53 protein-coding genes (1 of these 53 only partly in view) are annotated in these 55,923 nt (G+C 66.4%); 31 read left to right on the top strand and 22 right to left on the bottom strand.

Going from position 1 to position 55,923, the window contains the following annotated elements:
* The 6 genes from GTP77_RS03825 to GTP77_RS03800 all read right to left on the bottom strand — a co-directional run.
* A protein-coding gene (locus GTP77_RS03825) for a S9 family peptidase (protein WP_161070850.1) crosses the window boundary here: on the bottom strand, positions 1–1,344 show its 5' portion. Its footprint begins 693 nt before the window's first position; 1,344 of the gene's 2,037 nt are visible here — the first part of the coding sequence; it begins with the start codon at positions 1,342–1,344; its stop codon lies off the left edge, out of view.
* Positions 1,345–1,364: 20 nt separating this feature from the next.
* The gene (locus tag GTP77_RS03820) at positions 1,365–3,377 is read right to left on the bottom strand and encodes an alpha/beta fold hydrolase (RefSeq protein WP_229202076.1); all 2,013 of its coding nucleotides are present in this window, start codon (positions 3,375–3,377) and stop codon (positions 1,365–1,367) included.
* 77 nt (positions 3,378–3,454) lie between these two features.
* A complete protein-coding gene (locus tag GTP77_RS03815; protein WP_161070849.1) occupies positions 3,455–5,503 on the bottom strand; it encodes a sodium:solute symporter family protein in 2,049 nt (682 codons plus the stop codon).
* Positions 5,500–5,808: a DUF4212 domain-containing protein gene (locus GTP77_RS03810; protein WP_161070848.1), complete on the bottom strand. Its 309-nt coding sequence runs from the start codon at positions 5,806–5,808 to the stop codon at positions 5,500–5,502. The genes GTP77_RS03815 and GTP77_RS03810 overlap by 4 nt, the downstream gene beginning before the upstream one ends.
* Positions 5,801–7,339 carry a sensor histidine kinase N-terminal domain-containing protein gene (locus GTP77_RS03805; RefSeq protein WP_371869321.1) on the bottom strand — a complete coding sequence of 513 codons (1,539 nt, stop codon included), beginning with the start codon at positions 7,337–7,339 and terminating at the stop codon, positions 5,801–5,803. Before GTP77_RS03805 ends, GTP77_RS03810 begins: the two co-directional genes overlap by 8 nt.
* A 3-nt stretch (positions 7,340–7,342) precedes the next feature.
* Positions 7,343–8,035: a response regulator gene (locus GTP77_RS03800; protein WP_161070847.1), complete on the bottom strand. Its 693-nt coding sequence runs from the start codon at positions 8,033–8,035 to the stop codon at positions 7,343–7,345.
* Positions 8,036–8,195: 160 nt separating this feature from the next.
* Between GTP77_RS03800 and recA the strand changes: the two genes are divergently transcribed.
* The 8 genes from recA to GTP77_RS30485 all read left to right on the top strand — a co-directional run bounded on the left by recA (position 8,196) and on the right by GTP77_RS30485 (position 15,802).
* Complete coding sequence (gene recA / locus GTP77_RS03795) at positions 8,196–9,263, top strand: recombinase RecA (RefSeq protein WP_161070846.1); 1,068 nt, start codon at positions 8,196–8,198, stop codon at positions 9,261–9,263.
* A 121-nt stretch (positions 9,264–9,384) separates the two neighbouring features.
* Complete coding sequence (gene recX / locus GTP77_RS03790) at positions 9,385–9,861, top strand: recombination regulator RecX (RefSeq protein WP_161070845.1); 477 nt, start codon at positions 9,385–9,387, stop codon at positions 9,859–9,861.
* A complete protein-coding gene (locus GTP77_RS03785; protein WP_161070844.1) occupies positions 9,830–11,452 on the top strand; it encodes a phosphoethanolamine transferase in 1,623 nt (540 codons plus the stop codon). The genes recX and GTP77_RS03785 overlap by 32 nt, the downstream gene beginning before the upstream one ends.
* 231 nt (positions 11,453–11,683) lie before the next feature.
* A complete protein-coding gene (locus tag GTP77_RS03780) occupies positions 11,684–12,256 on the top strand; it encodes a DUF2889 domain-containing protein (protein WP_161070843.1) in 573 nt (190 codons plus the stop codon).
* Between the two features lie 68 nt (positions 12,257–12,324).
* Positions 12,325–13,494 (top strand): ADP-forming succinate--CoA ligase subunit beta, encoded by a 1,170-nt coding sequence (gene sucC / locus GTP77_RS03775; protein ID WP_161070842.1) that lies wholly within the window; start codon positions 12,325–12,327, stop codon positions 13,492–13,494.
* A gap of 13 nt (positions 13,495–13,507) precedes the next feature.
* Positions 13,508–14,389: a succinate--CoA ligase subunit alpha gene (sucD, locus tag GTP77_RS03770; protein ID WP_161070841.1), complete on the top strand. Its 882-nt coding sequence runs from the start codon at positions 13,508–13,510 to the stop codon at positions 14,387–14,389.
* Positions 14,390–14,456: 67 nt separating this feature from the next.
* The gene (locus GTP77_RS03765) at positions 14,457–15,131 is read left to right on the top strand and encodes an FHA domain-containing protein (protein ID WP_161070840.1); all 675 of its coding nucleotides are present in this window, start codon (positions 14,457–14,459) and stop codon (positions 15,129–15,131) included.
* A 182-nt stretch (positions 15,132–15,313) separates the two neighbouring features.
* On the top strand, positions 15,314–15,802 hold the full coding sequence (locus GTP77_RS30485; RefSeq protein ID WP_161070839.1) for a pilin: 489 nt from the start codon (positions 15,314–15,316) through the stop codon (positions 15,800–15,802).
* Between the two features lie 62 nt (positions 15,803–15,864).
* Here the strand turns inward: GTP77_RS30485 and GTP77_RS03755 are convergent, their stop codons facing one another.
* Together GTP77_RS03755 and moaC are read right to left on the bottom strand one after the other, a co-directional pair.
* Positions 15,865–16,578 (bottom strand): flagellar brake protein, encoded by a 714-nt coding sequence (locus GTP77_RS03755; RefSeq protein ID WP_161070838.1) that lies wholly within the window; start codon positions 16,576–16,578, stop codon positions 15,865–15,867.
* A 156-nt stretch (positions 16,579–16,734) separates the two neighbouring features.
* Positions 16,735–17,232 carry a cyclic pyranopterin monophosphate synthase MoaC gene (gene moaC, locus GTP77_RS03750; protein WP_161070837.1) on the bottom strand — a complete coding sequence of 166 codons (498 nt, stop codon included), beginning with the start codon at positions 17,230–17,232 and terminating at the stop codon, positions 16,735–16,737.
* Positions 17,233–17,306: 74 nt separating this feature from the next.
* Between moaC and GTP77_RS03745 the strand changes: the two genes are divergently transcribed.
* Positions 17,307–18,848 carry a beta-barrel assembly-enhancing protease gene (locus tag GTP77_RS03745; RefSeq protein WP_161071104.1) on the top strand — a complete coding sequence of 514 codons (1,542 nt, stop codon included), beginning with the start codon at positions 17,307–17,309 and terminating at the stop codon, positions 18,846–18,848.
* A 119-nt stretch (positions 18,849–18,967) separates the two neighbouring features.
* Here the strand turns inward: GTP77_RS03745 and GTP77_RS03740 are convergent, their stop codons facing one another.
* Genes GTP77_RS03740 through GTP77_RS03725 form a run of 4 tightly spaced genes read right to left on the bottom strand, consistent with a single transcriptional unit; the run spans position 18,968 to position 21,225 of the window.
* Positions 18,968–19,570: a DUF2946 family protein gene (locus tag GTP77_RS03740; RefSeq protein WP_161070836.1), complete on the bottom strand. Its 603-nt coding sequence runs from the start codon at positions 19,568–19,570 to the stop codon at positions 18,968–18,970.
* Between the two features lie 3 nt (positions 19,571–19,573).
* Positions 19,574–20,566, bottom strand: a complete 993-nt coding sequence (locus GTP77_RS03735; protein ID WP_161070835.1) for a YheT family hydrolase — start codon at positions 20,564–20,566, stop codon at positions 19,574–19,576.
* Between the two features lie 10 nt (positions 20,567–20,576).
* A complete protein-coding gene (locus GTP77_RS03730) occupies positions 20,577–20,996 on the bottom strand; it encodes a YybH family protein (RefSeq protein WP_161070834.1) in 420 nt (139 codons plus the stop codon).
* A gap of 22 nt (positions 20,997–21,018) precedes the next feature.
* Positions 21,019–21,225, bottom strand: a complete 207-nt coding sequence (locus GTP77_RS03725; protein WP_161070833.1) for a zinc-finger domain-containing protein — start codon at positions 21,223–21,225, stop codon at positions 21,019–21,021.
* 152 nt (positions 21,226–21,377) lie between these two features.
* Between GTP77_RS03725 and GTP77_RS03720 the strand changes: the two genes are divergently transcribed.
* The 13 genes from GTP77_RS03720 to GTP77_RS03660 all read left to right on the top strand — a co-directional run bounded on the left by GTP77_RS03720 (position 21,378) and on the right by GTP77_RS03660 (position 35,647).
* Positions 21,378–22,136: an AzlC family ABC transporter permease gene (locus tag GTP77_RS03720; protein WP_161070832.1), complete on the top strand. Its 759-nt coding sequence runs from the start codon at positions 21,378–21,380 to the stop codon at positions 22,134–22,136.
* On the top strand, positions 22,129–22,461 hold the full coding sequence (locus tag GTP77_RS03715) for an AzlD domain-containing protein (protein WP_161070831.1): 333 nt from the start codon (positions 22,129–22,131) through the stop codon (positions 22,459–22,461). The genes GTP77_RS03720 and GTP77_RS03715 overlap by 8 nt, the downstream gene beginning before the upstream one ends.
* 63 nt (positions 22,462–22,524) lie before the next feature.
* The gene (locus tag GTP77_RS03710) at positions 22,525–23,739 is read left to right on the top strand and encodes a phosphoglycerate kinase (RefSeq protein WP_161070830.1); all 1,215 of its coding nucleotides are present in this window, start codon (positions 22,525–22,527) and stop codon (positions 23,737–23,739) included.
* 124 nt (positions 23,740–23,863) lie between these two features.
* Positions 23,864–25,312, top strand: coding sequence for a pyruvate kinase (pyk, locus tag GTP77_RS03705; protein ID WP_161070829.1), 1,449 nt, complete (start codon positions 23,864–23,866; stop codon positions 25,310–25,312).
* Between the two features lie 49 nt (positions 25,313–25,361).
* On the top strand, positions 25,362–26,426 hold the full coding sequence (fba, locus tag GTP77_RS03700) for a class II fructose-bisphosphate aldolase (RefSeq protein ID WP_161070828.1): 1,065 nt from the start codon (positions 25,362–25,364) through the stop codon (positions 26,424–26,426).
* Positions 26,427–26,552: 126 nt separating this feature from the next.
* Complete coding sequence (locus tag GTP77_RS03695) at positions 26,553–27,446, top strand: phosphoribosylaminoimidazolesuccinocarboxamide synthase (protein WP_161070827.1); 894 nt, start codon at positions 26,553–26,555, stop codon at positions 27,444–27,446.
* A 2-nt stretch (positions 27,447–27,448) separates the two neighbouring features.
* On the top strand, positions 27,449–27,955 hold the full coding sequence (gene purE, locus GTP77_RS03690; protein ID WP_161070826.1) for a 5-(carboxyamino)imidazole ribonucleotide mutase: 507 nt from the start codon (positions 27,449–27,451) through the stop codon (positions 27,953–27,955).
* Complete coding sequence (locus GTP77_RS03685; protein ID WP_161070825.1) at positions 27,948–29,153, top strand: 5-(carboxyamino)imidazole ribonucleotide synthase; 1,206 nt, start codon at positions 27,948–27,950, stop codon at positions 29,151–29,153. Before purE ends, GTP77_RS03685 begins: the two co-directional genes overlap by 8 nt.
* 8 nt (positions 29,154–29,161) lie before the next feature.
* Complete coding sequence (locus tag GTP77_RS03680; protein ID WP_161070824.1) at positions 29,162–30,313, top strand: L-threonylcarbamoyladenylate synthase; 1,152 nt, start codon at positions 29,162–29,164, stop codon at positions 30,311–30,313.
* A 52-nt stretch (positions 30,314–30,365) separates the two neighbouring features.
* The gene (locus GTP77_RS03675; RefSeq protein ID WP_161070823.1) at positions 30,366–31,853 is read left to right on the top strand and encodes an alpha/beta hydrolase family protein; all 1,488 of its coding nucleotides are present in this window, start codon (positions 30,366–30,368) and stop codon (positions 31,851–31,853) included.
* A gap of 41 nt (positions 31,854–31,894) precedes the next feature.
* The gene (locus GTP77_RS03670) at positions 31,895–33,409 is read left to right on the top strand and encodes an alpha/beta hydrolase family protein (RefSeq protein WP_161070822.1); all 1,515 of its coding nucleotides are present in this window, start codon (positions 31,895–31,897) and stop codon (positions 33,407–33,409) included.
* Positions 33,410–33,562: 153 nt separating this feature from the next.
* Positions 33,563–34,930: an SGNH/GDSL hydrolase family protein gene (locus GTP77_RS03665; RefSeq protein ID WP_161070821.1), complete on the top strand. Its 1,368-nt coding sequence runs from the start codon at positions 33,563–33,565 to the stop codon at positions 34,928–34,930.
* A 27-nt stretch (positions 34,931–34,957) separates the two neighbouring features.
* Complete coding sequence (locus GTP77_RS03660) at positions 34,958–35,647, top strand: OmpW/AlkL family protein (RefSeq protein WP_187358601.1); 690 nt, start codon at positions 34,958–34,960, stop codon at positions 35,645–35,647.
* A 105-nt stretch (positions 35,648–35,752) separates the two neighbouring features.
* Here the strand turns inward: GTP77_RS03660 and GTP77_RS03655 are convergent, their stop codons facing one another.
* Entirely contained in the window at positions 35,753–36,937 is a 1,185-nt protein-coding gene (locus tag GTP77_RS03655) for an acyl-CoA dehydrogenase (RefSeq protein WP_161070820.1), read from the bottom strand.
* A 95-nt stretch (positions 36,938–37,032) separates the two neighbouring features.
* Positions 37,033–37,536, bottom strand: coding sequence for a flavin reductase family protein (locus GTP77_RS03650; RefSeq protein ID WP_161070819.1), 504 nt, complete (start codon positions 37,534–37,536; stop codon positions 37,033–37,035).
* Positions 37,537–37,660: 124 nt separating this feature from the next.
* Here GTP77_RS03650 and msrA point away from each other — a divergent pair, with 124 nt between their 5' ends.
* The 3 genes from msrA to GTP77_RS03635 all read left to right on the top strand — a co-directional run bounded on the left by msrA (position 37,661) and on the right by GTP77_RS03635 (position 41,663).
* Positions 37,661–38,203 carry a peptide-methionine (S)-S-oxide reductase MsrA gene (msrA, locus tag GTP77_RS03645; RefSeq protein ID WP_161070818.1) on the top strand — a complete coding sequence of 181 codons (543 nt, stop codon included), beginning with the start codon at positions 37,661–37,663 and terminating at the stop codon, positions 38,201–38,203.
* Positions 38,204–38,267: 64 nt separating this feature from the next.
* Positions 38,268–39,302 carry an HD-GYP domain-containing protein gene (locus GTP77_RS03640; protein WP_161070817.1) on the top strand — a complete coding sequence of 345 codons (1,035 nt, stop codon included), beginning with the start codon at positions 38,268–38,270 and terminating at the stop codon, positions 39,300–39,302.
* An 18-nt stretch (positions 39,303–39,320) separates the two neighbouring features.
* Positions 39,321–41,663, top strand: a complete 2,343-nt coding sequence (locus GTP77_RS03635; RefSeq protein ID WP_161070816.1) for a PAS domain-containing hybrid sensor histidine kinase/response regulator — start codon at positions 39,321–39,323, stop codon at positions 41,661–41,663.
* On the opposite strand, the gene GTP77_RS03630 is transcribed toward GTP77_RS03635, so the two are convergent.
* Both GTP77_RS03630 and pdxH read right to left on the bottom strand, forming a co-directional pair.
* Positions 41,636–42,850, bottom strand: a complete 1,215-nt coding sequence (locus GTP77_RS03630; protein ID WP_161070815.1) for a class I SAM-dependent methyltransferase — start codon at positions 42,848–42,850, stop codon at positions 41,636–41,638. The two genes, GTP77_RS03635 and GTP77_RS03630, sit on opposite strands and share 28 nt — an antisense overlap.
* A 27-nt stretch (positions 42,851–42,877) precedes the next feature.
* A complete protein-coding gene (pdxH, locus tag GTP77_RS03625; RefSeq protein WP_161070814.1) occupies positions 42,878–44,089 on the bottom strand; it encodes a pyridoxamine 5'-phosphate oxidase in 1,212 nt (403 codons plus the stop codon).
* A gap of 94 nt (positions 44,090–44,183) precedes the next feature.
* On the opposite strand from pdxH, the gene tcdA reads away from it, so the two are divergent.
* A complete protein-coding gene (gene tcdA, locus GTP77_RS03620) occupies positions 44,184–45,032 on the top strand; it encodes a tRNA cyclic N6-threonylcarbamoyladenosine(37) synthase TcdA (protein ID WP_161070813.1) in 849 nt (282 codons plus the stop codon).
* An 80-nt stretch (positions 45,033–45,112) separates the two neighbouring features.
* On the opposite strand, the gene thpR is transcribed toward tcdA, so the two are convergent.
* Complete coding sequence (gene thpR, locus GTP77_RS03615; RefSeq protein WP_161070812.1) at positions 45,113–45,649, bottom strand: RNA 2',3'-cyclic phosphodiesterase; 537 nt, start codon at positions 45,647–45,649, stop codon at positions 45,113–45,115.
* Positions 45,650–45,684: 35 nt separating this feature from the next.
* Between thpR and GTP77_RS03610 the strand changes: the two genes are divergently transcribed.
* Positions 45,685–46,176: an FKBP-type peptidyl-prolyl cis-trans isomerase gene (locus GTP77_RS03610; RefSeq protein ID WP_161070811.1), complete on the top strand. Its 492-nt coding sequence runs from the start codon at positions 45,685–45,687 to the stop codon at positions 46,174–46,176.
* 85 nt (positions 46,177–46,261) lie between these two features.
* On the top strand, positions 46,262–47,194 hold the full coding sequence (cysK, locus tag GTP77_RS03605) for a cysteine synthase A (protein WP_161070810.1): 933 nt from the start codon (positions 46,262–46,264) through the stop codon (positions 47,192–47,194).
* 12 nt (positions 47,195–47,206) lie between these two features.
* Here the strand turns inward: cysK and GTP77_RS03600 are convergent, their stop codons facing one another.
* Genes GTP77_RS03600 through GTP77_RS03585 form a run of 4 tightly spaced genes read right to left on the bottom strand, consistent with a single transcriptional unit; the run spans position 47,207 to position 50,045 of the window.
* Entirely contained in the window at positions 47,207–48,247 is a 1,041-nt protein-coding gene (locus GTP77_RS03600) for a cation diffusion facilitator family transporter (RefSeq protein WP_161070809.1), read from the bottom strand.
* 2 nt (positions 48,248–48,249) lie between these two features.
* A complete protein-coding gene (locus GTP77_RS03595; protein WP_161070808.1) occupies positions 48,250–48,759 on the bottom strand; it encodes a hypothetical protein in 510 nt (169 codons plus the stop codon).
* Between the two features lie 12 nt (positions 48,760–48,771).
* Positions 48,772–49,500, bottom strand: a complete 729-nt coding sequence (locus tag GTP77_RS03590; RefSeq protein ID WP_161070807.1) for a P-loop NTPase family protein — start codon at positions 49,498–49,500, stop codon at positions 48,772–48,774.
* Positions 49,501–49,547: 47 nt separating this feature from the next.
* A complete protein-coding gene (locus GTP77_RS03585) occupies positions 49,548–50,045 on the bottom strand; it encodes a CinA family protein (protein WP_161070806.1) in 498 nt (165 codons plus the stop codon).
* A gap of 135 nt (positions 50,046–50,180) precedes the next feature.
* On the opposite strand from GTP77_RS03585, the gene GTP77_RS03580 reads away from it, so the two are divergent.
* The 3 genes from GTP77_RS03580 to GTP77_RS03570 are packed head-to-tail and all read left to right on the top strand — an operon-like array spanning position 50,181 to position 55,395.
* Positions 50,181–50,762 (top strand): TOL_0243 family YfiR-like periplasmic protein, encoded by a 582-nt coding sequence (locus GTP77_RS03580; RefSeq protein WP_161070805.1) that lies wholly within the window; start codon positions 50,181–50,183, stop codon positions 50,760–50,762.
* On the top strand, positions 50,759–52,819 hold the full coding sequence (locus tag GTP77_RS03575) for a sensor histidine kinase, YfiR-like protein-associated (RefSeq protein ID WP_228893891.1): 2,061 nt from the start codon (positions 50,759–50,761) through the stop codon (positions 52,817–52,819). The genes GTP77_RS03580 and GTP77_RS03575 overlap by 4 nt, the downstream gene beginning before the upstream one ends.
* Positions 52,816–55,395, top strand: a complete 2,580-nt coding sequence (locus tag GTP77_RS03570; RefSeq protein ID WP_161070804.1) for an EAL domain-containing protein — start codon at positions 52,816–52,818, stop codon at positions 55,393–55,395. Before GTP77_RS03575 ends, GTP77_RS03570 begins: the two co-directional genes overlap by 4 nt.
* A 66-nt stretch (positions 55,396–55,461) precedes the next feature.
* Here GTP77_RS03570 and GTP77_RS03565 read toward each other — a convergent pair.
* On the bottom strand, positions 55,462–55,923 hold a 462-nt coding region (locus GTP77_RS03565; protein ID WP_260048364.1), incomplete at its 5' end, for a thiamine-phosphate kinase.

Genomic DNA, 55,923 nt, shown 5'->3' with positions numbered 1-55,923 from the left:
GGGGCCGCCATGCACCAGCACCACCATGGGCAGGTTTTTGTCCTTGCCATGCGGCAGCGTCAGCCAGGCAGGGATTTGCAAGCCGTCGCGCGCGGCGTAGGTCACCAGATCCTGCTTGCCCATCTGGCCGGGCCGGATCTGCGGACGCGACGCGCCGATTTTGCTGAGCTGCCTGTTGGCGCTGTTGTACAGCATGAACACGCGCGGCTGCACGTCCGAATACGATTCCACCAGCAGGTTGGGCGTTTCCGGCCGGGACGGCGGCGTCAGCAGGTTGAGGGTGTTGGGCAGCAGCTTGTCGACCTCCTGCTGGATGGCCTGCATGGCCGGGTCCAGCCAGCGCGTGCCTTGCGCGTCGGCCAGGTAGCGCACGCCCAGCAGCTTGTCCTGGCTCATGATGAGGCGGCCGCTGAAGTCGTAGTGCTCCAGCTCCACCAGCGGCTGCGGATTGATCTTGCCGGTCGCCAGGTCGTAGCTGTGCACGGCCGACTTGTCGCGGTAGGCGCTGGTCACCACGTACAGCGTGCCGTCCGGCGCGAAGGCCAGCGGACGGAAGGAGCCCTTGCCGCCGGTGAACTGCCCGAACGACCCCAGTTCGCGCCAGGCGCCGGTGGCCGGGTCGCGGTAGTGCACCGAGCTGCGGCCGTTCTCCACCACGGTGGCCAGGCGCGGTTCGCCCTTGCTGTCGAGTAGCCAGTCGTGCGTATCGCCGGGCCGCTTGAGGGTGGTGCTGTAGCCGGTTTTGGTGTTGAGCTGGAGCAGGTCGGCATATTCCATCTGGCCGGGGCCGGTGATCTTTCTGCTGAGGACGTAGACCTGGTCGCTGTCCTGCGTGCCGCGCTGGCCCAGCATATACGTGTGCCAGGGCAGCAGGCGCTGCGACTGCACCGCGTGCGCGTCGCCGCGGCGGCTGGCCAGCTGGCGGAACTGGCTGCCGTCGCGGTTCACCGCGTACAGGCCGGGGCCGTAGCGCGCGTCGCCCACGCCGACCTGCATGTCGACCGTGTCGAGCAGCAGGCGCTCGTCGTTGACCCAGGCGAACTGGCCCACGTCGGTATCGTGGAAGCTGGCCACCGACAGCGCCGAGTTGTTGCTCAGATCGACCACCGCCAGCCGCTCGCGCCCATTGGGGCTGGTCAGCTTGGCCGCGAGGTAGCGTCCGCTGGGCGACAGCTGCACTGTGCTGAATTGCGGATTGCTGAAGAAGTCCTGCACCGGCGGCAGCGCGGCCGGGGTGGTGGCGGGCGTTGCGGCCGGCGCCGCGTCGGCCGCGTGCGCGCCGGGATGGGCCAGCGCTGCCAGCAGTGCCACGGCGGAGGCGATCATGCGTTGCAGTCCGTGCATGGAGGCTCCAGTGAAGTGGCTTACGGTTGCGCGCCGATGTGGCGGTTCAGAAACTTCTCCACCCGGGTCCAGAAGTCGACGCGGTTCTTCGGCAGCGACCAGCCGTGCCCCTCGCCCTGGTAGACCACCAGCTCCACGTCCGGATTGTGGGCCTTGACGGCCGCGTGGAAGCTGCGCCCGTGCGGGATGGGCACGCGCCGGTCTTCATCGCCGTAGGCCATCAGTAGCGGCTGCTTGATGCGCGCGGCCAGGTTGACCGGGGAGGTGTCCGCCAGCTGCTGCGCGTCCTGCACCGGATCGCCCACCAGCTGCGGCAGGCCATATTGCTTCCACTGGGCACTCAAGTCGGACTGGAAGCTCCAGTGGTCCTTGTACATCAGCGCGAGGTCGGTCACGCCCACCCATTCCACGCCGCATTTGAACAGTTCCGGATTGCGCGCCAGGCCCATCAGCGTGGCGTAGCCGCCATAGCTGGCGCCGGCGATGCAGATGCGCTGCGGATCGGCGTAGCCCTGCGCGATGGCCCATTTGGCTGCGTCGGCGATATCGTCCTGCATGGCCAGGCCCCATTGCTTCCAGCCGGCGCGGAAGTGGCGCGAGCCAAAGCCGGTGCTGCCGCGGAACTCCGGCTCCAGCACCGCGTAGCCGCGCGAGGCCAGGAACTGCGCCTGCGCGTCCCAGCCCCATTCGGAACCGCGCAGGAAGGGGCCGCCGTGCACCAGCACCACCATGGGCAGCTTCTTGCCGGCGCCGCTGGGCAAGGTCAGCCAGGCGGGAATGGCGAGGCCGTCGCGCGCCTTGATCTGCACCATGTCCTGCTGGCCCATGGCGGCCGGGTCGATATTGGCGTGCGCGGAACCCAGCTTGCCCAGTTCCTGCGTGTCCGCGTTGTAGAGGTAGTAGGTTCTCGGCTGGCGGTCCGAATACGACGTCACCAGCATCCACGGCGTGGCCGGGCGCAGCGCCGGGCGCACCAGGTTGACCGTGCCTTGCAGCTTGCCGTCGATGGTTTTCTGCGCCGCCTTCATGCGCTCGTCCAGCCACACGGTGCTGCGCGCATCCGACAGGATCTCCAGGCCGACGATCTTGCCGCCGCTGTAGATCATCTGGCCCTCGTAGTCATAGTCCGCCAGCGACACCACCGGCTCGGCGGCGAGTTCGCCCTTGGCCGTGTCGTACAGATAGAGTGCGTCCTTGTCCTTGCCGGCGCGGCTGCTCACGTACAGCTTGCCGTCCGAGCTCATGCCCACTGGCCAGAAGGCCTTGGGGGCGTTGCCGTAGGAGGGGAAGCTGGCGAGCTGGCGCCAGGCCTTGCTGGCCGGGTCGAGCAGGTGCACGCTGGAGGTGCCGTCCTTGTCCGACATGGCCAGGCGCGGCGCGCCGTCCGCGTCCAGCAGCCAGTCCAGCACCTTGGCCGGACGCGGCACCACGTCCGCCTTGCCGGTGAGGGTGTTCAGGCGCAGCAGGTCGAAGTTTTCCAGGTCCCAGGTGGCCTCGTTCCATTCGGCGCGGCGCACATAGATAGACTCGCTGTCCTGCGCGCCCTGCTGGTCCAGCAGGAAGGTGTTGTAGGGCAGCGCGCGCTGCTTGATCATGCTGCCCGTTTCGGAAGCCGGCGTGTAGCTGCGGTCCACCAGCATGCGGTAGCCGCTGCCGTCCACATTGGCCGCGAACATGCCGGGGGCGTTGGTGCGGTCGCCGACGGGCGCCTTGCTGTCGCGCGTGTCGAACACCAGGCGTTCGTGGTTGACCCACTCGAAGTTATCGATGTCCACGTCGCCGAACTTGGCCACGCCCTTGATGCTGCGGCTGGCCAGGTCCAGCGCATACAGCGCGGTGCGGCCGCCGTCGACGCTGCCCTTGAAGGCCACGTACTTGCCGTCCGGGGACAGCTTGGGGTTGCTGAAGCTGGGATTGTCGAAGAAATGCTCGGCAGGCGGCGCGGCGGCATAAGCCGGCGCGATGGAGGCGGCCCCCATCAGGGCGGAAACGAGGCAGGCGAGGGCGGTACGCAGTGGCAGGGATGTGGACATGGTCAATGTTAAATAGGCGAAAAGAACAATTGCAAATTAATCAATTTCCCTACAATAACATTTGTCTGAAGGTTTGCCTAGCCCTGCTCCGGCGCACGCACATGCGCCAGCAGCGCAGTGGTGTCGCGTCCCGGCGCGGGCGTCAGCAGGCTGACCACCGCCATCACCAGCATGCCAGCGGGCACGCCGAAGATGCCCGCGGAGACCGGCGCGATGTGGAACCACTGCCCGGCCGCGCTGCCGCCCAGGATGGGGTTGGCGTGCACCATGTAGTACAGGCACACGCCGAAGCCGGCCACCATGCCGGCCACCGCGCCGTGGCGGTTGGCGCGCGGCCAGAACACGCCCAGCACCAGCGCCGGGAACAGCGTGGAGCCGGCCAGCGAGAAGGCGGCGCTCACCAGCGACAGGATGTCGGCCGGCTTGGTGGACGCGGCGTAGGCGGCGATGAAGGCCACCGCCAGCAGCAGCAGCTTGGAGATGGTCACGCGCTTTTGCGTGGAGGCGCTGGGGTCGACGATGCGGTAGTAGATGTCGTGCGACAGGGCGTTGGAGATGGCCAGCAGCAGGCCGTCCGCCGTGGACAGCGCGGCGGCCAGGCCGCCCGCCGCCACCAGGCCGGAAATCACATAGGGCAGGCCCGCGATCTCGGGCGTGGCCAGCACCAGCACGTCGCCGTCGATGGCGATTTCCGCCAGCTGCACCAGGCCGTCGTGGTTCACGTCCACGATGCTGATTAGCGGATGCAGCTTGTCCACATTGGCCCAGTACGACACCCAGGTTGGCAGGCGCGAGAAGTCGCTGCCCACCAGCGCGGTGTAGACGTCGAACTTCACCAGCACCGCCAGCGCCGGAATGGTCAGGTAGATCAGCAGGATGAAGAACAGCGTCCAGAACACCGACACCCGGGTTTCATGCACAGACGGCGTGGTGTAGGAGCGCATCAGGATGTGAGGCAGGGCGGCCGTGCCCACCATCAGGCAGAACACCAGCGCCAGGAAGTTGTTGCGCTTCTGGTCGGACTGCGCGATGTCCGGCGCCACGAAGGGCTCGGCGTGCGGCGCGGGCGCGGCGGCGCGCCGCAGGTTGTAGGCGCGCGCGGCCTCCCAGGCGGCGGCCGCTTCTTCCACGGTTTTCGGATAATTGATCAGGGCTTTTTCGGCCGCGCGGATGTCCAGCAGCGTGGCGTTGCGCTGCTTGACCGCGTCCAGACGGCGCTGCGCGTCGATGCGGCCGGCGTCCCAGCTGGCGGGCAGGGCGTCGAGCTTCTGGCCGTAGTCGTCGGCGCGCTGCCGGAAGATGGCGCGCACCTCCTGTTCCTTCGGGTCGTGCGCCAGGCTGGCTTCGCGCGCGCCCAGCGTGGGCAGCAGCTTGCCGTAGGCCACCTGCGGGATGGGGTTGCCGCTGTGCTTGGCCGACAGCCACATGGCCGGCAGCAGGAACGCCACCAGAATGATGATGTACTGCGCCACCTGGGTCCAGGTGATGGCGCGCATGCCGCCCAGGAAGGAACACACCAGGATGGAGGCCAGGCCGAGGAAAATGCCGACCGAGAAATCCACGCCGGTAAAGCGCGAGGCGATCAGGCCCACCGCGTAGATCTGCGCCACCACGTAGATGAAGGAGATGATGATGGTGGCCGCCACCGCCATGATGCGCACGTAGCGCCCGTGGTGCGGGCCGCCGTAGCGCGCGGCCAGGAAGTCGGGGATGGTGTACTGGCTGAACTTGCGCAGATAGGGCGCGATCAGCAGCGCCACCAGGCAGTAGCCGCCGGTCCAGCCCATGACGTAGGCCAGGCCGTCGAAGCCGTGCAGGTAGAGCGTGCCGGCCAGGCTGATGAAGCTGGCCGCCGAGATCCAGTCGGCGGCGGTGGCCATGCCGTTGAACATGGCCGGCACGCGCCGCCCCGCCACATAGTATTCGGCCACGTTGGAGGTGCGGCTGACCAGGCCGATGGCGGCGTACAGCGTGATGGTGGCCAGCATGAACAGGTAGCCTATCCAGACGCGCGGCATGCCTTCCTTCTCCAGCATGGACAGCGCCACCAGGAAGCCCGCGAAGCCGGCCGAGAACAGCAGGTAGTAGCGCGACAGGCGCCGGAAGTAGCTGGGCTTGGCGTTCATGCCTGCCCTCCCTGCGCGGCGGCGGCAAACTGCTGGTCGAGCCGGCGCATGCGCCAGGCGTAGCCGCCTATGATGGCCAGGTAGACCAGCGAGGCGCCTTGCGCCGCCAGGTAGAAGGACAGCGGCCAGCCGAACAGCATCAGCCCGGTCAGCTCGCGCGCGAAGAAGACGGCGCAGAAGCTGGTGGCCAGCCATAGCAGCAGCAGGGCGGCGGTGAGGCGGCGCGTGCGGCGCCAGTGCTGCTCGCGCCGCGCGCGCAGGGACGCTGCCGCAGTGCTGGCGGCGGTGCTGGTGGTGTCATCCATAATGGGGCTCGTCTGCTGGCGGTTCGTCGTCGGGCGCGCGCAGCGGGAAGATCAGGCGGAACAAGCTGCCGGGCAGCTTGGCGTTGTTGCTGCGCGGGTTGCTGAAAATGTCGATGTCGGCGCCGTGCTGCTGCGCGATCTCGCGCACGATGGCCAGCCCCAGGCCGCTGCCCTCGGCGCTGCTGCCGAGGATGCGGTAGAAACGCTCGAACACGTGGCTGCGCTCGGCCGGCGGAATGCCGGGGCCGGTGTCCTCCACCTCCACCACGCCCTCGTGCTCGGAGCGCCGCACGCGCACGGTGACGGCGCCGCCGGCCGGCGTGTAGCGCAGCGCGTTGTCGATCAGGTTGGACAGCATCTCGCGCAGCATGGTGGGGTTGCCCTCGATCGGCACTTCCCCTTCGGCCGGGGCCTCGAAGCCCAGGTCGATGCGGTAGTTGAAGGAGGCCGGCACCCAATCGCGCACGGCGCTGCGCGCCAGCTCGGCCAGGTCCACCGGCAGCAGCGCGGCGCCGGCCTGTGGCTGGTTCTCGGCGCGCGCCAGGGCCAGCAGCTGGTTCACCAGCCGCGTGGCCGACTCCGAACTTTTCGCCAGCTGCTCCAGCGAGCGGTGGATTTCGCCCTGGTCGGTCTGGCGCAGCGCCAGCTCGGACTGCATGCGCATGCCCGCCAGCGGGGTTTTCATCTGGTGGGCGGCGTCGGCGATGAAGCGCTTCTGCATCTCGATCGACAGCGACAGCCGGGCCAGCATCTCGTTGAGCGAGCGCACCAGCGGCGTGATCTCTTCCGGCACCTGGCGCGAATCGATGGGGCTCAGGTCGTCCGAGCTGCGCGCGCGGATGCGTTCCTGCAGCTGGGCCAGCGGCGACAGCCCCCGCGCCAGCGCGAACCACACCAGGGCCAGCACAATGGGCAGCACAATGAACTGCGGCAGGATCACGCCCTTGATGATTTCATTGGCCAGCTTGGCGCGTTTTTCCAGCGTCTCGGCCACCTGCACCAGCGCCACGCGCGACTCCTCGGCACCCTGGTCCTCCAGCGCCACCCATGAGTAGGCGATGCGGATGGGCGTGCCGTGCATATTGCCGTTGCGGAACTGCACCATGCCGGGCTTGGCCCGGTCTTCCTCCTGCGGCGCGGCCAGCTCGCGGTCGCCGTCCACGTAGGCGCCGTCGGGGCCGGCGATCTGGAAGTACACGCTGTCCACGTCGTCCGCGCGCAGGATGTCGCGCGCCGAGCCGGGCAGGCGCGGCGCCAGCTTGCCGTTCACTTCGTGGACCTGCTGCGCCAGCACGGTCACGCTGTCTTCCAGCGCATGGTCGAAGGGCTGGTTGGCGATGGACTTGGCCACCAGGTAGGTGATGGCGATGCTCATCGGCCACAGCAGCAGCAGCGGGGCCAGCATCCAGTCCAGGATCTCGCCGAACAGCGAGTGCTGGATGTCGTCCTCCTTGACGGCGCCGGCAGGCTCCTGCCAGGACAGGTCGTCCTGGTCCTGCTGGCTGGCTGCTGCGGCCTCGCGCTCGCCCACGGCTTACTTGGCTTCGCCGCGCGGCGTGTCGCTGAACTTTTCCAGGCAGTAGCCCAGCCCGCGCACGGTGGCGATGCGCACGCCGCCCACTTCGATCTTCTTGCGCAGCCGGTGCACATAGACTTCGATGGCGTTGTTGCTCACTTCCTCGCCCCACTCGCACAGGTGGTCCACCAGCTGCTCCTTGGACACCAGCCGCCCGGTGCGCGCCAGCAGCACCTCCAGCAGGCCCAGTTCGCGCGCCGACAGGTCCAGCATCTGGTCGTTGATATAGGCGCTGCGGCCCACCTGGTCGTAGCTGAGCGGGCCGTGCTTGATGATGGCCGACCCGCCGCCCTGGCCGCGCCGGGTCAGCGCGCGCACCCGCGCCTCCAGCTCGGACAGCGCGAAGGGCTTGGCCATATAGTCGTCCGCGCCCAGGTCCAGGCCGTTCACGCGCTGCTCGATGGAGTCGGCCGCCGTCAGTATCAGCACCGGCAGCAGCGAGGAGCGCGCGCGCAGGCGGCGCAGCACCTCCAGCCCGGACAGCTTGGGCAGGCCCAGGTCCAGTATCAGCAGGTCGAACTCCTGGGTGGCCAGGGCGGTGTCCGCCTCCTGGCCGTTCTTTACATAATCGATCGCATAGCCGGACTGGCGCAGCGAGCGGGTCAGCCCGTCGGCCAGGACGCTGTCGTCTTCGGCAAGTAAAATACGCATAATGTCACCCGGTTGCAGAAGCCCCCATTGTGTTTCATTTTACTCAAGGGGGCCAGTTTTTGATCCGCCTCAAACGCGATTGAAAACAATGCTTGCAAAAAGCACTGGTTTTTTATACAGTACCACCTGAATCGACTAAACCACTTGCCGAAAGATCATCATGGACGACAAAAAAGGCGCAGTACCCGCAGGCGAAAAAGCCAAGGCGCTTGCCGCAGCACTGGCACAAATTGAAAAGCAGTTCGGCAAGGGCTCGGTCATGCGCATGGACGCCAGCGCGCCGATCGAAGAAGTGCAAGTGGTCTCCACCGGCTCGCTGGGCCTGGACATCGCGCTGGGCGTAGGCGGCCTGCCGCGCGGCCGCGTGGTGGAAATCTACGGCCCGGAATCGTCGGGTAAAACCACGCTGACGCTGCAAACCATCGCCGAGATGCAGAAACTGGGCGGCACCTGCGCCTTTATCGACGCCGAGCACGCGCTGGACGTGGGCTATGCGCAAAAGCTGGGCGTGAACCTGCACGAGCTGCTCATTTCGCAGCCGGACACCGGTGAACAGGCCCTGGAAATCTGCGACGCGCTGGTGCGCTCCGGTTCCGTGGACATGGTGGTGGTCGACTCCGTCGCCGCGCTGACGCCGCGCGCCGAGATCGAAGGCGACATGGGCGACTCGCTGCCTGGCCTGCAAGCCCGTTTGATGTCCCAGGCGCTGCGCAAGCTGACCGGCTCCATCAACCGCACCAACACCCTGGTTATCTTCATCAACCAGATCCGCATGAAGATCGGCGTGATGTTCGGTTCGCCGGAAACCACCACCGGCGGCAACGCGCTGAAGTTCTACGCCTCCGTGCGCCTGGACATCCGCCGCACCGGCTCCATCAAGTCGGGCGACGAAGTGATCGGCAACGAAACCAAGGTCAAGGTCGTCAAGAACAAGATCGCGCCGCCGTTCAAGGAAGCGCACTTCGACATCCTGTACGGCGCGGGCACCTCGCGCGAAGGCGAGATCATCGACCTGGGCGTGGAAGCGAAAATCGTCGAGAAGTCCGGCAGCTGGTATAGCTACAACGGCGAGCGCATCGGCCAGGGCAAGGACAACGCCCGCACCTACCTGGTGGAGCGTCCGGAACTGGCGCACGAAATCGAAAACAAGGTACGCGCCTCGTTGGGTGTGCGCGCGCTGCCAGCGCTGGGCGCCGAGCCGGCGCCCAAGCTCAAAGCCGTCGAGTAAGCTGGCTGTGCGGCGGGTTACGCCGCTGCGCGTCTAACCCGCCCTACGTTATAGTTGCGTAGGGCGGGTTAGCGGCAAGGCCGCGTAACCCGCCAAGCCGGCGAACCAGCGAATTCCCACCATGCCTCTGCCTCCCATCAGCCTGAAAGCGCGCGCGCTGCGATTGTTGTCGGCGCGCGAGCACAGCCGCATGGAGCTGGCGCGCAAGCTGGCGCGCCATGCGGAGGAGGGCGAGGACATCGAAGCCCTGCTCGACTTCCTCGAAAAAAACAACTGGCTGTCCGAAGAACGCTTCTCCGAATCGCTGATCCACCGCCGCGCCGCGCGCTACGGCAACAGCCGCATTGTGGCCGAGCTGCAACAGCACGGCATCAAGGGCGAAGCGCTGAGCGAATTGAAGGCCGGCCTGGCCGAAGACGAAACGGCGCGCTGCTGCGAAGTGTGGCGCCGCAAATTCGGCGCTCTGCCGCGGGACGCCCAGGAGCGCAGCAAGCAAATGCGCTTCCTGCTGCAGCGCGGCTTCTCCCAGCGCGCCATCCAGACCGCCATGAAAGGCGTGGACCTCGATGAGCTGGACGGCCTCGGTGGCGACGCGTAGCGACGCCCTGAAGGCTTTGCTGCTGGCGGCCTGGCTATGGCTGCCCAGCTGGGCCGTTCTAAATACCGACCACGTCCAAGGCGCCAGCGACGCGCTGGCCCTGCTGGCCTTCTCCCTTCTGCTGCTGGCCGCGCCCCTGGTGCTGGCGCCCGGTGTGCGCCGCTATTTCCTGCTGTGGACGCCGCTGGCGCTGCTGGCCGGCCCCTATTGCTATCTGACCCTGGCCTACGGCAGCGTGCCCGGCGACGCGCTGCTGTCCTCCGCGCTCAACACCGGGCTGGCCATGAGCGCGCAAGTGCTGGCCTCCTTTGGCTGGAAGCTGTGGCTGGTGCCGCTCAGCCTGCTGCTCTACCTGTGGCTGGCCTTTTCCATCAGCCCCGGCTGGCGGCTGGACACGGCCGCGCGCAAGCGCCTGCTGGCCTGCTGCCTGATGCCGGTAATGCTGGCCCTGGTGGCGCGCCAGGCCGTGGGCCACGCCGTGCGCCTGCCGCCGCTGCTGGAACAATCCACCATCAACCTGGCTTTCCCCAGCGGCCTGGCGGCCTCGCTGTGGCGCGTGATCGGCTACGAGCGCGCGATTGCGGGGGCCGGTTTTGCCAGCGTGCAGGGCCGTTCCATTGTGGGCGACACACCCATGCTGGTGGTGCTGGTGGTGGGCGAAAGCCTGCGCAGCGACCATCTCGGCATCAACGGCTACGCGCGCAACACCACGCCAGGGCTGGCCGCGCTGGGGCCGCAATTGCTGTCCTTCCCCGACGTGGCGTCCACCGCCAATTGGACCGGCTATGCCATGCCTGCCATCGTGAGCCATGCGACGGGCAAGCAGCGCGCCACGCTGGTGCCCACCTTCCGCGAAGCCGGTTTCCGCACCGCCTGGCTGTCCAACCAGGAGGTGTCCGTCTACGGCGCCAGCGCCGAGGTGCGGGAATATGCCCGCAACAGCATGGACTTCCACCTGCGCACCGACGACAACCTGCTGCCGATGTTCACCTCCTTCGTGCGCCAGGCCGGGCCGCGCCAGTTCCTGGTGCTGCATATGATAGGCAGCCACATTCCGTACGAGGAACGCTACAGCGGCGCCTCGCGCGTGTTCCATCCCACCTTGAGCGACGCCGGCGTCGACAATCCGCTGCCGAAGAACAAGGCCGAGGCCATCAATTCCTATGACAACACGGTGGTCGAGACCGACCGCTTCCTGGCCCGCATGATCGCGGTGCTGCAGGCCGAGCAGCGCCCGGCCGTGCTGGTGTTTACCTCCGACCACGGTGAAAACCTGTTCGACGACCAGCGTCAGCTCTTCATGCACGCCCAGCCCGGCCCCACCCGCTACGACACCCACGTGCCCTTGCTGGTGTGGATGAACGCGGCTTACCGCCGGGCCTATCCGGCGGTGGTGGCCGCCTTGCAGGCCAACCGCGCCAAGCCGGTCGGCCACGCCAGCATGTTCGCCTCGGTGCTGGAACTCGGCGCCGTGGCGTGGCAGGGCAGCGACGCGCGCGCCAGTTTTGCGTCGCCCATGTACCAGCCAGGGCCGCGCCCGGTGACGCTGGAACTGAGCGGCCCCAGCGCGCCCTACGAGAGCCTGAAATAGGGCCGGGGACAGCCCGGGGCTAGCATGGCGGCGCCCCGCGCAGGCTCATGAAAAGTCGCTAATTAACATATGCCACGTCGCAACTCGCGCCGGGGTGTGCTACACTTTTGGGGTTTTTGCAGCACCGCGGGTGCGGTGGTTGTCCGTAGAAGCTGCGGCAACGTGCATTCTTGTTAAGAGAATAGTGCAAGGCTGCTTACTAATTTTTGCCGCGCAAGCGGCATCGGTCTTATGTCCCTGTCAACTCCAGTCTCCCGACGTGCGCTGCGGCACACGCGCGCTATAGACATCCAGGCGTTCGCGCGCGAGGATGGCCTATGGGATCTTGACGCCCGTATCACCGACATCAAAGTTAACGCCACCAAGCTCGCCTCCGGCATGCGCGAAGGCGGCACGCCCCTGCACGACCTCTCCTTGCGCATTACGGTAGACCGCCAACTGACCATCGTTGCCGCCGAAGCCGTTTCTGACGCGGTTCCCTATCCTGGTTTCTGCAACACCATCGGCCCGGCGTACGCGGCCCTGGTGGGACTGAACCTGATGAAGGGGTTCCGGCATGAACTCAAGCAGCGCCTCTCTGGCGTCGCCGGGTGCACCCATCTGACGGAACTGGCCCAGATCCTGCCAACGGCGGCAGTCCAGGCCTTCGCTAACGATGTCTGGCCGACGCATGATGCGGCTAGCGACAACGTTCCGCATGAAAAGCCTTTCCAGCTCGACAAATGCCACGCCCTGCGTACCGATGGCGGGGCAGTTGCCCGGTTTTACCCGCGCTGGGTAGCGAGCAAGCCCGAGTTGGCCTAGCGCACGCACCATCCTCGTTTTATAAATATCAACTTTCAACATCAGTTTTAATCAAAAGGGAAGCCAGCATGAAAATCCATGAGTATCAAGGCAAAGAAATCCTCCGAAAATTCGGAGTGACGGTTCCGCGCGGTATCCCGTGCCTGTCCGTAGACGAAGCAGTCAAAGCTGCCGAGACGCTGGGCGGTTCGGTTTGGGTAGTCAAGGCGCAGATCCATGCTGGCGGCCGCGGCAAAGGCGGCGGCGTGAAAGTGGCCAAGTCGCTGGAACAAGTTAAAGAATACGCTGACCAGATCCTGGGCATGCAGCTGGTTACCCACCAGACCAGCGCGGAAGGCCAGAAAGTGCGCCGCCTGCTGATCGAAGAAGGCGCGGACATCAAGAAGGAACTGTATGTTTCCCTGGTGACCGACCGTGTTACCCAGCGCGTAGTCCTGATGGCTTCCTCCGAAGGCGGCATGGACATCGAAGAAGTGGCTGAATCGCATCCAGAACTGATCCACACCATCGCCATCGACCCAGCCGTCGGCCTGACCGACGCTGAAGCCGCCGGCATCGCCGCGAAAATCGGCGTACCGGAAGGTTCGATCGCCGACGCCGTCACCAACCTGCAAGGCCTGTACAAAGCCTACTGGGAAACCGACGCATCGCTGGCCGAAATCAACCCGCTGATCCTGACCGGTTCGGGCAAAGTCATCGCCCTGGACGCCAAGTTCAACTTCGACGCCAACGCCCTGTTCCGCCAGCCGGAAATCGTCGCTTACCGCGACCTGGACGAAGAAGATCCAGCTGAAGTCGAAGCCTCGAAATTCGACCTGGCCTACATCTCCCTGGACGGCAACATCGGCTGCCTGGTCAACGGCGCCGGCCTGGCCATGGCCACCATGGACACCATCAAGCTGTTCGGCGGCGAGCCGGCCAACTTCCTGGACGTGGGCGGCGGCGCAACTGCCGAGAAAGTCACCGAAGCGTTCAAGATCATGCTGAAGAACCCAGAGCTGAAAGCTATCCTGGTGAACATCTTCGGCGGCATCATGCGTTGCGACGTGATCGCCGAAGGCGTGATCACCGCATCGAAAGCCGTTTCGCTGAAAGTGCCTCTGGTGGTGCGCATGAAGGGCACCAACGAAGACCTGGGCAAGAAGATGCTGGCCGATTCCGGTCTGCCTATCATCGCCGCCGACACCATGGAAGACGCAGCCAAGAGCGTCGTCGCCGCTGCAGCCGGTCAAGCTTAATTAAGGAATCAACATGTCCATTCTGATCAATAAAGACACCAAAGTCGTCACCCAAGGCATCACCGGCAAGACCGGCCAGTTCCACACCCGTATGTGCCGCGAATACGCGAACGGCAAAAATGCCTTCGTCGCAGGCGTGAACCCGAAGAAAGCCGGCGAAGACTTCGAAGGCATTCCAATTTTCGCTAACGTTACCGAAGCGAAAAAAGAAACCGGCGCCAACGTTTCCGTGATCTACGTCCCACCAGCAGGCGCAGCTGCCGCCATCTGGGAAGCCGTGGAAGCCGAAATGGATCTGGCCATTTGCATCACCGAAGGCATTCCTGTCCGCGACATGATGGCCCTGAAGGACCGCATGGCCAAAGCCGGCTCGAAAACCCTGCTGCTGGGTCCTAACTGCCCAGGTCTGATCACCCCAGACGAAATCAAGATCGGCATCATGCCAGGCCACATCCACCGCAAGGGCCGCATCGGCGTGGTTTCCCGTTCGGGCACCCTGACCTATGAAGCAGTTGCACAGCTGACCGCTCTGGGCCTGGGCCAATCGTCGGCAGTTGGTATTGGCGGCGACCCGATCAACGGTCTGAAGCACATCGACATCATGAAGGCCTTCAACGACGATCCGGATACCGACGCGGTCATCATGATCGGCGAAATCGGCGGTCCAGACGAAGCCAACGCTGCTCTGTGGATCAAGGACAACATGAAGAAGCCGGTAGTCGGCTTCATCGCTGGTGTTACCGCTCCTCCGGGCAAGCGCATGGGCCACGCCGGCGCGCTGATCTCCGGCGGCGCAGACACCGCGCAAGCCAAGCTGGAAATCATGGAAGCCTGCGGCATTACCGTCACTAAGAACCCGTCCGAAATGGCGCGTCTGCTGAAAGCAATGCTGTAATTCACTCTTTTAGTGAATAATAACGGGGAGCTACGGCTCCCCGTTTTTTATTGTCCGGAGGGTAGGTTTGGGGAAGATCATCATTTCGCGCGACGGCGTGGTTGAGCAGGAAGTCCCGCTGAGCCGGGAGCGCATGAGCATCGGCCGCCGCAGCCGCAACGACATCGTGCTAGACCATGCCGCCGTCAGCGGCGAGCACGCCGTCATCACCACCATCCTCGACGAATCCTTCCTGGAAGACCTGCGCAGCACCAATGGCACTTTTGTCAACGGCCAGCGCGTGGGCAAGCATTTCCTGCAACACCAGGACAGCATCAAGATTGCCAAGTACAGGATTGAATACCTGGCGGACGGCGTGCGCCCGGTCCCGGGGGCTGCCCCGGCCAGCGAGGGCGCCACCGTCCCGGTTGCCGCCCCGCGCCGCCCGGCGCCGGCGCCGCTGGCCGCAGCCGCTGCCATGCCCCAGCCGGCCGCCGTGCTGGGCCGCATCGAAGTGCTGAACGGCGCCAACGCCGGCAAGCAGCTGCCGCTGACCAAGCCGCTCACCACGCTGGGCCGTCCCGGCGTGCAGGTCATCGTCATTTCGCGCGCGCCGGACGGCTATGCGGTGGCGCAAGCCGAAGGCGAGGCCATCGCCACGGTCAACGGCACGCCGCTGGGCAAGCAGCCGCAGCGCCTGCAAGACGGCGACGTGCTCGACCTGAGCGGCACGCAAATGGCATTCAAACAAGATTTCGCCTGACAAAAATCGTCAGCTGCCAAACTTTGACAGCCGAGCTGACAAAAATCGTCAGTTCCAGGAAGCAAAAGTGACGAAAATTGGCAGACATCCGGCTGAAAAGGGCATTTTCAGGCCTGGCACAGCAATTGCTCTAACTCAAGTGTGGCACCAAACAACCAGTTCACCTCTTGAGGAGCAATAAAATGAAATCCATGAAAATGATGAAGAAACAAGCACAAGCCGGTTTCACCCTGATCGAACTGATGATCGTTGTGGCCATTATCGGCATCCTGGCAGCAGTGGCCATCCCTGCTTACAGCGACTACACCGTCAAAGCCAAAGTGGCCAGCGCCGTATCGTCGGTTGATGGTATCAAGACCGCGACTGCCCTGTGCATCCAGGAAAGCGGCGGCACCACTACCGGTTGCGACAACGGTGCCTCGGCTGGCAAAAACATTCCTGACTTCGTAGCTACCAAAGAAGTTAAGAGCGCTACTGTCAAGGACGGCAAAATCACCCTTACCTTCGCTGACGACGGCGTAGGTAAAGGCGTAGACAAAACCACGATCGATTTCGAACCTAGCCCGAATGGTGCAACCATCGCCTGGAAAGCGACCGCGTCGACCACGAATGCAGCGGCGAAGAGCGCAATCGAGAAGAACAACGCAGCAGCAGCACCAGCAACTCCTTAAGCTAACGGCGCTACGGCGCCGGCGCAAAAAAAACCTGGCCTCGGCCAGGTTTTTTTTCGTCCTTACACAATCTTCTGCCGGTCGGCGATCAGCGCCTCGTAGGTGAGGTTTTGCAGCAAGGTGTAGTGGGTGGGATCGAGGTTGATGAACTGCACGCCGTAGGTAAACACTTCGGCCTTGTCCGCAGTGGCGGGCTTGATCACATTGATATTGCGGATGCTGGCCTGCGTATTCACCAGCACCTGCCGGTTGCCGGGCTGCGCGATCAGCGTGAACGACAGTCCCACCACCGCATCGCCGGACTCCAGCGGCCGCTTCGACTCGATCAGCGCGCCCGACACGCTCAGGTTCACCAGGAACACCGACACGCTGCCAGTCGCATCGCAGGTGAGCTGGGCAGGGATATCCACCTTCACCCGCATCGCGGTGCGCAAGCTGGTGCCCTGGATTTTTTCGGGGAAGGACAGGTGGGCGTAGAACAGCGGCCGCCCGAACACGCGCTGTACGATGGCGGAAAACGAGCACACGTTCACGCCGGAAAACACGCGTATGGTCAGCTTGTCGCCATCGTTGACGGCAATCGGCGCACCGTTCTCGAACGGCACCTTGACGATCATATACTCGTCCTTCACCCAGCCGATCAGCGTGGAAAAGTGCTGTACAGGCTTGACGGTCCGGTGCGTGATGAACTGTATCCTGCCACCCACCTGCAGGTTCATCTGCTCGAACTCGTATTCCTGCGGCTTGACTTCACCCGGCGGAGTACCACTGCTCATTCGTGCGCCCTTTTGTTGTGCCTATGTCTATAAATTTAATTATATACCGGCAGTAAAAGTTTTACACTATTGCAATAAATCAGCCTTTGTCCAAAACATATGCCCTGATTCAGGTCTTCGCGCAGCTGCGCGGCAGATGGCAGCTGCCACAAGGGTTTAGCTGGTCACGCTCCAGTCGCCGCTCTTGCCGCCGTGTTTTTCCATCACGCGGATGTCCGTCATCACCATGCCGCGGTCGACGGCTTTGCACATGTCGTACACGGTCAGCAGGCCGACCTGGACGGCGGTCAGCGCTTCCATTTCCACGCCGGTCTTGCCGTAGGTTTCCACTTGCGCGCGGCAGTGCACGCTGGAATTGGCTTCGTCGGTGCTGAAGTCGACCGTCACGCGGGTCAGCGCCAGCGGGTGGCACAGGGGCACCAGGTCGCTGGTGCGCTTGGCGCCCATGATGGCGGCGATGCGCGCGATACCCAGGACGTCACCTTTCTTCGCGCTTCCCGCTAAAATGATTGCCAGCGTCTCGGGCTTCATGCGGATGCTGCCGCTGGCGACGGCCGTGCGGTGGGTTTCCTGTTTGGCGCCGACGTCGACCATGTGGGCCTGGCCTGTGGTGTCGAAGTGGGTCAGCTGGTCTGGGGTGGGAGTGCTGGTCATTGGGGTATAGTTAGTCAGTTGCAGGTATCGACAGGTATCATATCATTGTGAAATCAAAACGTTTTTTGCCGCGCTTGCTCCCCCTGGCTGCATCCCTGCTGTTCGCCGCGCCTATCGGCGTGGCCGAGGCGCAGCTGCTGCCGTCCAAGCCCCTGAACCTGCCCAGCCTCGGCGACACCGAGCGCCAGGAGCTCTCCCCGCTGATCGAGCGCAAGCTGGGCGAGGAGATCATGTATGACATTCGCAGCAACAAGGATTATCTCGATGATGCGCCCATCCTCGAATACCTGAACTCGCTGGGCAACACGCTGGTGACGGCCCATCCGGGCGCGCGCGGCGAGGCCAGCTTCAATTACTTCTTCTTCGCCGTGCGCGACGGCCAGCTCAACGCCTTCGCGCTGCCGGGCGGTTTTATCGCCGTGCACTCGGCGCTGCTGCTGGCGGCGCAGTCCGAGTCCGAACTGGCTTCGGTGCTGGGACACGAGATCGGCCACGTGGCGCAGCGCCACATTGCGCGCCAGCTGGGGCAGCAGAAGCAGGACGCGCTGATACCGCTGGCGGCCATGATACTGGCCATCCTGGCGGCCAAGTCCAGCCCGGACGCGGCCATGGGCGTGATGATGGGCGGGCAGGGCCTGGCCATCCAGCGGCAGCTCAATTTCGGCCGCGACGCCGAGCGCGAGGCGGACCGGGTCGGTTTCCAGATCATGGGCGAGGCGGGCTTCGACACCAGCGGCATGGTGGCCTTTTTCCAGCGCATGCAGACGGCCAGCCGCAACTACAGCGACCTGGTGCCCGCCTATCTGCTGACGCACCCGCTGACCACCGAGCGCATCGCCGACATCCAGGCCCGCATCCGCGAGCAGCCTTACAAGCAGCGGCTCGACAGCCTGGCCTTTTACCTGGTGCGTTCGCGCGCGCGGGTGCTGCAGGATATGAGCACGCAGGGGCTGGCCGAGGCGATGCAGTATTTTGAAAGCCTGATGGAGCAGGACAACCGCCAGCAGAAGACGGCGGGCCAGTACGGCATGGCGTTTGCCATGTTCAAGAAGAATGACTACGCGGCGGCGCAGCGCTGGCTGGACAAGGCGCGCGCCACCATCGAGGCGCCCATGCCGAAGGGCGTGTTCGGCATGGCCCAGCGCGATACGGCGCCGACGGTGTTCACCAGCTTGTCGCTGGATATCAAGCTGGCGCAGGAATCGAATGCGCCGCTGATTGCTGCGGCGTTGAAGGAGGCGTCGGCGGCGCACCAGCAGTTCCCCTTGTCGCGCGGGATTGCGCACCAGTACGCGGAGGCCATGATCGCGTCCGGCCAGCTCGAGGAGGCGGCGCGCTTCCTGCGCGAGCAGGCGCAGTTCTACAAGGAGGAGCCGGAGGTGCATGACTTGCTGGCCAAGGCTTATTCCAAGCAGGGCAAGATGGCTTTGCAGCATATGGCGCTGGCGGAGTCCTACACTTTGCAGGGCGGCACGCTGGCGGCGCTGGATCAGCTCAACCTGGCGCGCAAATCGACCGATGCGTCGTTTTATGACCAGGCGCAGATTGACGCCAGGGAGCGCGAGCTCAAACAGCGGCGCAAGGATGCGATGGGGGATAAGTACAAGGAGCCGTAGGCGGCGCTTGGCGGGTTACGCGCGCGCCGCGCGCTAACCCGCCCTACGAAGTTACGAAATTTACGGAATTTGGAGGGGGCGTAGGGCGGGTTAGCACGGAGTGCGTAACCCGCCGGGCGTCACGCCGGCGCGTCCGGCTGCGGCTGGCGGATGAAACCGAATTGCGCGGGTATGCCGTCACTGCGCACGCGCTGCACGCCGATCGCGCCGCCATCACCGCTACGCAGCGTCAGCGCGCCTTTGCCGCCCTCCAGCCAGGCCATCAGCGCCTCGTCATCCACGGCGCGGCCATCCATCTCCAGCAGCGCCATGGCCTGCGCCACGTCGCGGTCGTCCAGCTGCGCGCTCACGTTGCCGCGCTGCAGGAGCAGCTCACCGGCCTCGGTCAGATACGCCGCCTCCGGCTGCCCCAAGGCCTCGCCGGTATGCAGCACAAAATCCTGCGCCGGATCGGTGCGCGCCACAAACGGCGTGGTCTCCAGGTTCAAATACACGCGCTGCGGACCGTTCTGGAAATACCAGCAGCCGCGCTCGTCGCTGGCGTAGTTGCGCACGATAAAACCCACCAGCGCCGCATTGCTCAGCTTGTCGCCCGGCAGGCCGAGGTGCTGCGCGCGCTCGTCGCGCATGCGCCAGTTTCCGCGCGCGTCCAGGCCCAGCCAGCCGTAGCAGTGCGGCACATTGGGCCATTTGGCCAGTGCTTGTTTTACGATGTCATCCATGCTTCAAGCTTCGCACATCCGGCCCTTGCCCGCCGCGCGGCTGGCGTTTTCGCCTTCCAGGAAATGGATCAGCCGCTGCGGCAGCCAGCTCAGCGAGCCCGGCGGCGCGCCGGCCGCAAAGCCCACGTGACCGCCGTGCTCCGGGTAATCGAGCAGCACGCCGGGCGCGGCTTTGCGCGGCAGGTGGATGCCGGGCAGGAAGGGATCGTTTTTGGCGTTCAGCACCAGCGTCGGTACCGTGATGTCGGTCAGCACATGCTTGGCGCTGGCGCGGTCCCAGTAGTCGTCCGTGTTGCGGTAGCCGTGCAGCGGCGCGGTGACCACGTTGTCGAAGGCGTACAAGTCCTTGGCGGCCATCAGCGCGTTCAGGTCGTACAGGCCGGGGAACTGCTTGAGCTTGGCCACGCACTTGGGCTTGAGCGTGTTCAGGAACATGCGCGTGTAGAGCAGGTTGAAGCCGCGCGACAGCGACTCCCCGCCGCGCGCCAGATCCAGCGGCGCGGACACGGCGCAGGCCGCATCGACGATCTCGGCCTGGTGCTGCGACTCGCCCAGCCAGCGCAGCAGCGCGTTGCCGCCCAGCGATACGCCGGTGGCGTAGAAGCGGCTGCAGGCCGCGTCCATGGCGCGCGCGTGCAGGCGGCGTATCACCCAGTCGATTTCGGCGGCGTCGCCGGAATGGTAGAAGCGCGGCGCCAGGTTGGGCTCGCCCGAGCAGCCGCGGAAATGCGGCACCGCGCCGGACCAGCCGCGCGCCCGCACTTCGGCCATCAGGGCGCGCGCGTAGTGGCTGTCGGACGAGCCTTCCAGGCCGTGGAACAGCACCACGAAAGGCTGGCCGGGCTGGCCGTCGACAAAATCGACATCGACGAAATCGCCGTCCGGCGTCTGCCAGCGCTCGCGGCGGAAGGCCACCGCCGGCTTGCTGATGCAGACGGCGGGATAGATGGTTTGCAGATGGCCGCTGGGCAGCCACCGTGGCGCGGTGTACTTCATCGCCGGCCGCTCAGTGCAGCACTTGCGCCGGGTTGTCCACGGGCACGGGGCCGGGCGCCACGGACACATGGCGCAGCACGATGCGCCAGCCTTTCGGCGTTTTGATATAGACGTTGCTGGCCACCAGGTGGGCCGGCTCGCCGGTGGCGGCGGTCACGCCCTCCACCACGGAATGAATCGAGCTCATCAGGTTGTGGGTTTCGTGCAGCACGGCCGGCATGATGTGCAGGCCGCCGTGCTCCAGGATGATGGACCACGATTCGCGGATGGCGCGGTGCCCCACCAGGCGCGGACCGCCCGGGTGCACGCAAGCGATTTCCTCGTCGTCGGCCCACAGGGCCATCAGGGCGTCCACGTCGGCCCGGTTCAGCGCGTCGTAAAAGGCGGCTTCCACTTCGCTGGCGCTACCGTTCAATTGTTTTTTTGACATGGCAGACTCCGGGCCGGAATAATCAGTGATGGGCAACCACGGCGCCTGGCTTGAGGCGGTAGGCGGTGCCGCAGTACGGGCACTTGGCCACGCCGTCGTGATTGAACTCCAGGAACACGCGCGGGTGCGAAGACCACAGCGGCATGGCCGGGTTGGGGCAGTGGGCCGGCAGGTCTTTGCCGTCGAGTTCTACTGCGTTGGCGGCTGCTGGCTGGGTGGTGTTGCTCATCTTGGCGATCTCCGTGTAACGTAGGCTGAAAACACCGATTTTAACGGATTCGCGCAATTCCCAGAATCATCGGTAGAATAGCGCCTGATCTACAGTACCGGCCGCTTGCGTTCGTTTCCACAAAAACAACGCGCGCGTGGCAGGAAAACCACATGAACGAAGCCACTCCAGCCACCGCCACTGTCGATGTTGCACGCCACGATGAAGCCTCCTGGCGCGAAGGCCTGAGAAGCGGCATCCCCACCTTGTTCGGCATCGGCGCCTGGGGCCTGGTGGTGGGCGTGGCCATGGTCAAGAGCGGGCTGACGGTGCCGCAGGCGCTGGGCATGACCTTGATGGCCTTCGCCGGCTCGGCCCAGCTGGCCTCGCTGCCGCTGATCGCGGCCGGCGCGCCGATCTGGGTCATCTTCCTGACCGCCATCGCCGTCAATCTGCGCTTCGTCATTTTCTCCGTCCTCCTGGCGCCGCATTTCGCCGGCCTGCCGTGGCGCCAGCGTTTTCTGCTCGGCTATTGTTCGGGCGACATGACGGCCGCGCTCTTCCTGCAGCGCTACCCCAGCGAAGCGCCGGTGGCGGGCAAGGTCTCCTACCTGAAAGGCCTGATGTACCCCAACTGGGCAGCCTGGCAGATCGGTTCCATCACCGGCGTGCTGCTGGGCAGCACGGTGCCGGCCGAGTGGGGCCTGGGCTTCGCCGGCACGCTGGCCATTATCTGCATCATGGTGCCGCTGACGGCCAGCCGGCCCGCCGTGTGCGGCGTGATCGTGGCCGGCGCGGTGGCGGTGGCCGGCGTCGGCCTGCCGTACAAGCTGGGCCTGCTGGCAGCCGTCGTGCTGGGCATGCTGACGGCCATGGCGGCCGAGGAACTGACTGAAAAGCGGGCGCGCAACAAGGACGGCAAGCATGGCTGACTGGGAAATCTGGCTCACCATCGTGGCGCTGGCGGTGGCCACGGCGGCCACGCGCGCCTCGTTCTGGCTGATCGGCCACCATATCAATATCCCGAAACGGGTGCACGAGGTGCTGCGCTACGCGCCGGCCTGCGCGCTGGCCGCCATCGTCGCGCCCGACCTGCTGCTGGCGCCGGGCGGCCAGGTGCATATCGGCCTGGACAATCTGAAACTGGTGTCCGGCGTGGTCGCGATCGCGTTTTACCTGGTGCGCCGTAACATGCTGGAAACCATCATTTTCGGCATGGCCTTCTTCACCGCCCTGAGACTGTTGCATATTTTCTAAGGGATTCGCGTCCGGCGTTGCGGTAGAATAGCGGTCTTTCCAACCTTCGTCCTTTGGGTAGCCATGCAAGCTGTTCTGAACTTCATTCGTCTGCAAGATCTGATCGACCAACAAGCCCTGCAAGGCAAGCGCGTGTTCATCCGCGCCGACTTGAACGTGCCGCAAGACGACGCCGGCAACATCACTGAAGACACCCGCATCCGCGCCTCCGTGCCGGCCATCCGCGCCGCCGTTGCCGCTGGCGCCAAGGTCATGGTTACTTCGCACCTGGGCCGTCCCACCGAGGGCGAGTTCAAGCCGGAAGACAGCCTGGCGCCGGTCGCCAAGCGCCTGGCCGAGCTGCTGGGCCAGCCGGTGGAACTGAAACAGAACTGGGTGGACGGCGCTGGCCTGGAAGGCCTGCAGGCCGGCCAGGTGGTGCTGCTGGAAAATGTGCGCGTGAACAAGGGCGAGAAGAAGAACGCCGACGAGCTGGCGCAGAAGATGGCCGCCCTGTGCGACGTCTACGTCAATGACGCATTCGGCACCGCGCACCGCGCCGAAGCCTCCACCCACGGCATCGCCAAGTTCGCGCCGGTGGCCTGCGCCGGCCCGCTGCTGGCGGCCGAGCTGGACGCGCTGGGCAAGGCGCTGGGCGCGCCGGCCCGTCCGCTGCTGGCTATCGTGGCCGGTTCCAAAGTATCGTCCAAGCTGTCCATCCTGAAGGCCCTGTCCGAGAAAGTGGACGGCCTGATCGTCGGCGGCGGCATCGCCAACACCTTCATGAAGGCCGTGGGCCTGAACATCGGCAAGTCGCTGGTGGAGAACGACCTGGTGGACGAAGCCAAGGCCATTATCGATATCATGGCCGCGCGCGGCGCCGAAGTGCCGATTCCGGTGGACGTGGTGTGCGCCAAGGAGTTCTCGCCGACCGCCGCCGCCACCATCAAGGATGTGGCCGACGTGGCCGACGACGACATGATCCTGGATATCGGTCCCAAGACCGCCCAGCTGCTGGCGGCCAAGATCGCCGCGGCCGGCACCGTGGTGTGGAACGGCCCGGTCGGCGTGTTCGAGTTCGACCAGTTCGGCGAAGGCACCAAGACGCTGGCGCTGGCCATCGCCGGTTCCAAGGCCTATTCGATCGCCGGTGGCGGCGATACGCTGGCGGCGATTGCAAAATATGACATTACCGATAAAATTGGCTATATCTCGACCGGCGGCGGCGCTTTCCTGGAGTTCCTGGAAGGTAAAACCCTGCCGGCGGTGGAAATCCTGACGCAACGCGCGGCCGCTTGAGTTCTCGACGGCTCCTTGGCGGGTTACGGCGCGGTGCGCGCCTGACCCGCCCTACTTGCTAATTTGTTCGTAGGGCGGGTTAGCGCCGCAGGCGCGTAACCCGCCAACTCCGCAAAGGAAACTTATGTCCCGTGGTACCAAAATCGTCGCCACCATCGGCCCCGCTTCCACCGACTTCGGCATCCTGGTCAAAATGATACGGGCCGGCGTGGATGTGGTGCGCCTGAACTTCTCGCACGGCAAGGCGCAGGACCATATCGACCGCGCCGCGTTGGTGCGCCGCGCCGCCGCCGAGTGCGGCCGCGAGGTGGCGATCATGGCGGACATGCAGGGACCGAAAATCCGCATCGGCAAGTTTGAACACGGCAAGATCGAACTGGCCAACGGCGACCAGTTCATCCTGGACGCGAAGTGGGGCGAGAACGGCGAACTGGGCAACCAGGAACGCGTGGGCTTGGACTACAAGTCGCTGCCGACCGACGTGCGCTCCGGCGACGTGCTGCTGCTGAACGACGGCCTGATCGTGCTGATCGTGGACCGCATCGCGGGCAGCGAAATCCACACCACCGTGAAAATCGGCGGCGAGCTGTCCAACAACAAGGGCATCAACCGCCAGGGCGGCGGCCTGACCGCGCCGGCCCTGACCGCCAAGGACATGGAAGACATCAAGACCGCGATGAGCTTCCAGTGCGACTACCTGGCCATCTCCTTCCCGAAAAACGCCACCGACATGGCGATGGCGCGCCAGCTGGCCAATATCGCCGGCGAACCTTACCGCCACAAGCCGATGATGATCGCCAAGATCGAGCGCGCCGAAGCGATCCCCGCGCTGCAGGAGATCCTGGACGCGTCCGACGGCATCATGGTGGCGCGCGGCGACCTGGCCGTGGAAGTGGGCAACGCCGCCGTGCCGGCGCTGCAGAAGCGCATGATCAAGATGGCGCGCGAATCGAACAAGCTGGCCATCACCGCGACCCAGATGATGGAGTCCATGATCGTCAACGCGGTGCCGACCCGCGCCGAAGTGTCCGACGTGGCGAATGCCGTGCTGGACGGCACCGACGCCGTCATGACCTCGGCCGAAACGGCCTCCGGCAAATACCCGATCGAGACCGTGGAAATGATGGCCGCGATCTGCGTCGAGGCCGAGCAATCCGAATACAACAAACTGGACGCCGATTTCCTCAACGTCCGCTTCACCCGCATCGACCAGTCCATCGCCTACGGCGCGCTGTTCACCGCGCACCATTTGCGCGTGAAAGCCATCGTGGCGCTGACCGAGTCCGGCTCCACCGCCCTGTGGATGAGCCGCCACAGCATCGACACGCCGATTTTCGCCCTCACGCCCAGCGTGGCCACCGCCCGCAAAGCCTCGCTGTACCGCAATGTGCGCGCCTACGAACTGGCGCAGGGCGCCGACAGTTCGGTGGTGCTGAAACAGGCCGAGGACCTGCTGGTGGAATACGGCATCGTCAAGAAGGGCGACATGATCGTGGTCACCTGGGGCGAACCCATGGGCCAGGTGGGTGGCACCAATGCATTGAAGATAGTGAAGGTAGGCGAGTTTTCCTGAAAACCCGCCGGCCTCCCGTACCGATTTTTTTATTGTTTGGAGTAATACCATGTCCCTCGTATCCATGCGTCAGCTGCTGGACCATGCCGCCGAAAACGGCTATGGCATCCCCGCCTTCAACGTCAACAACCTGGAGCAGGTGCAGGCCATCATGGCCGCCGCCGATGCCCTGAACAGCCCGGTCATCATGCAAGCGTCGGCCGGCGCCCGCAAATACGCAGGCGAAGCCTTCCTGCGCCACCTGATCGACGCCGCCGTCGAAGCCTACCCGCACATCCCGGTCGTCATGCACCAGGACCACGGCCAGTCGCCGGCGGTCTGCATGGCCGCCATCCGCTCCGGCTTCACCTCGGTGATGATGGACGGCTCGCTGGAAGCGGACGGCAAATCCGTCGCGTCCTACGAGTACAACGTCGAAGTATCGAAAGAAGTGGTGAAGTTCTCGCACGCCATCGGCGTGACGGTGGAAGCCGAACTGGGCGTGCTCGGTTCGCTGGAAACCATGAAGGGCGACAAGGAAGACGGCCACGGCGCCGAAGGCACCATGACCCGCGAAATGCTGCTGACCGACGTGGCCCAGGCCGCCGACTTCGTGCAGCGCACCCAGTGCGACGCGCTGGCCATCGCCATCGGCACCTCGCACGGCGCCTACAAGTTCACCCGCAAGCCGACCGGCGACATCCTGGCGATCGACCGCATCAAGGAAATCCACGCCCGCATCCCGAACACCCACCTGGTGATGCACGGTTCCTCGTCGGTGCCGCAGGAACTGCTGGCCATCATCCGCGAATTCGGCGGCGACATGAAGGAAACCTACGGCGTGCCGGTCGAAGAAATCCAGGAAGGCATCCGTCACGGCGTGCGCAAGATCAACATCGACACCGACATCCGCCTGGCCATGACCGCCGCCGTGCGCAAGTACATGTTCGAGAACCCATCCAAGTTCGACCCGCGCGACTTCCTCAAGCCGGCCCGCGCCGCTGCGGAAGAAGTGGTGCGCGCGCGCTTCCTGGCGTTCGGCTGCGAAGGCCAGGCCGGCAAGATCAAGCCGCTGGCGCTGGACAAAATGGCCGAGCGTTACAAGGCCGGCGCCCTGGCGCAGATTGTGAAGTAAAATTCTGTCTGGAACGGGCCGAGCTGATGTCTCGGCCCGATTTTCTTGACCGGCGGGCACCCAAGGGATACTCCCCGGCGCGCCGGTTTCGCTTTATCTTTGCGTTATCTTTCCTCTCCCCCCGCTATGAACAGCCTTTACCAATCCTCCATCAAGTCCCTGCCACTGCTCGGCCACGGCAAAGTCCGCGATAACTACGCTGTCGGCGACGACAAGATCTTGATCGTCACCACCGACCGCCTGTCGGCCTTCGACGTCGTCATGAACGAACCGATCCCCGGCAAGGGCATGGTCCTGAACCAGATGAGCGACTTCTGGTTCGAGAAACTGGGCCACATCGTGCCTAACCACCTGACCGGCGTTGCGCCCGAGTCCGTGGTGGCCGCCGATGAGGTGGAGCAGGTCAAAGGCCGCGCCGTGGTGGCCAAGCGCCTCAAGCCCATCATGGTGGAAGCGGTGGTGCGCGGCTACATCATCGGTTCGGGCTGGAAGGACTACCAGGACACCGGCAGCATCTGCGGCATCCAGCTGCCGGCAGGCCTGAAGCAGGCCGAGAAACTGCCTGAGCCGCTGTTCACCCCGGCCGCCAAGGCCGACCTGGGCGAGCACGACGAGAACATCAGCTTTGCCGACATGGAAGGCCGCATCGGCGCCGAACTGGCCGCCAAGATGCGCGACGTCAGCATCGCGCTGTACAAGGCCGCGGCCGAATACGCCGCCACCAAGGGCATCATCATCGCCGACACCAAGTTCGAGTTCGGCCTGGACGAAAACGGCGTCATGCACCTGATGGACGAAGTGCTGACCGCCGACTCGTCGCGCTTCTGGCCAGCGGACTCCTACCAGCCCGGCATGTCGCCGCCGTCGTTCGACAAGCAGTTCGTGCGCGACTACCTGGAAACCCTGACCTGGGGCAAAACCGCACCGGCGCCTGCGCTGCCGGCGGACGTGATCAACAAGACCCAAGCCAAGTACTTCGAAGCCATTGAACGCCTGACCGGCGAGAAGCTGAAGGTATAAGCATGGCCGATCAGAACAAACCCCTGGTCGGCGTCATCATGGGCTCGTCTTCGGACTGGGACGTGATGCAGAACGCGGTTGCCATCCTCAAGCAGTTCAACGTGCCGTTTGAAGCGCAAGTCATTTCCGCGCACCGCATGCCCGACGAGATGTACGCCTACGCCAGGAGCGCCCGCGCGCGCGGCCTGCGCGCCATCATCGCCGGCGCCGGCGGCGCGGCCCACCTGCCTGGCATGGTGGCCGCGATGACCATCGTGCCGGTGCTGGGCGTGCCCGTGCCGTCCAAATACCTGCGCGGCGAAGACTCGCTGCTGTCCATCGTGCAGATGCCCAAGGGCGTGCCGGTGTCCACCTTCGCCATCGGCGAAGCGGGCGCCGCCAACGCCGCGCTGACGGCCGTGGCCATCATCGCCGGCACCGACGACGCTATGGCTGAACAGCTGGAAGCCTTCCGCGCCACGCAAACCGCAGCCGCCAAGGCCATGACTTTACCGCTTGAAAATGAGTAAATCTTCACCGCAGCAATTTACGCCCTTCCTGCCCAGCGCCAATCCGCAAGCCTGGCTGGGCGTGATGGGCGGCGGCCAGCTGGGCCGCATGTTCGCGCAAGCCGCGCAAAGCATGGGCTACCAGGTGGCCGTGCTGGAGCCGTCCGACGATTGCCCGGCAGGGCAGGTCGCACAGCGTCTCATCAACGCCGGCTACAGCGACGGCCAGGGCCTGGATGTGCTGGCGGCGCAGTGCTTCGCCGTCACCACCGAGTTTGAGAACGTGCCCGCCGACAGCCTGTCCCGGCTGTCGCAGCACGTGTTCGTGGCGCCGGACGCGCATGGCGTGTCGGTGGCGCAGGACCGCATCGCCGAGAAAAGCTTTTTTGTCGGCTGCGCCGCCAAGTCCGGCGTGCAGCCCGCGCCGCACAAGGTGATCGCCTCGCAAGCGGATATCGACGCCATCGGCGACGAGCTGCTGCCCGGCATCCTGAAAACCGTGCGCATGGGCTACGACGGCAAGGGCCAGGTGCGCGTGCGCTCCCGCGAGGACGTGCGCGCCGCCTTCGACAGCATGGGCCAGGTGGCCTGTCTGCTGGAGAAGATGCTGCCGCTGGCCTATGAGGTGTCGGTGCTGACCGCGCGCGGCGCGGACGGCCAGTCGGTGGTCTACCCGATCGCCGAGAACGTGCACCGCGACGGCATCCTGTTCACCACCACCGTGCCCGGCCCCAATGTGTCGGACGACTGCGCGAAGAAGGCGCAGGCGGCGGCGCAGGCCATCGTGGCCGAGCTGGGCTATGTGGGCGTGCTGTGCATCGAGTTCTTCGTGCTGAAAGACGGTTCGCTGGTGGTCAATGAAATGGCGCCGCGTCCGCACAACAGCGGGCACTACACCATGGACGCCTGCGTCACCAGCCAGTTCGCGCAGCAGGTGCGCGCCATGGCGCGCCTGCCGCTGGGCGACGTGCGCCAGCATTCGCCTGCCGTCATGCTCAACATCCTGGGCGACGTGTGGTTCAGCGACGAGACCGACGCCACGCGCGAACCGGCCTGGGACCAGGTGCTGGCGCTGCCGGGCGCCAATCTGCACCTGTACGGCAAGGACGACCCGCGCCGCGCGCGCAAGATGGGCCACCTGACCTTCGTCGCGCCCACGCTGGCGGAAGCGCAGCAGCAGCTGAACGCCGCCTGCGCCATCCTGGGCATCGCGCCGTGAGCGGCAGCATGGACGCCGTTCCCGGCCAGGCCGCCATCCGCGCGGCCGCCGTGCTGCTGGAGGCGGGCAAGCTGGTGGCTTTCCCCACCGAGACCGTGTACGGCCTGGGGGCGGACGCCGAAAACCCGCAGGCCGTGGCGGCCATCTACGCCGCCAAGGGCCGGCCGCAGGACCATCCCGTCATCGTGCATATCGCACCGGGCGCCGACATCGGCTACTGGTGCAGCGACATCCCGGCCGAAGCCTACAAGCTGGCCGAGGCCTTCTGGCCCGGCCCGCTGACCATGATACTCAAGCGCAACGCCCACATTCCCGACGCCGTCTCCGGCGGCCAGGACACGGTGGGCATGCGCTGCCCGTCGCACCCGGTTGCCATCGCCTTGCTGAGCGCCTTCAAGGGCGGCAAGGGCGGGGTGGCGGCGCCGTCGGCCAACAAGTTCGGAAACGTCAGCCCGACCACCGCGCAGCACGTGCGCGACGAGTTCGGCGCCATGGTGCTGGACGAGGCGGAAGCGGCCGAAGCCGCCGCCCACGCCTATGCCGCCGCCATCACCGCGCGCATGGCTGATCCGGCCGAGGCCGAGACTGGCGCCGCTGGCGCAGGCTCCGCTCAGGCTGCCGCCGCGTTGCGCCTGGCCGTGCTCGACGGCGGCTCCAGCCAGGTCGGCATCGAATCGACCATCCTCGACCTGTCGCGCCTGGCCACGCACGGCCCGGTGCTGCTGCGCCCCGGCCACATCGGCGCGCAGGACATTGCCGACGTCATCGGCGCCATGCCCAACCTGCCGGACCAGACCGCCCCGCGCGCCTCCGGCACGCTGGAATCGCACTACGCGCCCAAAGCCCCGGTCGCCCTGTGCGACGGCGCCGCGCTGGCGGACACGCTGGCCAGGCTGGCCGCCAAGGGCCGCAAAGCCGCCGTCATCCACTACTCGGCCTTGCCCCAGGCCAAGGCGGGAGCGCACCAGCACATGCCGTCCGACGCCGCCGGCTACGCCTTCGGCCTGTACGCCGCGCTGCGCGCGATGGACCAGACCGGCGCCGAACTCATCCTCGTGGAAACCCCGCCACAGCACGACGCGTGGCTTGGCGTCAACGATCGATTACGGCGCGCAGCATTCGGTTCTTCTGGTATTGTTGAGACGTTCCTGCAATCCTGACGGAACCACGCCGGAGCTGCTCCGGCGCGCATAAGGGGTAGAGGAGGTCGCCATGACCCGAACCTTGTATGCCTGGCTGACGCTGGCGTTCGCGCTGGCCTCGGCCTTGACTTTAACCCCGGCCTTGGCCTTGGCCGAGCCCGGCTTGCCCCCGCGCGGCGCGCTGCTCGCTGGCCCCACCCCCGTCCCCATCGACATCATCAGCGAAGTGGTCGACAAGCTCGAACCAGCGCTGCTGCGCAGCCTGCTGAAACGGCGCGACGGCCTGCTGGCCGTCACCGGCGAGCCGCGCTGCGCCATCGCCATCCACAGCCTGCGCTACCAGACCGTGGGCGGGCAGGGCGAGCCGGCCGACGCCGGCGCCGTCATCATGCTCCCCTCCGGCCCCGGCGCGCAATGCAGCGGCCCCCGACCGGTGCTGCTGTACGCCCACGGCACCGTGCTCGACAAAACCTTCAGCATGGCCCGCCTGAACGGCGAAGCGCGCCTGATCGCCTCCATGTTCGCCGCCCAGGGCTACATCGTGGTGGCGCCCGACTACGCGGGCTACGGCAGTTCCAGCCTGCCCTACCACCCCTACCTGAACGCCGACCAGCAAGCCAGCGACATGGTGGACGCGCTGCGCGCCGCGCGCATCGCCTACGCCATGCTGGGCGCGCAGGCCGCGCCGCAGCTCTTCCTCACCGGCTACTCGCAGGGCGGCTTCGTGGCGCTGGCCACGCAGCGCGCCATCCAGCAGCAGCACAGCGGCGAATTCAGCGTGACCGCCACGGCCGCGCTGTCCGGCCCCTACGCGCTGGCCCACATGGCCGACGACATCTTCAGCGGCCGCCCCAACACCGGCGTCACCTCCTATCTGCCCCTGCTCACCACTTCCGGCCAGCGCGCCGGCGCCGCCCTGTACAGCGCGCCGGAAGACCTGTACGAAGCGCGCTACGCCAGCGGCATAGAAAGCCTGCTGCCCAACAAGGTGCGGCTGGACGACCTGGTCAGCAAAGGCAAGCTGCCCAAGGGCGCGCTGTTCGCGCGCGACTCGCAGCCGCAGGCGGCCGACGCCTCCGCCTTCTTTGCCGACCGCAACCTGGTGCGCACCAGCTACCGCAACGCCTACCTGCAGGACATGGCCAGCAACCCCTGCGAGCTGGACCCGGCCCAGCCGCTGGCGTGCGCGCCGCAGCACACGCTGCGCAAATGGATGCGCAAGAACGACCTGCGCAACTACACGCCCACGTCGCCGCTGATGCTGTGCGGCGGCGCGCAGGACCCGGTGGTGCCGTTCTCCAACGCCACCGCCACCTATGCCTACTTCAAGGCCCACGGCGCAGCGCCGGTGCTGGTCGACCTGGAAAGCCCGCAGCCGGACGACGCGTATTTGCCGTTCAAGCAAGCTTTCGCGCACGAACGCGACACGATGCGGGCCGATGCTGTCAAAAAGGGTAGCGATGCTGTCAAGGCAGTGTCCGATCGCTACCACAGCCGGCTCGCTGCGCAGTACTGCCTGATGGCCGCCCGCAGCTTTTTCCAGTCTTCAATACCCTGAACCTGCTATGCTGATTTGACGGCGGAATCAGCGGAGTTCAGATGTTTTACCAGAAAGTTATCATCTCTTTAGTACTGGCGGTTCTGGCCGCCGGTTGCGGCGGCGGCAGCGCCGGCAATGGCGGCGTAACGGCGCCCGGCAGCACCAGTCCGGTGGTGATCGCACCCCCGCCGGCGCCTTCGCTGCGCGGCAACCTGGTGGGCGGCCCGGCCGCCGTCGCCGCCTACGAGCCGCAAGCCCTCAAGCAATTGCTCGACAGCGCGCAAAGCGGCACCAGCGCCATCACCAGTACGCCCGTGTGCGCCGTCGGCGTACACACCGTGCGCTATCACACCATAGGCTCGGCCGGCGAAGACACCGAAGCCAGCACCGCCGTCATGCTGCCCTCCGGCGCCGACCCGGCGTGCAGCGGCCCGCGCCCGGTGCTGCTGTACGCGCACGGCACCTCGCCGCTGAAGTCCTACGATATGAGCAAGCTCGACGGCACCGAAGCGCGCCTGATCGCCGCCATCTTCGCGGCCCAGGGCTTTATCGTGGTCGCGCCCAACTACGCGGGCTACGCCGGCTCCACGCTGGCCTACCACGCCTACCTGGACGGCGAGCAGCAGTCGGCCGACATGGTGGACGGCCTGCGCGCCGCGCGCGCCGTGTTCAGCCAGCTTGGCGCCAGCGCCTCGGCCAAGCTCTACGTCACAGGCTATTCGCAGGGCGGCTACGTGGCGCTGGCCACCCAGCGCGCCATGCAGACCCGCCACGCCGCCGAGTTCAGCGTGACGGCGGCGGCCGGCCTGTCCGGTCCCTACGCGCTGCTCAAATTCGGCGACGCCATCTTCGGCGGCGCACCCACCTTGGGCGCCACCGCCTTCGTGCCCATGCTGGTCAACGCCGGCCAGCACGCCGGCGCGGCGCTGTACGCCAGCCCCGGCGACATCTACGAAACGCGCTACGCCGGCGGCATAGAAAACCTGCTGCCGGGCACGGTTGGGCTGGGCGAACTGGCCAGCCTGGGCAAGCTGCCCGCCAGCGCGCTGTTCGCCTGGAACTCGGTTCCGCAGGCGGCCGGCAGCAAGGAATTCTTCAACGACGGCAACCTGATACGCACCAGCTACCGCGACGGCTATACCGCCGACATGCAGTTGCGTCCCTGCGACGTGGCCGGCAGCGATCCGCTGGCCTGCACGCCGGCGCATGCGCTGCGGCTGTGGCTGAAAAAAAACGATCTGCGCAGCTACGCCCCGGCCGCGCCGCTACTGTTGTGTGGCGGCGACGCCGATCCGCTGGTTCCCTACTACAACACCAACGCGGCGGCCGACTATTTCCGCGCCAAAAATCCGGGCGGCACGCTGCACGTGGTTAACGTCGATTCCACGCCCTCGCTGTTCGGCGACGACTATTCCCAGCCCAAACTGGGCTTCCTCGCCGCCAAGACCGCAGTGCGGGCCAATGCCGCCATCAGCGGCGGCTCCGGCGACGCCGCCGTGCGCGACGCCTACCATGCCGGACTGGTGGCGCCGTTCTGCCTGCGCGCCGCGCGCGACTTCTTCCGTGCCCGCTGAAAATGCCTGAAAATAGCGTTTTGCTGCATTGGGCGAAACTGCCTAATTTACAAAATTGCGCTATACATCCTCTGCTGAGGCTGGCATATTAGTCGGGTAGCGAATAGCACGCCCGTGCGTTTAAAACAAGAACATTATTTTTCAGGAGACACAATGCGTCACACCAAACTCGCCCTGGCAGTTATGGCCTCGGCAATCCTGGCCGCCTGCGGCAGCGGCAGCCCAGCCGGCGGCGATCAAACCCTCAAAGTCAAATTCGCATCCCAGGTATCGTTCGGCGACAGCCTGTCCGACGTGGGCAGCTACAACGTCGGCACCGTGCAAGCACTGGGCGGCGGCAAGTTCACCATCAACGGCAACAACACGGCGGCCAACCCTGCGCTGACCGGCAAGATCTGGATCGAACTGCTGGCCGCGCAATTCGGCCTGCCGGCGCCTTGCGCGGCACAGACCGGCCTGGACGGCAACGCCGCCAAGGGCTTCAGCGTGCCTGTCGTGAACCGTGCCGGCTGCTACGCCTATGGCCAAGGCGGCGCGCGCGTCACCAACCCTATCGGCGAAGGCAACAAAGCCGCCGGCAGCGAACTGGGCGCGCTGACCGTGCCGGTCGTCACCCAGGTCAAGAACCACCTGGCTGCCGTAGGCGGCAAGTTCAAGGGCGACGAGATCATCTTCATGTGGGGCGGCAATAACGACCTGCTGGTCAACCTGGGCGCGCTGTCCGCAGCGGCCACCGCCGCCGGCAACGCCGCCGGCAACACCGCCTTCGGCACCAGCCTGGTCGGCCAGCTGGCCGCCGGCGCCACCAATCCGCAGACCGCCGCCGCCTCCATCGGCCTGGCCCTGGCGACCGAGAGCGCACGTCCCGGCCACACCGACACCTCGGTGGTGACCGCCGCCGTGACTGCCGCCGTACTGGCCGGCAACAAGAGCGCTGCCGTACCGGCCACCCAGGCCGCCATCGTCGACAAAGCCAAGGCTGACGGCGCCGCCGCCGGCGCCAAGGCCGGCGCCGACTACGCCGCCGCCAACGGTCCTGCGCTGGTGCCGCAAATGGTCACCGCCGCCAAGGACGTGGTTGCGCTGGTGAAGAACCAGCTGCTGGCCAATGGCGCGAAATACGTGGTGGTCAACAATATTCCCGACATCGCCAACACGCCGTCCGGCCTGGCGCAGTCCGAATCGACGCGCGCGCTGATCAACGCCATGGTGAAAGCCTTCAACGACGTCATTGCCACCGACCTGGCCGGCATGGACACCGTGCTGCTGATCGACGCCTTCTCGGAGAACCACAACCAGGCCACCAACCCTGCGCCGTACGGCCTGACCAATGTCAAGGAAACCGCCTGCGACCTGACCAAGAACCCGCTGGGCAGCTCGCTGGCATGCAACGCCACCAACATCAAAGCTGGCGACGTCAGCCACTACGCCTACGCCGACAACGTCCATCCGACGCCGTTCCTGCACCAGCTGCTGGCACGCTTCGTGGCCGAAAAGATGGTTGTAAAAGGCTGGCTGTAATCACTGCATTCCTGGAGACATAACAAGATGAAAATTCGTATCAATACCGCAGTGAAAGCGCTGGCCCTGGCCGCCGCCATGGGCGCCGCATCGGGCGCGTCGGCGCAGGCAGCAGGCGAGTGGGTTGTGAAGGCCGGCCTGAACAAGATCACCCCCAAGGTCAAGAGCGGCAACGTGAGCGCCCCGGCGCTGCCGGAAAGCCGTGCCGACATCGGCGCCGACACCCAGCCGGTGTTCACCATCGGCCGCATGTTGACCGACAACTTCTCGGTCGAGCTGGACCTGGGCGTGCCGTACAAGCACAAGATCTACGGTTCGGGTTCGCTGGAAGGCACCGGCCAGCTGGCCACGTCGGAAGTGCTGCCGCCGACCGCCTTCCTGCAATACCACCTGTTCGAGCCGACCGCCAAGTTCCGTCCTTACGCCGGCCTGGGCGTGACCTACGCCTACTTCCGCAGCGAAACCGGTTCCGGCCAGCTGACCGCGCTGCTGAACCCGGGCGGCCCGCCGTCGACGTTCTCGATGAAAAACAAATGGGCCGCCAGCGCCCAGCTGGGCGTGTCGATGGCCATCAACGAAAAATGGTTCGCCGACATCAACGTGGTCAAGACCAAGCTGAAGACCTCGGCGCGCTACTCCACCGGCCAGACCATGGACGCCGCGCTGGACCCGCTGGCCGTCGGCGTCACGGTGGGCTACCACTTCTCCGGCTTCTAAGCGCGTAAAAAAACCGCCGTCAAGGCGGCGGTTTCTCTGCTCCAAAAAGGGGTCAGGGTTAATTAATTTAGCAACTAAATTAATTAACCCTGACCCCTTTTTTTGTTATTGGAAAGCCTGGATGCCGGTTTGGGCGCGGCCGAGGATGAGGGCGTGGATGTCGTGCGTGCCTTCGTAGGTGTTCACCACTTCCAGGTTGACCATGTGGCGGATGACGCCGAATTCGTCGGAGATGCCGTTGCCGCCGAGCATGTCACGCGCGACGCGGGCGATGTCCAGCGATTTGCCGCAGGAGTTGCGCTTCATCATGGAGGTGATCTCCACCGCCGCCGTGCCGGCGTCCTTCATGCGGCCCAGCTGCAAGCAGCCTTGCAGGCCCAGCGTGATCTCGGTCTGCATGTCGGCCAGCTTTTTCTGCACCAGCTGGTTGGCGGCCAGCGGACGGCCGAACTGCTGGCGGTCCATGGTGTACTGGCGCGCGGTGTGCCAGCACGCTTCGGCCGCGCCCAGCGCGCCCCAGGCGATGCCGTAGCGCGCCGAGTTCAGGCAGGTGAACGGGCCTTTCAGGCCGCGCACGTCCGGGAAGGCGTTTTCTTCCGGGCAGAACACATTGTCCATCACGATTTCGCCGGTGACCGAGGCGCGCAGGCCGAATTTGCCGTGGATGGCGGGCGCGCTCAGGCCGGCCATGCCTTTTTCCAGCACAAAGCCGCGGATCGCGCCTTCGTCGTCCTTGGCCCACACCACGAACACGTCCGCCACCGGCGAGTTGGTGATCCACATCTTGGCGCCGGACAGGGCGTAGCCGCCCGGTACTTTCTTGGCGCGGGTGATCATGGAGCCGGGGTCGGAGCCGTGGTTGGGCTCGGTCAGGCCGAAGCAGCCTATCCATTCGCCGGTGGCCAGCTTGGGCAGGTATTTCTGCTTCTGCGCCTCGGTGCCGAATTCGAAGATGGGCACCATCACCAGCGACGATTGCACGCTCATCATGGAGCGGTAGCCGGAGTCCACGCGCTCGACTTCGCGCGCGATCAGGCCGTAGCTGACGTAGTTCAGGCCGGGGCCGCCGTACTGGTCGGGGATGGTGGGGCCCAGCAGGCCCAGTTCGCCCATTTCGCGGAAGATGGAGGTGTCCATGCGCTCGTGGCGGAACGCTTCCAGGATGCGCGGGGCCAGCTTGTCCTGGCAGTAGGCGGCGGCGGCGTCGCGCACCATGCGTTCTTCGCTGGTCAGCTGGTCGTTCAGCAGCAGGGGATCGTCCCAGTGGAATTGCGCGCGGGCTTGGCTCATGGTGTGTCCTGGTCTCGGGTTATGTGAATGATCCCAGCATTCTAAGACGCCCGCCCGCGCCCGGCTTTTCAAATGGCGACACCAATTTCCGTTTTTTAGCCCAGGCTGCGGAAGCCGCCGCCGTGGAACACCAGCGGCGCCTGCGGCGAGAATTCGCAGTGCTCCACTTCGCCCACGAAGATCACGTGGTCGCCTTCCGGGTAGCGGCTGCGGTTGTGGCATTCGAACCAGGCCACGGCGCCCTTCAGGATGGGCTGGCCGGTGCGCGACAGCTCGTACTCGGCGCTGGCCCACGGGTCCTCGCCGCGGCTGGAGAACAGCTTGGCCAGGTGGGCCTGGCCGGCGTTGAGCACATTGATCACGTAGTGCGAGTTGCCGGTGAAGATGGGCAGGCTGTTGGCGCCGTTGGCCAGGCTCCACAGCACCAGCGGCGGGTCGAGCGAGACGGAATTGAAGGAGCTGGCGGTCAGGCCGCGGAAGCTGCCGTCGGCCAGGCGGGTGGTGATGACGGTGACGCCGGTGGCGAACTGGGACAACGCCTGGCGGAAATGCGGCGTATCGAATTCACGCGAGTCGGCGCGGGGGGAGCTAATATTCATTGGAAACCTGTAATTTCCAACATTATGCCAAAGAATAGGAGCGCATATCATTTGAAGGTGCATGCGCCTGCGCTTTGCGTTACAGTAGCCATCATCACAGCATACTCTGAGCGGGAGGCGCGGTATGACTAGCAATGCGGGGGCGGCTGACGTAGCCGTATTCGGCGGCGGCTGCTTCTGGTGCACGGAGGCCGTCTACCTGGAGGTGCGCGGCGTGCACAGCGTGGTGTCCGGCTACACCGGCGGGCAGCAGCCCGATCCCAGCTACGAGCAGGTGTGCACCGGCGCCACCGGCCATGCCGAAGTGGTGCGGCTGGAATTCGATCCGGCCGTGGTCAGCTACCGCGACCTGCTGGAGATTTTCTTCACCATCCACGACCCCACCACGCTGAACCGCCAGGGCAACGACGTCGGCACCCAGTACCGCTCGGCGATCTATTACCAGTCGCCGGAGCAGGAGGCCACCGCGCGCCAGGTGATGGCGGAAATGGCGGTGGTGTGGGACGCGCCCATCGTCACCGAACTGTCGCCCGCGCAGCCCTTCTATCCGGCCGAGGCCTATCACCAGAACTATTTCGAGCAGCATCCTTTGCAGGGCTATTGCGCCTTCGTGGTGGCGCCCAAGGTGGCCAAGTTCCGCAAGACCTACAGCAGTAAATTGAAATAAATCGGCGCTGCACCCCGCTGTACCCCGCTGTACTCATAACGCATATAACAATAAGTGGCTGCCCATGAAGGTAGTGATCGTTGACGATACCCACATCAACCTGGTGCTGATGTCGCGCCTGATCGGCAAGCTCGAAGGCGTGGAGACCGTCAGTTTCCAGGCCGCGCGCGCGGCCCTGGACTGGTGCAACAGCAATGCCTGGGACCTGCTCATTATCGACTACATGATGCCGGACATGGACGGCCTGGCGCTGATCGCCGCGCTGGCCGACGGCGTGCACGCCGACCCGCGCGAGCGCCCGCCGGTGCTGATGGTGACGGCCAGCACCGACGTCGAGGTGCGCCACCGCGCGCTGGAAAACGGCGCCAGTGACTTCCTCATCAAGCCCATCGACAAGGTGGAATTCCTGGCCCGCACGCGCAACATGCTGCAGCTGCGGCGCGCCACCGTGGGCCTGCGCGGGGAGGTGCGCAAGGCCACCGCCGAACTGCGCGCGCGCGAGCAGGAGACCATCATGCTGCTGGCGCGCGCGTCCGAATACCGCGACCCGGAAACCGGCGCCCACATCCTGCGCATGGCGCACTACTCGCGCCTGATCGCGGCCGAACTGGGGCTGTCCGAGCAGCAGCAGGAGGACATCCTGAACGCGGCCCCCATGCACGACGTGGGCAAGGTCGGCACGCCGGACCACATCCTGCTCAAGCCCGGCCGCCTGAATGAAGAGGAGATGGTGGTCATGCGCCAGCACGCGCGCATGGGCTACGACATCCTGAAGGGCAGCCAGGCGCCCATGCTGCAGCTGGCCGCCGAGATCGCGCTGAGCCACCACGAGCGCTGGGACGGCGGCGGCTACCCGAACGGCCACGCCGGCGAGCAGATCCCGCTGGTGGGCCGCATCGTGGCCGTGGCCGACGTGTTCGACGCGCTCACCAGCGTGCGGCCCTACAAGCAGGCCTGGAGCATGGACGCGGCGCGCCAGTACCTGCTGGACAACTGCGGCAGCCATTTCGACGCGCGCTGCGTGCAGGCGCTGCTGGCGCGCTGGGGCGAGGTGCTGGCCATCAGCGCGCGCTACCGCGACGAGGGCACGCCGGCCTGAGGCCTGGCCGCGCCGCGCATGCAATCCGCCCGCCTAAAAAAACTGGTGCGGCGCGCGCTCGGCGCGCTGGACGAGGCCGAGGTGGAGCACCGGCTGGCGGCCTTGCGCGCCCTGGGCGAAACCACGCTGGCCAACGGCCTGCAGGCGCTGCTGCAGGAGGGCGAGCGCGCCGACCCCGGCCTGGCGCCGCGCCTGCGCGAGGTGGAGCGCGAGCTGGCGCTGGTGCGCGCCGACAATCTGCTGCTGAGCCAGGAGCTGCAGCGCCGCGCGGGCGCGCAGGCCGACGCCGGCGCCAGCGAAGAGACGGCGCAGCGCCTGGCCGCCATGCTGGCCGGCCTGGCGCAGCAGCGCGAGCCGGAGGACGACGCGCGCCACCGGCAGGAGCTGACCGAACAAATCCTGGACCAGCTGCCCATCCCCGTGTTCCTGAAGGACCGCGACGGCCACTTCCTGCGCTTTAACAAGCGCTTCGAGGAATTCACGCAGCGCACGCGCGAGGAGATCCTGGGCCGCACCATCGAGCATTTCGCCTCGCCGCGCTGGGCCGAAGCCACGCGCGCCGAGGACAGCCTGGCCTGGAGCAGCGGCCGCATGGTGACCAGCGAGCGGCGCCTGATGAGCTTTGATCCGCCGCGCGACGTGCTGGTCAGCCGCAACGTCATCAACAGCGGCGGGCGCAGCTATATGCTGGGCTACTTTATCGACATCAGCGAGCAGCGCGCCGCGCGCGACGCCATGCAGCGCGCGGTGGAATCGGCCGAAGCGGCCAGCCGCGCCAAGAGCGAATTCCTGGCCAATATGAGCCACGAGGTGCGCACGCCCATGAACGGCATCCTGGGCATGACGGAGCTGGTGCTGGAATCGGAGCTCACGCCGGAGCAGCGCGCCGACATCGGCCTGGTGCGCGCCTCGGCGGACGCCTTGCTGGCCATCGTCAACGACATCCTGGACTTCTCCAAGATCGAAGCCGGCAAGCTCGATATCGAGGACGTGCCTTTCGACCTGCGCCAGATGGTGGAGGACAGCGTGCGCGTGATGGCGCTGCGCGCGCGCCAGAAAGGGCTGGCGCTGCGCTGCGAACTGTCCGCGCAGCTGCCGCGCAATGTGAAGGGCGACCCCGGCCGGCTGCGCCAGGTGCTGATCAACCTGATCGGCAACGCCATCAAGTTCACCGCCGAAGGCAGCGTGGCCGTGGCGGTGGCGCTGGGGCGCGAAGACGGCGAGCGCTGCGACATCGGCTTCTCGGTGGCGGACACCGGCATCGGCATCCCGCTGGAAAAGCAGAAGCTGATCTTCGAGGCCTTCGCGCAGGTGGACGGCTCCACCACGCGCGAATACGGCGGCACCGGCCTGGGCCTGACCATCTGCCGCCGCCTGGTGATTTTGATGCAGGGCCAGATCGGCGTGCGCAGCGAGCCGGGGCAGGGCAGCGTGTTCAGCTTCACGGTGCCGCTGCGGCACACCAGCCTGGCGCCGGCCGCGCCGCTGCCGCCGCTGTCCAGCCTGCCGCCAGCGCGGGGGCTGGTGATGGGCGAGGGCGATGCGGCCGCCTCGCCGCCCGCCGCCGCGCGCGTCGCCAATCTGCGCAGCGGGCGCGATCGCCGCCGCGACATGGCGGCGGCAGGCCGTCCCGGCTATCCGGCCGAAGGGCGCGACGGCAGCCTGCGCGTGCTGCTGGCGGAGGACAACCCGGTCAACCAGCGCCTGGCGCTGCGCCTGCTTGAAAAACTGGGCCACCGCGCCACCCTGGTCGACAGCGGCCTGACCGCGCTGGAATACGCCACCCACGCCAGCTACGACGTGGTGCTGATGGACGTGCAGATGCCCGGCCTGGACGGCCTGTCGGCCACGCGCCATATCCGCGTCTGGGAACAGAGCCGGGAGCAAAACGTGGCGCAGCGCCGCCTCCCCATCATCGCCATGACCGCGCGCGCCATGGCGGGCGACCGCGAGCGCTGCCTGGAAGCGGGCGTGGACGCCTACCTGTCCAAGCCCATCAGCCTGGCGCGCCTGCGCGAAGCGCTGGCCAAGTGCGCGCCCGGGCCGGGCGAACAGGTGCTGGACTGGCCGGGTTCGCTGCAGCGCCTGGACGGCGACCAGGACCTGCTGCGCGAGCTGGCGGTGCTGTTTGTGCGCGACGGGCCGCAGCTGTGGCGCGACGTGCTGCGGGCGCTGGCCGCGCGCGACGAGCAGGGCGCGCAGCGCGCCCTGCACAGCCTGAAGGGCGTGCTGGTCAACTTCGGCGCCGCGCGCGCCATCGCCGCCGCCGGGCAGCTGCGCACCGGCGTGGACGGCGCCGCCATCGCCGCCATGGAAACGGCGCTGCAGCAGCTCTACGGCGCGCTGGCCGGATACATATAGCCGCGCGACCAGGGCAGCACGCGCGGATTGCGGCCCGCCTTGCCGCACACAATCTGGTACAGGCTCAGCAAGTCCTGCTCGAAGCCATACACGCAGCCCGCCAGGTACACATGCCAGATGCGGAAGCGCTTGTCCCCGGCCAGCGTCTTGATGCGCTCCGCTTGGGCTTCAAAATTATCGGTCCAGATCGAGCAGGTGCGCGCGTAGTGGCGGCGCAGGTTCTCCACGTCGTAGGCCTCCAGGCCGCCCTGCTGCATGGCCTTGAGCACCTGGCCCAGGTGCACCAGCTCGCCGTGCGGGAACACGTATTTGTCGATGAACTCCCCGCCGCCATACGGCGTTTCGCCGTTGTCCGGATCGGTGCCGGTGATGCCGTGGTTCATGGCCACGCCGTCCTCCGCCAGCAGGCTGCCGATGGTGTTGAAATACTCCGGCAGATGCTTCAGGCCCACGTGCTCGAACATGCCCACGCTGGTGATGCGGTCGAACTGGCCGCGCACGTCGCGGTAGTCCTGCAGGCGGATTTCCACCAGGTGCTCCAGCCCCGCCGCGCGCACCCGCTCGCGCGCCAGCTCCAGCTGGTTCTGCGACAGCGTAATGCCGACGCAGCGCGCGCCATACTGCTGCGCCGCGCGCAGCACCAGCGCGCCCCAGCCGCAGCCGATGTCGAGCAGCGTCTGCCCCGGCTGCAGGCGGATCTTGCGCAGGATGTGGTCTATCTTCTTGGCCTGGGCCGTGGCCAGGTCCTCGTCGCCGCGCTCGAAATAGGCGCATGAATACACCATGGCCGGGTCCAGGAACTGCTGGTAGAACTCGTTGGAAACGTCGTAGTGGTAGCGGATCGCCTCGGCGTCCCGCTTGCGGTCATGGGTGAAATTGCGCGCGATGCGGGCGAAGCGCCCCTGTTCCTTGAGGGTGGAGCGCGCCAGCGCGTTCACCACCGCGATCATGTCGCGCGCCGCGCCGCGCACCTCGATCAGGCCCTCGACATAGGCCGAGCCCAGGTTGGACAGCGACGGCGTGAGCAGATAGCGCGCCGCCGACGCGCGCGGCAGGCGGATGGTGACGCGCGGCGGTTCGGCCGAAAAATCGAACTGCTGGCCGTTCCACAATTCTATGCGCAGCGGCATGGCGATCTGGTGCCGCACGCCCGCCATCCAGGCGCTCAGTCGGTTTTGCGCGAACAAGGTAGCCTCCCATGGTCATGAACATGATCAGGGCTGCAAGCGCTCCTTCTTCCAGCTGCCGTCCGCTTGCAGCGTAAATACGATGCGGTCATGGAAGCGCGAGCGGCGGCCCTGCCAGAACTCCACCCGCTCCGGCACCAGGCGGTAGCCGCCCCAGTGCGGCGGGCGCTGCGGCTGGCCGCCGCTGGCCGCTTCCACGGCCGCATACTTCTCCTCCATCTCGGCCCGGCTGGCGATGTGCTCGCTCTGCTGCGAGGCCACCGCCGCCAGCTGGCTCTTCACGGGCCGGCTGTAAAAATACGTGTCGCTGTCCTCGGCCGAGGTTTTCTCCACCCGGCCCTCGATGCGCACCTGGCGCTCCAGCTCGCGCCAGAAAAACAGCAGGGCCGCATGCGGATTCTGCGCTAGCTGCCGGCCTTTCTGGCTCTCGTAATTGGTGTACCAGGTGAAGCCGCGCTGGTCGTATTGCTTGATCAGCACGATGCGCGAGCTCGGCTTGCCGTCCGCGCCCACGGTGGCCACGCTCATGGCGTTGGCCTCGAATACTTCGGCCTTCATGGCCTCGCCGAACCACTTGGCGAACTGGTCCACCGGGTGGTCCAGCGTGTCGGCCTCGTCCAGGCTGGCGCGGCCGTAATCGAGCCGCAGGTCGGCGAGGTCCACCCCGGCCGCCACGGGGGCTTGCGCCGGCGCTGGCGCCGCTGCCGGCGCCAAGCCGCGGCGCGCCTGCATGGCGTCGCCCAGTTCCCGCATCTGCGCCGGGCTGAACAGGCGCTTGGCCATGGGCGCGATATGCTGCTCTTCCTGCTCCATATGGGCCGTGTAGTCGGCCACGAACTGCTGCACCGCGTCGGCGGACAAAGCCGTATCTGTCCCTATGGCAATTTTGTCAAGTTGTGATTTGATTATAAGCCAATCCGCATCCATTTGCCGGTGCTGTGCAAGGATGCGCGGCATCAGTTCATGCAGCAGGGCCGCGTCCGCGTCCTGGGCCGTGCCGTCCAGCATGGGCAGCAGATTGTGCTCCTCGTCCTCGTGGTGCAGATGGGCCGCGTTGTTGAAGTATTTCAGCACCGCGTGCGCCGCCTGGCGCGCCTGGTCGTCGGCGCCGAACTGGGGCAGGTGGGCCAGCAGCTTCTGCAGCGTGGCGAGCTGCTTGCGGATGCGGTCGTGGCAGTGCTTCAGGACGGCGATGGGCTGGCCGAAGTCGGGTGCGGTGTCGATCAGGGAGGTGCTCATGGTGGGCTTGGTCGGGGTGGTCTACAATGTTATCAGTCAGGTCAGACAGTCATTCTAGAATAATCTTTGCCGCCGCGTCCGCTAAAATGGCGGCATGAACCAACTTACTCCCTCCCTCGCCACGGACGTCGATACGGACGTCGACTTCGAGCGCCGCTTCGGCGGCATCGGCCGGCTGTACGGCCAGGCGGCGCTGGAACGCTTCCGCAACGCCCACGTGTGCGTGATCGGCGTCGGCGGCGTCGGCTCCTGGATTGTCGAAGCGCTGGCCCGCAGCGCGGTCGGCCGCCTGACCCTGATCGACCTCGACAACGTGGCCGAATCGAACATCAACCGCCAGATCCAGGCGCTGGCCTCCACCGTCGGCCAGGCCAAGATCCACGCGCTGGCCGAGCGCATCGCGCTGATCAACCCCTACTGCCAGGTCACGCAGATCGAAGACTTCATCGACGAGGACAACCTGGACCGGATGGTGGGCGCGCAGGGCTACGACTACGTGGTCGACGCCATCGACAGCGCCAAGGCCAAGACCGCGCTGGTGGCCTACTGCCACCGCAAGAAGATCCCGCTGATCGTGATCGGCAGCGCCGGCGGCAAGACCGACCCGGCCAAGATCGAAGTGCGCGACCTGTCCAAGACCGAGCAGGAGCCCTTGCTGAAAAAAGTGCGGCGCCGCCTGCGCAGCAACTACGGCTTCCCGCCCGGCATGAAGAACAAATACAACATCGACGCCGTATTCTCGATGGAGCCGCTGCAGCTGCCGAACACCGGCGAAGCCTGCTCGATCGACGGCGACGAGCGCGCCGTCACCGGCCTGAACTGCGCCGGCTACGGCTCGGCCGTGGTCGTGACCGCCACCTTCGGCATGGTCGCCGCCGGCCACGTGCTCAACAAACTCGCCGCCCAAGCCCCCCTCGCCCCCATCCCCGCCGAAGCGGCCTGAGCCGCATTCACACCACTTCGGGGTCTGACCCCGGGGTGGGGGAATGCGGCTTAGCTCGCTTGCGTAAGCCATTGATTTGGTTAGACATGTTTTGTGGCAATGGGGACGTAGACGCCGCTGGGCAGGGATTCGACCAGGGCGACGTTGCTGGCGTGCCATAGCACCGGCGGGAAATCGGCCTGCGGCGGGGCTGTTTTGGCTTCACGGGCGAGCGTGACGTGGGGCTTGAACTGGCCGTGCGTGGCGGCGGAAAAGCCGGCCGCTTCCAGCCTTGCCATCAGCTCGGCTTGCAGCGCCAGCAGCGCGGCGGGGGGATCCGACATGCCGGCCCAGCCTGTGCGCGGCTTGTGGAAGTAGCCCAGGCTGTCTATCCGCAGCCGCAGCGCGGGCACGTCCAGGCCGGCCAGGATGTCGAGCAGCGGCGCCAAGGCCGCTGCGGGCTGCTGGCCGAGGAAGGCCAGCGTCAGGTGCAGTTTGGCGGGGGCGATGGCGCGGCCGGGCGCCAGCGGCTGCAGCCGCGCCAGCGCGGCGCGCGTGTCTTCGTCCGGCCACAGCGCGAAAAAAAGCTTGCGCCCGGGCGGCTGATTAATTGCATCGGGTGGCTGATTTGTTATCATGTGCGTCGCTTGAAACCTCAACGAAAGAATACATCATGACCCGTAGTTCCGTTTTGTTCGCTTTCCTGTTCGCCGCTGCCGCATCGGTGGCGCAGGCCGCCGGCCAGGCGCCCGCCGCCGCCGCAGCACCGGCCGCCGCGCCGGAGGCGCCGGTGGTGGTGGGCTCGGCCCAGCCCGGCCCGGCCGCCGATGCCTTGATCATCAACGACGTCAAGGTGGGCGGCGGCAAGGAAGCCGCGGCCGGCAACATCGTGCGCGTCAATTACACCGGCTGGCTGTACCGCCCGCTGGCCAAGAACCAGCGCGGCAAGAAGTTCGACAGCTCCATCGGCCGCGAGCCGCTGGAGTTCACGCTGGGCAAAGGCCAGGTCATCAAGGGCTGGGACCAGGGCGTGCAGGGCATGAAGGTGGGCGGCAAGCGCGTGCTGATCATCCCGGCGGACCTGGCTTACGGCCCGCGTTCGGCCGGCGAGATCCCGCCGAATTCGGCGCTGACCTTTGAAGTGGAACTGCTGGACGTGAAATAATGCGCGGCAGGCCGTGCGCCCCTATGGCGCGCGGCTTGCAGTGGGCGTAGACTGAAGCTCCGAGCCACGAGAGCGGAGCTACGCCATGAATATTGCCAACGATGTGACTGAACTCATCGGCAACACGCCGCTGGTTCGCATCAACCGGATGGCCGCCGGCGCGCCGGCCCAGATCCTTGCCAAGCTGGAGTTCTACAGCCCCGCGCACAGCGTGAAAGACCGCATCGGCCTGGCCATGATCCAGGCCGCCGAAGCCGCCGGGTTGATACGCCCCGATACCATCATCCTCGAGCCCACCAGCGGCAACACCGGCATTGCGCTGGCCATGGTGTGCGCCGCGCGCGGCTACCGCTGCGCGCTCACCATGCCGGACACCATGAGCCGCGAGCGCCGCATGCTGCTGCGCGCCTATGGCGCCGAGCTGATACTGACCCCCGGCAGCGAAGGCATGCTGGGCGCCATCCGCCGCGCCGAACAGATGGCCGAAGCGGACAAGCGCTACCTGATCCTGCAGCAGTTCAACAACCCGGCCAATCCGGACGTGCACCGCCGCACCACCGCCGAGGAGATCTGGCGCGACACCGACGGCCGCGCCGATATCCTGGTGGCCGGCGTGGGCACCGGCGGCACCATCACCGGCGTGAGCGAGGTGCTGCGGGCGCGCAAGCCGTCCTTTCAGTGCATCGCCGTGGAGCCGGAGGCGTCGCCCGTGCTGTCGGGCGGGGTCAAGGGGCCGCATCCCATCCAGGGCATAGGCGCGGGCTTCGTGCCGGGCGTGCTGAACACGCAGGCCTACCAGGAGGTGATACGGGTGGCCAACGAGGACGCCTTCGCCACCGCGCGCACGGCGGCGTCGCAGGAGGGCCTGATGGTGGGGATTTCTTCCGGCGCCGCGCTGTGGGCGGCGATCCAGGTGGCGCGCCGGCCCGAGAACGCGGGCAAGCTGATCGTCACCATCATCCCCTCGTTCGGCGAGCGCTACCTGAGCACGGCGCTGTTCTCGGGGCTGGCGGACTAGGAAGCTGCCGCTTCAGGGCGCCTTCAGGCAGCAGGCGTGGTCGGTGGTGCCCATTTCCACTTGCAGCGTGCAGTGGTGTACCGAGAAGTCGGCCTTCAGGCGCGCGGCGATGTCGTCCAGCGCTTCGTCGCCGGGATGGCCATCGGGCATGACCAGGTGGGCGGTGAGCGCCGTTTCGGTGGTGCTCATGGCCCAGATGTGCAGGTCGTGCACGTCGTTCACGCCGGGGCGGGCGCGCAGGAAGCGCGCCACTTCGGGCGCGTTCACCGAGTCCGGCACGGCGGCCAGCACCAGCTTGAGCGCCTCGCGCAGCAGCGCCCAGGTGCTCACCAGGATAATCACCACGATGGCGATGCTGACCAGCGGGTCCAGCCAGGTCCAGCCGGTCCACATCACGGCCAGGCCGGCCAGCAGCACGCCCAGCGAGATGGCGGCGTCGGCCGCCAGGTGCAGGTAGGCGCCGCGGATGTTGATGTCGTCCTTGGCGCCGGCCATGAACAGCCAGGCCGAGAAGCCGTTGACGGCGATGCCCACCGCCGCCACCACCGAGACCGTCAGGCCGTGCACCGGCGTGGGGTTCATCAGCTGCTGCACGGCTTCCCAGGCGATGGCGCCGCAGGCGGCCATCAGCAGCAGGGAGTTGAACAGCGCGGCCAGCATGGAGCTGCTGCGCAGGCCGTAGGTGTAGCGCTGGTTGGGCGCGCGCCTGGCCAGGATGGCAGCGCCCCAGGCCAGCATCAGGCCCAGCACGTCGGACAGGTTGTGGCCGGCGTCGGCCATCAGCGCGGTGGAGTTGGCCATGAAGCCGTAGCCGAATTCGATGGCCACAAACACCGTGTTGAGCGCAATGGCGATGGCGAAGGCGCGGCCCTGGCTGTTCGGGTCGCCGTGGTGGTGGTGATGGCCGCCGTGGCTGTGGTCGTGGCCATGGCCGTGACCATGGTTGTGGCCTTCGCCGTGACTGTGATCATGGCCGTGGCCATCGCCGTGGCTGTGCGCCGGCGCGTGCTTGTGCTGGCCGTGGCCGTGGTGGTGGTTGTGATCGTGTGGCATGGTTACTTTTGCAGTTCGGCCTGGATCTGGTCGCGGGCTTTGGCGTCCAGCTTGCCGATGGCGCGGGTGAGTTTTTCGGCCTGGGCCAGGGCGGCGGCTTGCTCCTGGGTGAGCGCCGGAGCCGGCGCCAACGCGGCGGGTTTGCTGAACAGGGCTTGCAGGCCGACCACCAGCAGCGCCGCCAGCAGGGCCGCCGTGGCGGCAATGCCGGCCGCCGCGGCCAGCAGGCGCTGTTCGCGCGGCGTGACCAGCGGGGATTGCGTGGCGATGGGCTTGACCGGGCCGGCCGGGGCGGGCTCATAGGCCGCCGCCTTGGCCGGCGGCAGGCCGCCCGCCGCGCGCACCTGTTCGGCCAGTTCCAGCGAGGCCGCGTCGATGCGCGCGACGTGGCGCTCGACCGACTCGGCCAGCACCGCCTCGTTCAGCGCCACCAGCGCGAAGATGGGGTCGTCGATGTCGACCTTGACGCCGGTCTTTTCAAATACGAGGCTGCGCAGCTTGTGCTGGTCCATGGCGCCGTCCTTTTACCAGCTGACTTTGTCGAGCTGCTCGAACAGGTCGCGGAACACCACCTTGATGCGCTGTTTTTCCATGACGTTGAACTTGTCGCTGGCTTTCACTTCCTCGGCCGTCAGGCGCGCCGTGTTCATCTTCTTGATGTCGGCGCCGAAGGTGTCGGCGTTGCGCTGCGAGAGCACCACGCGGCCCGCCACCCGCTCGGCGTTGTCGGCATAGGTCTGCGATTCGATGAAGGACTTGCCGGAGGCCGACACCAGCTGGCCGAAGTGCTCGTTCTCCCACAGCACCAGCGGCACCGAGGTCGATTTGGCGGTCGACAAAAAGCCCATGGCGGTGTCGTGCAGGGTGTCGCCGCCGCCGACGATGGTGTGGATGTAGGCCTTGCGGCCCGATTCCTGCAGCAGCGAGAAGCAGTCGTTTTCGATCAGGTAGGCCACCAGCGGCGAGAAGGTGTTGGCGCCGTTGTCGATCACGCAGTTGCCGTCTTCCTCGAGGATGTCTATCATCAGTGCGTCGAAGCGCTTGGGGTCGATGGTGCGCGCGTCCGTCATCACCGGCACGTGTTTCACGGCCATCGCCTTGTAGCGCGAGAAGGTGGCGTTTTCCTGGTCGGTGTCGTAGCAGCGCAGCGGCGTTTCGTCCTTGGCCGCCAGCCATTGCGCCAAGATTGTGGAAACCAGCGTCTTGCCGATGCCGCCTTTGCCCTGAAGGATGAAATGTACCGTGTTCTGCATGAAGTTCTCGTGAGTTACGCGTGATTAGTCGGCCAGCCCGGCTCGCACTATACCAAAAAGCGCAGCAGCCCTTGCAGCGAATGCGCCACGGCCTGTTCGCGCACGGCGCGCCGGTCGCCGCCGAAGACCAGCCGCTCGGTGCGCGTGCCGCCCGGGCCGGACCAGCCGAAGCACACCGTGCCGACCGGCTTGCCGGGCACCGCGCCGCCCGGCCCGGCGATGCCTGTCGTGGACAGCGCCACTTGCGCGCCGCTGTGCGCCACCGCGCCGGCCGCCATCGCGGCCGCCACTTCCTCGCTGACGGCGCCGTGCTGCGCGATCAGTTCGGCCGGCACGCCCAGCAGCTCGCTCTTGGCTTCGTTGGAGTAGGTGACAAAGCCGCGCTCGAACCAGCCGCTCGAGCCGGCAATGTCCGTCACCGCCTGCGCCGCGCCGCCGCCGGTGCACGATTCGGCCGTGGCCAGCAGCAGGCCCTTGCTGTGCAGGGCACGGCCCACCTCGGCCGCCAGCCTCCCGAGCGCGTCCTTGTCCAATGTGTCGCCCATAGCCTTGTCCATATATGATTTGCGAGAGCACATTCTAGCCCGCCGCGCCTTGCGCAAGGTCAAAAAAACCTGCTCAGCAATGCCAAAAATGCGTACACTCGTTTGGCCTGTACCTTTACCGATGAGAGGGGAGACATGCAGTTTGCAAGCCTGCCACGCCTGCTGCCGCAATTGTTTTTCGTGCTGCTGATACTGGCGGCTCATCTGCGCATTCAGGCCCAGGCGCAATCTGGCACGGCGGACCCCAGCCTGGAGCGGCAGGTGAAAGCCGCCTACCTGGTCAAGTTCGCCGGTTTCGTGGAATGGCCGGACGGCAGCTTTGTGCGCCCGGACAGCCCGCTGCTGATCGGCGTCATGGGCGCGGACGCGCTGGCCGAGCAGCTGGAGCGCAGCGTGGCCGGCCACAGCGCCAACGGCCACCCGCTGCAGGTGAAAAAACTGAAGAAGGGCGAGCCGCCCGGCCAATTGCACATGCTGTTCGTCGGCGCGCTCGACAAGGCCAGCCTGCAGGACGTGCTGGCCGCCACCCGCAGCCAGCCCCTGCTCACCGTCTCCGACAGCGAGGAGGCGCACGCCCTGGGCAGCATCGTCAATTTCCTGCTGGCCGACGAGCGGCTGCGCTTCGAGGTGGCGCTCAAGCCGGCCGCCGCCGCCCGCATCCGCATCAGCGCGCGCATGCTGTCGGCCGCCTACCGCGTGGCGCCGGGGGCCATATGAGCCGGGAGCCCATCATCCGCATGCGTTCCCTGCGCGGCAAGCTGCTCGGCGTGGTCATGCTCACCACGCTGGTGGCGCTGCTGGTGTCGCTGGCCATGATCGTGGCCTACGATTTGCGCGCCTACCACCAGAGCGTGAGCGGCGACATGAGCACGCAGTCCGAACTGATCGGCCACATGAGCAGCGCCGCGCTGGCCTTTGACGACAAGGCGCTGGCCAAGCAGACCCTGTCGCTGCTGCGGCTGCGGCCCAAGGTGAACGCCGGCGCCATCTACAACGCCAGGGGCAAGCTGTTCGCCAGCTATGTGGCGCCGGGCCAGGACGTGCATTTCCCGCAGCGGGCCGAGGCCGAGGGCATGCGCTTCGAGAACGGCAAGCTCACGCTGTTCAAGCCCATCGTCGACAATGGCGAGCTGCTGGGCACCGTCTACTTGCGCGCCGAGTACGAGATGCTGGGGCGCGGCGTGGACTACGGCGTGATCGCGCTGCTGGTGATGCTGCCGGCCATGGGCGTGGCCTACCTGATCATGCGCCGCGCCGACTACATCATCACCCGCCCCATCCTCGATATCCGCGACGTGGCGCGCGAGGTGGTGCAGACCGGCGACTATTCGCGCCGCGCCGCCCGCACCAGCGAGGACGAGGTGGCGCAGCTGGTGGAGTCCTTCAATTCCATGCTGAGCGAGGTGGAGACGCGGCAGCGCGCGCTGGCGCAGTCGAACGGCGAGCTGGCGCGCGAGGCCGAGCAGCGCGCCCAGGCGCAGCAGGAGGTGATGCGGCTGAACCAGGAGCTGGAGCAGCGCGTGCACGAGCGCACCTTGCAGCTGGAGGCCACCAACGGCGAGCTGGCCATGGCCATGGAGGAGGCCAAGAGCGCCAACCAGGCCAAGTCGGCCTTCCTGTCGTCCATGAGCCACGAGCTGCGCACGCCGCTCAACGCCATCCTCGGCTTCGCGCAGATACTCACCTCGGACAAGCTGCCCTCCACGCTGCCGCAGAAAAAAGAGTTCGCCAACCATATCCTGAAGTCCGGCCGCCACCTGCTCACGCTGATCAACGAGATACTGGACCTGGCCAAGATCGAGTCGGGCGCGGTGGCGCTGTCGATGGAGCCGGTGGCGCTGCAGGAGATGCTGCAGGAAGTGCAGAGCATGACCGAGCCGCTGGCGGCCGCGCGCGGCATCCGCATGCTGTTCCCGGACGCCTGCGCGTTCAGCGTGGACGCCGACCGCACCCGCCTCAAGCAGGTGCTGCTCAACCTGCTCTCCAACGCCATCAAGTACAACCGCGAGGGCGGCGCGGTGGTGGTGGACTGCAGCGGCAGCGGCCCGGGCCTGCTGCGCCTGTCGGTGCAGGACACCGGCACCGGCCTCAAGGCCGAGCAGGTGGCCATGCTGTTCCAGCCCTTCAACCGCCTGGGCCAGGAGAGCGGCCCGGAGGAGGGCACCGGCATCGGCCTGGTGGTGACCAAGCGCCTGGTGGAGCTGATGGGCGGCGTGATCGGCGCCTCCAGCAGCCCGGGCGTGGGCAGCCTGTTCTGGATCGAGCTGCGCGCCATCGATCCGCTGCCCTCGCTGGCCGGCAGCGAGGCGGCGCGCGCGCTGGCCGTGCCGGCCGGGGCGCGCGGCCCGGAAGCCCCGGCTTCCATCCTGTATGTGGAGGACAATCCGGCCAATTTGAAGCTGGTGGAGGAAATCATCAGCTTCCGGCCCGATCTGCGCCTGCTGCCGGCGCCGGACGCCCATCTCGGCATCGAACTGGCGCGCGTGCACCAGCCGGACATCATCCTGATGGACATCAACCTGCCCGGCATGAGCGGGCTGGAGGCCATGCGCGTGCTGCGCAGCGACAGCCGCACGCAGCACATTCCTGTGATCGCCCTGACCGCCAACGCCATGCCGCGCGACATAGAAAAAGGAGTTGCGGCAGGATTCTTCCGTTACCTCATCAAGCCGATCAACATTGATGAATTCACGGAGGCCATCAGCAGCACGTTGGCCCATATTGCAGAACGCGCGGCGCTCAAGGCGGGCCGCGCCAGCAAGGAAACGTCATGATTACCCAGGCCGACATCCTTAACGCGAAGATCCTGATCGTGGACGACCAGGCGGTCAATGTCCAGCTGCTGGACTATCTGCTCACCACCACCGGCTACCTGGCCGTCAGCTCCACCACCGATCCGCGCGTGGTGGCGCCCTGGCACGAGCAGCACAACTACGACCTGATTATTTTGGACCTGCACATGCCCGGCATGAGCGGCTTCGACGTGATGAACGCGCTCAAGCCGCTGGAGGCGGACGCCTACCTGCCGGTGCTGGTGGTGACCGCGCAGCCGGACCACAAGCTGGCCGCGCTGGAGGCGGGCGCGCGCGACTTCGTCAGCAAGCCCTTCGACCCGGTGGAGGTGCTGACCCGCATCCGCAACATGCTCGAAGTGCGGCTGATGCACCGCGAGTCGAAGAACTACAGCGCGGTGCTGGAGCAGACCGTGCGCGAGCGCACCGCCGAGCTGCAGCGCTTCCGCAGCGCCATGGACGCCACTGCCGACGCCATTTTCCTGATCGACGTGGCCACGCTGACGCTGGTGGACGTGAACGACGGCGCCTGCCGCATGCTGGGCTACGAGCGCGCGCAGCTGCTGGCGCTGGAGCCCGAGCGCATCGGCCTGGGCCAGCGCGCCGATTTGCAGGCCCACTGCCGCGCCGTGCTGGCCGCCACCGTGCGCACGCCCGAGCTGCTCGAGACCGAACTGACGCGGCAGGACCTGGCGGCGGTGCCGGTGGAGCTGTACTGGCAGCTGCAGCAGGGCAGCGCCCAGCCCACGCTGATCTGCGTGGCGCGCGATATCAGCGAGCGCCGCCAGGCCCAGGAGCGCCTGCTGCACATGGCGCACTACGACAGCCTGACCGGCCTGCCCAACCGCACCCTGTTCTTCCAGACGCTGGCGGAATCGATCGAGCTGGCGCAGGACAAGGAGTGGCGCATCGTGGTGCTGTTCATTGCGCTGGACCGTTTCAAGAACGTCAACGACTCGCTGGGCACGGCGGCCGGCGACGAGCTGCTGCGCCAGTTCAGCAGCCGGCTGGTGCAGTGCGTGCGCATCCGCGACACTGTGGGCCGCCTGGGCGGCGACGAATTCGCGCTCATCCTCACCATGACGCGCAACCAGCAGGACGCGGTGCTGGTGGCCAACGAGGTGCGCGAGGCGCTGCGCGCGCCGTTCGACCTGGACGGCCACCCAGCGGCGCTGACGGCCTCCATCGGCATCGCCATGTATCCGGACGACGCCACCGAGCCCGAGACCCTGGTCAAGTACGCGGACACCGCCATGGAGCGCGCCAAGCAGGCCGGCCGCGACGGCTACCGCTTCTTCACCGCCGGCATGAACGTGCAGGTGCTGGCGCGGCTGGACCTGGAGCTGGCGCTGCGCCGCGCGCTGGACGAGAACGAGCTGCTGCTGTACTACCAGCCCAAGGTGAACCTGACCACGGGCCGCATCAGCGGCGCCGAGGCGCTGCTGCGCTGGCAGCGGCCCAACTACGGCCTGGTGTTCCCGGCCGAGTTCGTGCCGGTGCTGGAGGACACGGGGCTGATCGTGCGCGTGGGCGCCTGGATCATCGACGCGGCCTGCCGCCAGATCGCGGCCTGGGCGCGTTCCATGGTGGGGCCGGTGACGGTGGCGGTGAACGTGTCGAGCCGCCAGTTCGTGGAGGGCGACCTGGAAGGGGAGGTGCGCGCCGCGCTGGCGCGCCACAAGGTGCCGCCGGAGTTGCTGGAGCTGGAGCTGACCGAGACCGCGCTGATGTCCAACGCCGAGCGCACCATCGGCGTGCTGGAACGGCTCAAGGAGCTGGGCGTGAAGTGCTCGATCGACGATTTCGGCACCGGCTATTCCTCGCTGGCCTATCTGCAGCGCTTCCCTATCGACAAGCTGAAGATCGACATCGCCTTCGTGCGCGACATCACCACCAATCCGAACGACGCGGCCATCGCGCTGGCCATTATCAGCATGGCGCACAGCCTGAAGCTGCGGGTGATCGCCGAGGGCGTGGAGACGCGTCCGCAGCTGGAATACCTGCGGCGCAACCGCTGCGACGAGATCCAGGGCTATTTCTTCAGCCGTCCTTTGCCGGCGGACGAGATGGGGCAGTTGGTGGAGGGCGGGCGCAGCCTGCCGCCGGACCCGAACCAGGCCGCCGAGCCGCCGCAGACCCTGCTGATCGTGGATGACGACGTGAACGTGCTGTCGTCGCTGCACCGGCTGTTCCGGCGCGACGGCTACCGCATCCTGACGGCGGCCACGCCGGCCGAAGGCTTTGAGCTGCTTGCGCTGTATCCGGTGCAGGTGATCGTGTGCGACCAGCGCATGCCCATCATGAGCGGCACGGAATTCCTGAGCAAGGTGAAGGAGATGTATCCGGATACCATACGGATTATTTTGTCCGGATATACCGGGCTGGAGGCGGTACTCGATTCGATCAACCGGGGCGCGATTTACCGCTTCTACACCAAGCCCTGGGACGACATCCAGCTGCGCGACAATATCCGCCTGGCCTTCCACCATTATTGGCTGATGCACGGCACCGGGCGCCGCGTGGGCGATCCGGGCGAGGATCATACGTCGCTGGCCTGATTCGGCGGGTTACGCTACGCTAACCCGCCCTACGGTCATTCGCCCGCCGCGTTGCCGCGTTGCCGCTTACGCGCTCCCGAAATGGTCGAATCCTTGCAGCGCGAGCGCCAGCGGCGCACCCTGCGCGTCCACCAGCCGCAGCCCGGGCTCGGCCTCGATGCGTCCCACGCGCGTGACCGCCGTGCCGCTTTGCACGCCGGCCGCCAGCACCGCCTCGCGCTGCGTAGCGGGCGCCGTAAAGCACAGCTCATAATCATCCCCGCCCGCCGCCGTGTAGGCGCGCCGCCATTCCTGCGCGCAGCGGGACAGCACCGGCCCGGCCGGCAGCGCGTCCACGTCCAGCGTGGCGCCCACCCTGGACAGCTTGAGGATATGCCCGATATCCCCCACCAGCCCGTCCGAAATATCAATCGCCGCGTGCGCGATGCGCCGTTCGGCCAGCAGGCGCCCCAGCGCCACGCGCGGCGTGGGCGCATGCAGGCGCGCCGCCGCCGCCGCGAAATCCTCCCCGCGCGCCAGCTCCTCGCC

This window comes from Pseudoduganella aquatica, assembly GCF_009857595.1.
GTDB classification, from domain to species: domain Bacteria; phylum Pseudomonadota; class Gammaproteobacteria; order Burkholderiales; family Burkholderiaceae_D; genus Rugamonas; species Rugamonas aquatica_A.
This window is presented reverse-complemented; position numbering and strand designations above follow the sequence as displayed.

What these genes read in the sequence shown, in the direction of transcription:
- GTP77_RS03585 (WP_161070806.1), bottom strand. Translation starts at nt 50,045, where the DNA reads ATGGGCGACACATTGGACAAGGACGCGCTCGGGAGGCTGGCGGCCGAG.
- GTP77_RS03680 (WP_161070824.1), top strand. Translation starts at nt 29,162, where the DNA reads ATGGACGCCGTTCCCGGCCAGGCCGCCATCCGCGCGGCCGCCGTGCTG.
- GTP77_RS03785 (WP_161070844.1), top strand. Translation starts at nt 9,830, where the DNA reads ATGAGCTGGACGGCCTCGGTGGCGACGCGTAGCGACGCCCTGAAGGCT.
- GTP77_RS03695 (WP_161070827.1), top strand. Translation starts at nt 26,553, where the DNA reads ATGAACAGCCTTTACCAATCCTCCATCAAGTCCCTGCCACTGCTCGGC.
- GTP77_RS03685 (WP_161070825.1), top strand. Translation starts at nt 27,948, where the DNA reads ATGAGTAAATCTTCACCGCAGCAATTTACGCCCTTCCTGCCCAGCGCC.
- purE (WP_161070826.1), top strand. Translation starts at nt 27,449, where the DNA reads ATGGCCGATCAGAACAAACCCCTGGTCGGCGTCATCATGGGCTCGTCT.
- sucC (WP_161070842.1), top strand. Translation starts at nt 12,325, where the DNA reads ATGAAAATCCATGAGTATCAAGGCAAAGAAATCCTCCGAAAATTCGGA.
- GTP77_RS03720 (WP_161070832.1), top strand. Translation starts at nt 21,378, where the DNA reads ATGAACGAAGCCACTCCAGCCACCGCCACTGTCGATGTTGCACGCCAC.
- msrA (WP_161070818.1), top strand. Translation starts at nt 37,661, where the DNA reads ATGACTAGCAATGCGGGGGCGGCTGACGTAGCCGTATTCGGCGGCGGC.
- GTP77_RS03655 (WP_161070820.1), bottom strand. Translation starts at nt 36,937, where the DNA reads ATGAGCCAAGCCCGCGCGCAATTCCACTGGGACGATCCCCTGCTGCTG.
- moaC (WP_161070837.1), bottom strand. Translation starts at nt 17,232, where the DNA reads ATGACCAGCACTCCCACCCCAGACCAGCTGACCCACTTCGACACCACA.
- GTP77_RS03670 (WP_161070822.1), top strand. Translation starts at nt 31,895, where the DNA reads ATGTTTTACCAGAAAGTTATCATCTCTTTAGTACTGGCGGTTCTGGCC.
- GTP77_RS03665 (WP_161070821.1), top strand. Translation starts at nt 33,563, where the DNA reads ATGCGTCACACCAAACTCGCCCTGGCAGTTATGGCCTCGGCAATCCTG.
- pdxH (WP_161070814.1), bottom strand. Translation starts at nt 44,089, where the DNA reads ATGAGCACCTCCCTGATCGACACCGCACCCGACTTCGGCCAGCCCATC.
- thpR (WP_161070812.1), bottom strand. Translation starts at nt 45,649, where the DNA reads ATGATAACAAATCAGCCACCCGATGCAATTAATCAGCCGCCCGGGCGC.
- tcdA (WP_161070813.1), top strand. Translation starts at nt 44,184, where the DNA reads ATGAACCAACTTACTCCCTCCCTCGCCACGGACGTCGATACGGACGTC.
- GTP77_RS03710 (WP_161070830.1), top strand. Translation starts at nt 22,525, where the DNA reads ATGCAAGCTGTTCTGAACTTCATTCGTCTGCAAGATCTGATCGACCAA.
- GTP77_RS03755 (WP_161070838.1), bottom strand. Translation starts at nt 16,578, where the DNA reads ATGAGCAGTGGTACTCCGCCGGGTGAAGTCAAGCCGCAGGAATACGAG.
- GTP77_RS03570 (WP_161070804.1), top strand. Translation starts at nt 52,816, where the DNA reads ATGATTACCCAGGCCGACATCCTTAACGCGAAGATCCTGATCGTGGAC.
- GTP77_RS03820 (WP_229202076.1), bottom strand. Translation starts at nt 3,377, where the DNA reads ATGTCCACATCCCTGCCACTGCGTACCGCCCTCGCCTGCCTCGTTTCC.
- GTP77_RS30485 (WP_161070839.1), top strand. Translation starts at nt 15,314, where the DNA reads ATGAAATCCATGAAAATGATGAAGAAACAAGCACAAGCCGGTTTCACC.
- GTP77_RS03595 (WP_161070808.1), bottom strand. Translation starts at nt 48,759, where the DNA reads ATGGACCAGCACAAGCTGCGCAGCCTCGTATTTGAAAAGACCGGCGTC.
- GTP77_RS03780 (WP_161070843.1), top strand. Translation starts at nt 11,684, where the DNA reads ATGTCCCTGTCAACTCCAGTCTCCCGACGTGCGCTGCGGCACACGCGC.
- recX (WP_161070845.1), top strand. Translation starts at nt 9,385, where the DNA reads ATGCCTCTGCCTCCCATCAGCCTGAAAGCGCGCGCGCTGCGATTGTTG.
- GTP77_RS03580 (WP_161070805.1), top strand. Translation starts at nt 50,181, where the DNA reads ATGCAGTTTGCAAGCCTGCCACGCCTGCTGCCGCAATTGTTTTTCGTG.
- GTP77_RS03650 (WP_161070819.1), bottom strand. Translation starts at nt 37,536, where the DNA reads ATGAATATTAGCTCCCCCCGCGCCGACTCGCGTGAATTCGATACGCCG.
- GTP77_RS03675 (WP_161070823.1), top strand. Translation starts at nt 30,366, where the DNA reads ATGACCCGAACCTTGTATGCCTGGCTGACGCTGGCGTTCGCGCTGGCC.
- cysK (WP_161070810.1), top strand. Translation starts at nt 46,262, where the DNA reads ATGAATATTGCCAACGATGTGACTGAACTCATCGGCAACACGCCGCTG.
- fba (WP_161070828.1), top strand. Translation starts at nt 25,362, where the DNA reads ATGTCCCTCGTATCCATGCGTCAGCTGCTGGACCATGCCGCCGAAAAC.
- pyk (WP_161070829.1), top strand. Translation starts at nt 23,864, where the DNA reads ATGTCCCGTGGTACCAAAATCGTCGCCACCATCGGCCCCGCTTCCACC.
- GTP77_RS03800 (WP_161070847.1), bottom strand. Translation starts at nt 8,035, where the DNA reads ATGCGTATTTTACTTGCCGAAGACGACAGCGTCCTGGCCGACGGGCTG.
- GTP77_RS03660 (WP_187358601.1), top strand. Translation starts at nt 34,958, where the DNA reads ATGAAAATTCGTATCAATACCGCAGTGAAAGCGCTGGCCCTGGCCGCC.
- GTP77_RS03725 (WP_161070833.1), bottom strand. Translation starts at nt 21,225, where the DNA reads ATGAGCAACACCACCCAGCCAGCAGCCGCCAACGCAGTAGAACTCGAC.
- sucD (WP_161070841.1), top strand. Translation starts at nt 13,508, where the DNA reads ATGTCCATTCTGATCAATAAAGACACCAAAGTCGTCACCCAAGGCATC.
- GTP77_RS03640 (WP_161070817.1), top strand. Translation starts at nt 38,268, where the DNA reads ATGAAGGTAGTGATCGTTGACGATACCCACATCAACCTGGTGCTGATG.
- GTP77_RS03740 (WP_161070836.1), bottom strand. Translation starts at nt 19,570, where the DNA reads ATGGATGACATCGTAAAACAAGCACTGGCCAAATGGCCCAATGTGCCG.
- GTP77_RS03715 (WP_161070831.1), top strand. Translation starts at nt 22,129, where the DNA reads ATGGCTGACTGGGAAATCTGGCTCACCATCGTGGCGCTGGCGGTGGCC.
- GTP77_RS03600 (WP_161070809.1), bottom strand. Translation starts at nt 48,247, where the DNA reads ATGCCACACGATCACAACCACCACCACGGCCACGGCCAGCACAAGCAC.
- GTP77_RS03590 (WP_161070807.1), bottom strand. Translation starts at nt 49,500, where the DNA reads ATGCAGAACACGGTACATTTCATCCTTCAGGGCAAAGGCGGCATCGGC.
- GTP77_RS03815 (WP_161070849.1), bottom strand. Translation starts at nt 5,503, where the DNA reads ATGAACGCCAAGCCCAGCTACTTCCGGCGCCTGTCGCGCTACTACCTG.
- recA (WP_161070846.1), top strand. Translation starts at nt 8,196, where the DNA reads ATGGACGACAAAAAAGGCGCAGTACCCGCAGGCGAAAAAGCCAAGGCG.
- GTP77_RS03610 (WP_161070811.1), top strand. Translation starts at nt 45,685, where the DNA reads ATGACCCGTAGTTCCGTTTTGTTCGCTTTCCTGTTCGCCGCTGCCGCA.
- GTP77_RS03575 (WP_228893891.1), top strand. Translation starts at nt 50,759, where the DNA reads ATGAGCCGGGAGCCCATCATCCGCATGCGTTCCCTGCGCGGCAAGCTG.
- GTP77_RS03730 (WP_161070834.1), bottom strand. Translation starts at nt 20,996, where the DNA reads ATGTCAAAAAAACAATTGAACGGTAGCGCCAGCGAAGTGGAAGCCGCC.
- GTP77_RS03635 (WP_161070816.1), top strand. Translation starts at nt 39,321, where the DNA reads ATGCAATCCGCCCGCCTAAAAAAACTGGTGCGGCGCGCGCTCGGCGCG.
- GTP77_RS03810 (WP_161070848.1), bottom strand. Translation starts at nt 5,808, where the DNA reads ATGGATGACACCACCAGCACCGCCGCCAGCACTGCGGCAGCGTCCCTG.
- GTP77_RS03735 (WP_161070835.1), bottom strand. Translation starts at nt 20,566, where the DNA reads ATGAAGTACACCGCGCCACGGTGGCTGCCCAGCGGCCATCTGCAAACC.